The organism is Streptoverticillium olivoreticuli subsp. olivoreticuli (assembly GCF_003391135.1).
GTDB classification, from domain to species: Bacteria; Actinomycetota; Actinomycetes; order Streptomycetales; family Streptomycetaceae; genus Streptomyces; species Streptomyces blastmyceticus.
The window spans coordinates 8,676,489-8,734,159 of record NZ_CP031455.1 but is presented as its reverse complement, the minus strand read 5'-3'; the positions used below and the strand labels follow the sequence as shown (position 1 = coordinate 8,734,159).

36 protein-coding genes, 2 tRNA genes and 5 pseudogenes (1 of these 43 only partly in view) are annotated in these 57,671 nt (G+C 64.3%); 28 read left to right on the top strand and 15 right to left on the bottom strand.

What is annotated here, in order from left to right:
- From DXZ73_RS37395 to DXZ73_RS37310, 20 genes and pseudogenes are all read left to right on the top strand, one after another.
- Positions 1 to 963, top strand: the final stretch of a protein-coding gene (locus DXZ73_RS37395) for a DUF6603 domain-containing protein (protein WP_162889900.1). 1,716 nt of this gene lie to the left of the window's left edge; 963 of the gene's 2,679 nt are visible here — the last part of the coding sequence; the start codon falls outside the window, past its left edge; the stop codon is at positions 961 to 963.
- A 23-nt stretch (positions 964 to 986) separates the two neighbouring features.
- Positions 987 to 3,128 (top strand): hypothetical protein, encoded by a 2,142-nt coding sequence (locus DXZ73_RS37390; protein ID WP_162889901.1) that lies wholly within the window; start codon positions 987 to 989, stop codon positions 3,126 to 3,128.
- Between the two features lies 1 nt (position 3,129).
- Positions 3,130 to 6,675, top strand: a complete 3,546-nt coding sequence (locus tag DXZ73_RS37385; protein ID WP_116209049.1) for a hypothetical protein — start codon at positions 3,130 to 3,132, stop codon at positions 6,673 to 6,675.
- Between the two features lie 78 nt (positions 6,676 to 6,753).
- Positions 6,754 to 7,821: a hypothetical protein gene (locus DXZ73_RS37380; RefSeq protein WP_116209051.1), complete on the top strand. Its 1,068-nt coding sequence runs from the start codon at positions 6,754 to 6,756 to the stop codon at positions 7,819 to 7,821.
- A complete protein-coding gene (locus tag DXZ73_RS37375; RefSeq protein ID WP_116209052.1) occupies positions 7,818 to 8,942 on the top strand; it encodes a hypothetical protein in 1,125 nt (374 codons plus the stop codon). Before DXZ73_RS37380 ends, DXZ73_RS37375 begins: the two co-directional genes overlap by 4 nt.
- Before the next feature lie 339 nt (positions 8,943 to 9,281).
- Entirely contained in the window at positions 9,282 to 10,040 is a 759-nt protein-coding gene (locus tag DXZ73_RS37370) for a transposase family protein (RefSeq protein WP_425315896.1), read from the top strand.
- A gap of 80 nt (positions 10,041 to 10,120) precedes the next feature.
- The gene (locus DXZ73_RS37365; protein ID WP_162889902.1) at positions 10,121 to 10,582 is read left to right on the top strand and encodes a hypothetical protein; all 462 of its coding nucleotides are present in this window, start codon (positions 10,121 to 10,123) and stop codon (positions 10,580 to 10,582) included.
- Between the two features lie 204 nt (positions 10,583 to 10,786).
- A complete protein-coding gene (locus DXZ73_RS37360) occupies positions 10,787 to 12,565 on the top strand; it encodes a hypothetical protein (RefSeq protein WP_116209058.1) in 1,779 nt (592 codons plus the stop codon).
- Between the two features lie 309 nt (positions 12,566 to 12,874).
- Positions 12,875 to 14,809 carry a M91 family zinc metallopeptidase gene (locus DXZ73_RS37355; RefSeq protein WP_162889903.1) on the top strand — a complete coding sequence of 645 codons (1,935 nt, stop codon included), beginning with the start codon at positions 12,875 to 12,877 and terminating at the stop codon, positions 14,807 to 14,809.
- A 251-nt stretch (positions 14,810 to 15,060) separates the two neighbouring features.
- On the top strand, positions 15,061 to 15,537 hold the full coding sequence (locus tag DXZ73_RS40760; RefSeq protein ID WP_116215331.1) for a transposase family protein: 477 nt from the start codon (positions 15,061 to 15,063) through the stop codon (positions 15,535 to 15,537).
- Positions 15,538 to 15,619: 82 nt separating this feature from the next.
- Positions 15,620 to 18,316, top strand: a complete 2,697-nt coding sequence (locus DXZ73_RS37345) for a DUF6603 domain-containing protein (protein WP_162889904.1) — start codon at positions 15,620 to 15,622, stop codon at positions 18,314 to 18,316.
- A 32-nt stretch (positions 18,317 to 18,348) separates the two neighbouring features.
- Positions 18,349 to 20,874: a cellulose binding domain-containing protein gene (locus DXZ73_RS37340; protein WP_116209063.1), complete on the top strand. Its 2,526-nt coding sequence runs from the start codon at positions 18,349 to 18,351 to the stop codon at positions 20,872 to 20,874.
- Positions 20,875 to 20,891: 17 nt separating this feature from the next.
- The gene (locus DXZ73_RS37335; protein WP_116209064.1) at positions 20,892 to 24,428 is read left to right on the top strand and encodes a hypothetical protein; all 3,537 of its coding nucleotides are present in this window, start codon (positions 20,892 to 20,894) and stop codon (positions 24,426 to 24,428) included.
- Positions 24,429 to 24,471: 43 nt separating this feature from the next.
- A complete protein-coding gene (locus DXZ73_RS38615; RefSeq protein WP_162889905.1) occupies positions 24,472 to 26,067 on the top strand; it encodes a hypothetical protein in 1,596 nt (531 codons plus the stop codon).
- 265 nt (positions 26,068 to 26,332) lie between these two features.
- A complete protein-coding gene (locus DXZ73_RS40345) occupies positions 26,333 to 26,509 on the top strand; it encodes a helix-turn-helix domain-containing protein (RefSeq protein WP_162889906.1) in 177 nt (58 codons plus the stop codon).
- A 185-nt stretch (positions 26,510 to 26,694) separates the two neighbouring features.
- Positions 26,695 to 26,937, top strand: a pseudogene (locus tag DXZ73_RS40340) (DDE-type integrase/transposase/recombinase); the annotation flags it as partial.
- A gap of 72 nt (positions 26,938 to 27,009) precedes the next feature.
- Positions 27,010 to 27,525 (top strand): annotated as a pseudogene (locus DXZ73_RS39915) (transposase); the annotation flags it as partial.
- Between the two features lie 98 nt (positions 27,526 to 27,623).
- Positions 27,624 to 29,933 carry a hypothetical protein gene (locus DXZ73_RS37320; RefSeq protein ID WP_162889907.1) on the top strand — a complete coding sequence of 770 codons (2,310 nt, stop codon included), beginning with the start codon at positions 27,624 to 27,626 and terminating at the stop codon, positions 29,931 to 29,933.
- Complete coding sequence (locus tag DXZ73_RS37315) at positions 29,930 to 31,627, top strand: hypothetical protein (RefSeq protein ID WP_116209071.1); 1,698 nt, start codon at positions 29,930 to 29,932, stop codon at positions 31,625 to 31,627. The genes DXZ73_RS37320 and DXZ73_RS37315 overlap by 4 nt, the downstream gene beginning before the upstream one ends.
- A gap of 28 nt (positions 31,628 to 31,655) precedes the next feature.
- Entirely contained in the window at positions 31,656 to 32,708 is a 1,053-nt protein-coding gene (locus tag DXZ73_RS37310) for a hypothetical protein (protein WP_116209073.1), read from the top strand.
- A 653-nt stretch (positions 32,709 to 33,361) separates the two neighbouring features.
- On the opposite strand, the gene DXZ73_RS38610 is transcribed toward DXZ73_RS37310, so the two are convergent.
- Positions 33,362 to 33,502, bottom strand: a complete 141-nt coding sequence (locus DXZ73_RS38610; protein ID WP_162889908.1) for a hypothetical protein — start codon at positions 33,500 to 33,502, stop codon at positions 33,362 to 33,364.
- A 389-nt stretch (positions 33,503 to 33,891) separates the two neighbouring features.
- Positions 33,892 to 34,221, bottom strand: a complete 330-nt coding sequence (locus tag DXZ73_RS37305; RefSeq protein ID WP_116215332.1) for a histone-like nucleoid-structuring protein Lsr2 — start codon at positions 34,219 to 34,221, stop codon at positions 33,892 to 33,894.
- A 2,145-nt stretch (positions 34,222 to 36,366) separates the two neighbouring features.
- Between DXZ73_RS37305 and DXZ73_RS37295 the strand changes: the two genes are divergently transcribed.
- Positions 36,367 to 36,642: a WhiB family transcriptional regulator gene (locus DXZ73_RS37295; protein ID WP_116209076.1), complete on the top strand. Its 276-nt coding sequence runs from the start codon at positions 36,367 to 36,369 to the stop codon at positions 36,640 to 36,642.
- A 101-nt stretch (positions 36,643 to 36,743) separates the two neighbouring features.
- Positions 36,744 to 37,430 (top strand): annotated as a pseudogene (locus DXZ73_RS37290) (transposase family protein); the annotation flags it as partial.
- A 95-nt stretch (positions 37,431 to 37,525) separates the two neighbouring features.
- Here the strand turns inward: DXZ73_RS37290 and ltrA are convergent.
- Positions 37,526 to 38,842: a group II intron reverse transcriptase/maturase gene (ltrA, locus tag DXZ73_RS37285; RefSeq protein WP_205519306.1), complete on the bottom strand. Its 1,317-nt coding sequence runs from the start codon at positions 38,840 to 38,842 to the stop codon at positions 37,526 to 37,528.
- 909 nt (positions 38,843 to 39,751) lie between these two features.
- Between ltrA and DXZ73_RS37280 the strand changes: the two are divergent.
- Positions 39,752 to 41,267: pseudogene (locus tag DXZ73_RS37280) on the top strand (ISKra4 family transposase).
- 12 nt (positions 41,268 to 41,279) lie between these two features.
- Here DXZ73_RS37280 and DXZ73_RS37275 read toward each other — a convergent pair.
- The 4 genes and pseudogenes from DXZ73_RS37275 to DXZ73_RS37260 form a co-directional block, all read right to left on the bottom strand.
- Positions 41,280 to 41,618 (bottom strand): hypothetical protein, encoded by a 339-nt coding sequence (locus DXZ73_RS37275; RefSeq protein ID WP_116209079.1) that lies wholly within the window; start codon positions 41,616 to 41,618, stop codon positions 41,280 to 41,282.
- Between the two features lie 108 nt (positions 41,619 to 41,726).
- Positions 41,727 to 41,922 (bottom strand): annotated as a pseudogene (locus DXZ73_RS40755) (transposase domain-containing protein); the annotation flags it as partial.
- A 402-nt stretch (positions 41,923 to 42,324) separates the two neighbouring features.
- Positions 42,325 to 42,975 (bottom strand): response regulator, encoded by a 651-nt coding sequence (locus DXZ73_RS37265; protein ID WP_116209082.1) that lies wholly within the window; start codon positions 42,973 to 42,975, stop codon positions 42,325 to 42,327.
- A complete protein-coding gene (locus tag DXZ73_RS37260; protein WP_116209084.1) occupies positions 42,972 to 44,168 on the bottom strand; it encodes a sensor histidine kinase in 1,197 nt (398 codons plus the stop codon). The genes DXZ73_RS37265 and DXZ73_RS37260 overlap by 4 nt, the downstream gene beginning before the upstream one ends.
- A gap of 892 nt (positions 44,169 to 45,060) precedes the next feature.
- Here DXZ73_RS37260 and DXZ73_RS37255 point away from each other — a divergent pair.
- Positions 45,061 to 45,648: a DivIVA domain-containing protein gene (locus DXZ73_RS37255; RefSeq protein WP_116209085.1), complete on the top strand. Its 588-nt coding sequence runs from the start codon at positions 45,061 to 45,063 to the stop codon at positions 45,646 to 45,648.
- 1,734 nt (positions 45,649 to 47,382) lie between these two features.
- Here DXZ73_RS37255 and DXZ73_RS37250 read toward each other — a convergent pair.
- Entirely contained in the window at positions 47,383 to 47,829 is a 447-nt protein-coding gene (locus tag DXZ73_RS37250; RefSeq protein ID WP_162889909.1) for a transposase, read from the bottom strand.
- Between the two features lie 30 nt (positions 47,830 to 47,859).
- Between DXZ73_RS37250 and DXZ73_RS39910 the strand changes: the two genes are divergently transcribed.
- From DXZ73_RS39910 to DXZ73_RS39900, 3 genes are all read left to right on the top strand, one after another.
- Positions 47,860 to 48,477, top strand: coding sequence for a transposase family protein (locus tag DXZ73_RS39910; RefSeq protein ID WP_162889910.1), 618 nt, complete (start codon positions 47,860 to 47,862; stop codon positions 48,475 to 48,477).
- 35 nt (positions 48,478 to 48,512) lie between these two features.
- Positions 48,513 to 49,106: a terminase gpP N-terminus-related DNA-binding protein gene (locus DXZ73_RS39905; RefSeq protein ID WP_240351022.1), complete on the top strand. Its 594-nt coding sequence runs from the start codon at positions 48,513 to 48,515 to the stop codon at positions 49,104 to 49,106.
- Positions 49,107 to 49,169: 63 nt separating this feature from the next.
- Positions 49,170 to 49,331 carry a hypothetical protein gene (locus DXZ73_RS39900; RefSeq protein ID WP_240351023.1) on the top strand — a complete coding sequence of 54 codons (162 nt, stop codon included), beginning with the start codon at positions 49,170 to 49,172 and terminating at the stop codon, positions 49,329 to 49,331.
- Between the two features lie 962 nt (positions 49,332 to 50,293).
- Here the strand turns inward: DXZ73_RS39900 and DXZ73_RS37240 are convergent.
- From DXZ73_RS37240 to DXZ73_RS38600, 7 genes are all read right to left on the bottom strand, one after another.
- Positions 50,294 to 50,575 (bottom strand): MerR family transcriptional regulator, encoded by a 282-nt coding sequence (locus DXZ73_RS37240; RefSeq protein ID WP_116209089.1) that lies wholly within the window; start codon positions 50,573 to 50,575, stop codon positions 50,294 to 50,296.
- A 1,915-nt stretch (positions 50,576 to 52,490) separates the two neighbouring features.
- Positions 52,491 to 53,486, bottom strand: a complete 996-nt coding sequence (locus DXZ73_RS40750) for an aldo/keto reductase (RefSeq protein ID WP_425315945.1) — start codon at positions 53,484 to 53,486, stop codon at positions 52,491 to 52,493.
- Between the two features lie 80 nt (positions 53,487 to 53,566).
- A tRNA-Ile gene (locus DXZ73_RS37230) sits at positions 53,567 to 53,640 on the bottom strand.
- Between the two features lie 796 nt (positions 53,641 to 54,436).
- A complete protein-coding gene (locus tag DXZ73_RS37225) occupies positions 54,437 to 54,787 on the bottom strand; it encodes a hypothetical protein (RefSeq protein WP_116209092.1) in 351 nt (116 codons plus the stop codon).
- 4 nt (positions 54,788 to 54,791) lie between these two features.
- Positions 54,792 to 54,876: transfer RNA gene (locus DXZ73_RS37220), tRNA-Leu, on the bottom strand.
- Between the two features lie 37 nt (positions 54,877 to 54,913).
- Entirely contained in the window at positions 54,914 to 55,327 is a 414-nt protein-coding gene (locus tag DXZ73_RS37215) for a WhiB family transcriptional regulator (protein WP_205519065.1), read from the bottom strand.
- A complete protein-coding gene (locus tag DXZ73_RS38600) occupies positions 55,318 to 55,467 on the bottom strand; it encodes a hypothetical protein (RefSeq protein ID WP_162889913.1) in 150 nt (49 codons plus the stop codon). Before DXZ73_RS38600 ends, DXZ73_RS37215 begins: the two co-directional genes overlap by 10 nt.
- Positions 55,468 to 56,834: 1,367 nt before the next feature.
- Here DXZ73_RS38600 and DXZ73_RS38595 point away from each other — a divergent pair.
- Entirely contained in the window at positions 56,835 to 57,365 is a 531-nt protein-coding gene (locus DXZ73_RS38595) for a hypothetical protein (protein WP_162889914.1), read from the top strand.
- The last annotated feature ends 306 nt before the right edge of the window (positions 57,366 to 57,671 follow it).

Genomic DNA, 57,671 nt, shown 5'->3' with positions numbered 1-57,671 from the left:
GGAGCTTCGCTCAACACCCACATCTTTGGCACCTGGACCGTGGAGGTCGGTGCCGACATACATCTGTGGGGGCCGCCCACTGGCGGCGAGGTCACCGTTCACGTACTGGGCATCGGACTGACCGTCAGCTTCGGCGAGCATGCCTCCGTACCCGATCCAGTCCTGGACTGGGAACAGTTCACCGGCCTGCTGCCCGACCGTGCACAGGCCGTGCAGCTGTTCCCGGCCGGCGGTCTCCTGCCGCCGCCACCCGCCCCCATCGACGCCCACCCCCCGGAGCAGGACCCGACCGCTGCCTGGGCCGTCTCCAGCCACGGCTTTGCCTTGGAGACCCGCACCGTCATCCCCGCATCACAACTGGTGGTGGGCAAGGAACCCCTCGCCCCCGACCGGACCCGCTCCGGGCTGAACATCCGCCCCATGGGCCCGCAGGCCCAGAACCTCACGTCCCGGCACAGTGTCGTCTTCACCAAGCACGGCGCCGGCAACGAACGGCACGACTTCGACCCCGTCCAGGAGAAGTGGACCGTCACTCCCCTGACCACGGCGGTGCCCAGTGCCCTGTGGGGTGCCTCTCACCCTGCAGACCAAGTCCCTACTGCCGACGGCCAGCTCGTTCCCGACCAGATCACGGGTGTCCGCATCGTCGTACCAGCTCCGCACGCCGGCACATCTCTCCATATCAAAGCCGCAGTTCTGGAGAGCGCAGAACTCCCGGGTGGAGCCGTCCCGCTCGGCACCGACAAGGATCGGGCCATCGTGCCACCTCCCACCGCCCCGGCTACGGCGATCGGTCTCATCCGCGACAGCATCGCCACCGCGACCACCGCCCAGGCCCGTACCGCGCTCTTCGACGAACTCACCCGCTGGGGCCTGGAACCCGGAGCTGACCAGGATCTGAGGCCGTTCGCCGACACAGTCGGCCATCTCTTCGCCGACGCACCGTTCGTCGCCACCCACTGACCCCTCACACCCGAGGTAGACCCATGCCCCGCACTGCCGCCACCGGCCAGCCCCCACAGACAGTGGAATTCACCGACAGCCTCCGCCCCGCAGTGGAAGCCGGCCGGTACACCGTCACTGTCACCCAAGAGGTCGACGGACTCGACACCCACGTCAACGGCACCGACTACCTCCAGCCGGTCTCCCATGACTTCGAGATCCGCGCCCCCCAGTTCCACCTGGACGCCGGCGACGTCCATGCCCTCTACCCGCCCCCCGGACTGAACGGCGCGTTCCACACTGTCCTCCCGCACATCACCCTCAACCGTGCCCTGCTGCCCTGGGAACGGGCTCTGGACCCCAGCGCCGGCACAGAGGGCCCGCCATGGCTGGCACTGCTCCTGCTGGCCCCCGCCGACAAGGTCGTACCCCAGAACTGGACCGTGGGCCAAGCCCTCACCGAGGACCCCGCCGTCCAGCTGCCGCAGCTGGACACAGGCGACATCCCCGGCGAGGTCCTGGCCAGCAGCTGCACCACCATCGACGTGCCGGCGGCCCTGGCCGAAGCACTGCTGCCCACCCGCGACGAGCTGGGTCTGCTCGCCCACACCCGCACCGGCGGCACCGACGCCACAGCCGGTGGAAGCACCCTCCAGGCCGCAGACGACGCCTACGCGGTAGTGGTCGCCAACCGCTTCCCCTCCTCCCAAGGCGGCACGTACACCGTCCACCTTGTCTCCCTCGAAGGCCACCAAACCGCGCCGGTGCCCTCACCTGTCAAGCCGCTGCGCTTGTTCTCCCTCACCTCCTGGTCCTTCACCTCCCACCCCGATCTCAAAGGAGGCTTCGGCCACCTGGCAGAGGCACTCGCCCACCCCGAGCCGGACAAGGACGGCCGCATCGGGCTGCTGCGCCGCCCACTCCCCACCGCCGACCTGACCCTGGCCACTCAGCGCATCCGCGACGGCTACCTGCCGCTGGCCCACCACACCGCCCCCGGCCCGCGCACCTTCGCCTGGTACCGCGGACCCCTGACACCCGTACGAGCGGTCGGTACCCCAGAGCGCGGGCCACACACGGACCATCCCTCCCAGGCTCTGATCTACACCGAGCACGGCGGCGTGTTCGACGTCAGCTACGCCGACGCCTTCAGCCTCGGCCGCTCCCTGGGCCTTGCCGACCCGCATTTCGCCACCAGCCTGGTGACGTTCCGGCGCACTGTGCTCGAACGCTGTGCCGCCATGCACCAGCGCAACGACCACCCGGTCTTGCGTACGGGAGGCACTACCGACGCCCTGACCCGTCTGGACAACCTGCTGGAGGACGGGCTGCAACGCAGCCTCAGCGCCCTGTTCGGCGGCCCCGGCCCCCGGCGGGTGCCACGCAGTGCCACCCCGCCGCGCCACTACGCGCCGGCACCGAGTCCCCTTGACGTGCTCGTCCAGGAGTCAGGCGACCCGCAGACCCTGCTCGGGCAGCATGCTGTCCAACTTCTGTCCTGGCTCCGTTCCCTGAACGAGCTCCGGCCCGTGCCCTTCACCCACCTGGTGCCCGACCACGCCATGCTCCCGGACGAAAGCCTCCGGTTCTTCCACGTCGACCCCGTATGGCTGCGCTTCCTGCAAGAAGGAGCACTCAGCATCGGCCACAGCAGCACCACCACGACCGATGCCGACACCGTCCTGGAGCGCCTCGTGTCGACGGCGGACCACCCCGCACCCGTGGCCGGCATCCTCATCCGCTCCAGCCTGGTCCAGGGATGGCCCGCCCTGACCGTCACCGCCACCGACCACACCGGCCGGCAGCTGACGTCCCTGCGCCACACGCAGCTGGACGAGGCCGTCCTCCTCTGCCTCTTCGACGGCGTCCCCCACACCCTCGAACTCGCCGAGCCGCACCAAGGACTTCACTTCGGCATCGAAGACACCGGCGGCCTCGCGCTGCGCAGCCTGGACCCGGACTCCGCCGGAACGCAGCTCCCGGACCGTCCTTTTGAGAGCGTCAAAGAAAACTTCCTGCGCCAGGACAGCCACGGCATGGAAGTGCTCCGTGTAAACGATCTCGCCCACGCACTCGCCGGGGCCCTCGGGCAGCCCGGGCCGCTCCTGCCGGGCCAGTTCGCCCTTCAAATGATCAAGTCGCCCGAAAAGCTGGCCTTCCGCCACCCTGACCACCGGAGAACCTGATATGTCCCAGCCGCTCGCGCCTTCAGACGGCCTCGTCGTGCCCGTCAAACTGTCCGCTCTAGTGATCAACAAAGACGTCCAGGAGCGCAGCAACTTCCAACGGTGGCAAGCCAACTTCCACCGCCTCAACCTGCACCTCAACCCCGAGGCCGACCCGTTCGACGACCTTGACCTCGACATGGGCGATGCCTGCCACCGGGGCATCTACCTGCAGTGGGAGCTCCCTGACGCACTACGTCGCGGCACCCACGACGCCACTACCGACACCACCTCGTTCCCGGTGGTCCCCAACCGGTGGCTGATCACACGCCGCGCCGGCGAGGCCACCGCCATGTGGATCGTCGAAAGCGACCACCTCAGCCGCACCACCGGCACCTCTCCGTTCGTCTGGACCTCCCCGAAGGACGGAGTCCGCCGCATCACCCGGATCGGCCGCGTCCGCCCCGTCACCGATACCGAGCCATGGGTCGAGCCGCCCTTCCCAACCGATACCTGGAAGCCGGCCCCCGGTAGCTTCCTGACCGCCAATGGCCCCGGTATCCCCGCCTTCAGCCACTACCAGCCGTACAACGAGAACGTCTTCTCCTTCCACGACCCGCTCACCCGCTACGAGGAACGACCCGAGCGCTTCACCTACCAAGTAGTCGGCTGGTACTCCGACCCCCAGTACGACCCTCTTGACAAGGCCCAGGACGTACCGGGCTTCGAGGAACTCCTCAAGGGGCTCAATTGGACCCAGGCCGGATCAGGGGACAGCACGCGCACAACGATCAGGCGTTCCTACTACGCAGGCATGGCCCGCCTGGTGGACTGGACGCCCGACCAGCCGGTCGAAAGCGACCTCGCGAGAAACACCCGCGTCGCAGTCGGCAACAGTTCACTGGACGCCCTCACCGCCATGGTCACCGACGCAGGTGACTCGACCCTGGAATCCGCCCCAGCCCTGCTGGAAGCACTCCAGTACGGCATGCTGGACAAGATCGACCAGCCAGACGGCATGTTGGACCTTCGTCTGAAGATCCGCGAGTACTGGTTCACCCATGGCCCCGGCGGCTACTTCTGGCAGATCACCGACCCCGCCACCGGCCCGGACGATGGCACAGCCGCAGACGTGGACACCGACGAACGCGCCGAGCTGATCGCGCTCAACGATGCCCAGGCCGCCTACGACCACGCAGCACGAGAACTGCACGACCTTCGTCGGCAGCTCTACGACACCTGGTGGCTGCACAGCCTGCCTGTCCTGCCCCGCGACCTGGACCGAGCCGTACTCGCCCGCGAGCTGGATCCACAAGCTCCCGAGTCTCTGGCCCGCCGGGTCCGCGATCAGCTCAACGCGCTGGGCGACCCCGTGTCCCCCAACGGCCGCGTCCTGCGCCCCACCCTCGAGGGAAGCCTCGCCCACAACATCCAGGAATCCATCCGCGCTCTCCTCGCCCGTGGCCTCACCTTGGCCGGCGAGAAGCCCGCTCCGGAGGCACGGCTGCTCAAGCGCGTCCCGACAGCCCCCTTCCGCTCGCCCCAGGACCCGGTCGTCCTCATCCGCGGCGCAGGCATGCACGAGCCCATGGACACCACCACGCCACTGCCTTGCCGCCCTTCCCAGGCGGTCCAGTACCCGGGCACCGCGGGCGACAAGACCGGCTCTCTGCTGGCCGCCGTACCAGCACCCGTACGGGCGCTGGTAGGCGAACTCGTCTGCTATGCAACCGACGAACCGCAACCACCCGACGGCACCATCGTCCCGCCGCCCTTCGTCACTGACCCTTGGGTCCAGCCCTGGCAACCGCTTTACCTGGAATGGCAGGGCGACTACCACCCCGTCCCCTACGCCAAACCGGACGGCACACCCCGTTGGACCTTCCACGACGACCGCTACCACTGGACCACCGCGCCCGACGACCAGTTACGACAGATCGACCCCATCATGCTGACCGGCCGCTGCATGCTCAGCGCCCACACCGCCTTCAACATGGATGCCCGCCTGCGCCACCACGCACAGGCCCATCCCGATCCCGACACCCGCCGCCGTCTGGAGTCCTTCGCGGCCTCCACCGCTGAGTGGGACCTGATGGCCCAGGCCCTCAGCGGGTTCACTGCCCAGCTCGCCTGCCACGACGTCACCCGCAACGTGCCGCCAGACGGCGAACTGCGCGAGTTGGTCGGTCCCGGCTGGCACGCCGCCCCCAACCCCGGCGAGCTCCCGGCACCGTTCGAGGGCTACCCCGCCTCACCGTTCCAACAGATCCGCGCCGGCCAGTTCGCCTTCACCCAACTCAAGATCATTGACCGGTTCGGGCGCGCCCACGTCCTCGTCGAAGAAGGCAAAGGGGCCTCCTTCGCCGCCGTAACCGCCCAGGACGTCGCCCCCGGCAAGGACGAGCCAACCCACCCCCGCCTCACGGGCGGATGCGTCCATCTGCGCCCCGGCCTCCTCCAAGGCGCCCGGCTGCGCTTCGACCTGGTCGACTCCGCCAACGACAGCGTGCTGATCGACCACGACCCCGGGGCCAACCCCGTGTGCGGCTGGATCCTTCCCAACCGCATCGAGCAGGCCCTCGCCTGCTACACCCCTGACGGTGTTGCCCTGGGCGAACTCCGTTCCACCACCTCCGCGAGCGGCGACCTCCAAGCCTCGTGGGAGGCTCCCCCCGGCAGTCCCGTCGAATCCCTCAGCCAGATCAAGGACATCGGGCTGAAGCATCTGTACAACTTCCTCAACAGAATCCAGGGACAAGGCACCTCGGCACTTACCGCAGCCCTCAAATCCATCGACGACACACTCCAGACCGTCCATCCGGGGAACGCTCATGCCGACACCGCACCGGCTGTTCTGGCCGGGCGCCCCCTGGCCCTGGTCCGCAGCCGACTGTCCCTCGAACTCGACGGCCCCGCCATCACCGACCCCAGCTGGCAGCACGTGCTCAACCGCCCGCAATCCGACTTCCCCGACTACGACTGGGCAGTACGACTGGGCGAACCCGACCGGCTCGGCGACGGCCTGCTCGCCTTTCACCCCGACCACGATCCCGACCACATCTACACGATCCACCCCCCGCAGGACCCCACTGACTGTCTGCGTCACATCACCCCTGACAACTCCCCACGCCTCAAAGCCCGCCACCACCCCCACAGGCCGACCACCCCGGACCAGGACATCCAGTACCTCACGCTGCTCATCGACCCGTCCGCTCTCATACACGCCACCACCGGAATCCTGCCCACGGCAGTCCTGAGCCTGCCCGGCCGATTCACCCAGCGCCCTCTGAACTCTCTCGAACTCTTCTTCCGCGTCGGTCCACTGCTCACCGTCTCCCGCACCACCAGCGGCGACCAGATTCCCGACACTGTCCTCGTTGCCCCCCGACCTTCACTCCGCGTCGGCACGTGGGCCTGGGCCGAGCGCGACCGCGAAGGCGCTGAGAGTTCCCTCCCCCTCACCCCATCCGATGGCCGACCGCGCTTCACCGACGGCAAGCCCGTCGTACGCAACGGATTCCTCACGCTCACCCCCGCCGATCCTGACCAGGCCGACCGCACTTCCTGATCCACGACAACTGGCCCTGGCCACAGGCCCTGCCACATATCGGAGAGATTCATGACTACTGCTATCCAAAATCAGTCCTTGACCACAGCCGTCCTGACCCAGCCCGTCCCCCTCGCGGTCGGCCAGCCCGCCGCACTGGACATCATCATCTCCAACGGCGGTCAACACCCCGTCCACTGCGACCAGATCATCATCGTCCTCCCCGCCGGCCACCTCGCCCAGGACCTCCTCGCCCCCGGCGAACGGCCCAACACCACCGCCCACGACACCACCAGAACCTGGACTTTCACCCAGATCCAGCCCGGCGTCATCGAAGGCCAGCCCCCAGACGAGGAACACACCTTCTACAAAGCTACCCCGGACACCGACAACACCACCCACGCCTTCACCAGAGCCGGACTCCGTCTCCGCCTCGACAACTTCCACACCAACGAAGAAGTCGGCACCGCCCGCCTCGAAGTCCGCACCCACGTCCGCCATCCCGGCACCAACGACACCTGGACATGGGAATACTCCCACCACTACCTCGACAAATATCCCGCCCGCCCCGACCTCGTCCCCCTCACCAACCTCCGCATCGTCCAAGGAGGCGCCAGCAGCGAAACCGTCATCACCCAGACCGAACGCAACCAAAAATTCACCCTCAAATGGGACGGCCCCAACACGGCCTACACCCTCTACAGCCCCACCCTGCCAAACGGAAAAACCGACCTGGCCGACACCGTACGAGACCACACCATCGAAAAAGGCGTGGAACGAGACACCACCTTCACCCTCTGCGCAACAGCCCAGAGCGTAGGACACCAAAAAGACTCCTACCTCACCACCACCATCGCCGTCGAAGAGCCCAGCTTCCCGCATCTGACGGTCGACAAGATCACCGCAAACGGCGAGGAGAACTGGCGCGGAAGCAAGCTCCTCACCATCGACGGAGCCCTCAGAGTCGAAAAGGAGAGCCACTTCTTCGGAACCGTGTGCGGCGGAAAGGGCACGCTCACCGTGGGCGATGACGTGGTCGCGCAGAAGGACCTCACCGTCAGCAAGGACATGAACGTCGCCGGCGCCGTCGAAGCGACCGGGGACATCACGACCGACGCGCAGTTCCTCGACCCCAAGGGCACACCACTGCGAGGGAAGCTGACATGACCGGCAAAATTACCATCGGCGGACGCCTCAAGGCCACGGGAAACGTCAAGACTGACGGCCACCTGAAGATCCGCAACCCGGCGGGCCGCAGCCAGGACTTCTTCTATGAGGGCACGGACGAAAAGCGAACGTTCACCGTCCCCGACCACGTCACCATCCTCTCGCTGCATCTCCAGGGCGCCGGGGGCAATGATGCCTACGGGGTGAGCGGGGGCAAGGGCGCCGACATCCAGACCCTGCTCTACGTCACTCCCGGGGACGTCATCGGCGTCCGCGTCGCCCGCTACGGAGCAAGGGCGGCCTCGGCACAGGTCTTCCACGGCGACACGCTGATCGCGGGCGCGGGCAGCGGCGGGGACGCCGGTTCGCCGGGCGGCCGTGGCAGCGACGGAGCCGCCGGGGACAGCGGCGGCGGCGGCTCGACGACCGGGGGCGGCGGCGGATCCGGCGGCACCGGTGGCAGCGGAGGACAGGGAGGCTCCGGGGGCGATGCCGGACTCGCCGACGCCGTCGGCGGAACGTTCGCGGGCACCGCGGGCAGGAACGCGACCGACGGAAGCTCGGGCGACTGGGGAGGCAGCGGCGGCAACGGCTACGGCTCGGGGGCCTACAACGGCGGCGGTGGCGGAGGAGGAGGCGGAGGAGGGACGTTGTCCACGGCCGGATCCGGCGGTGGCGGCGGCAGCCAAGGCGGAAGCGGTGGCGGCGACGGCTCCGGACAAAGCGGTGGCTCGCAGGGCTCGCCCGTCACCGACGACGGTTCCAACCGCGGGGGATGGGGCGGCACGGGCGGTAGCGGCGGCGACGGCGGGCAAGGCGGCCGCGGCGGAGCGAACGGCAGCGGCTCCGGGACCGCGAGTGGCGGCCGCAGCGGCGCAACGGGCCAGGGCGGCGGAGGAGGCGGAGGAGCCGGCTCCGGGCAAGGGCTGTGGGGCTGGTACGCCGGAGGCGGAGGCGGCGGCGGCGGAGGCGGCGGAGCCGGCGGAGGCGGCGGTACCGGCGGCCACGGCGGCGACAGCTACTTCGACGCGGGCAAGGCCACCCTCGTCTCCGCCGACGTGACCAACACCGGCGCCGCGAAGGTCACCATCACGTGGGGAAATCACGTGTTCCCCACGTGAAATCGAAGTGCGCGGCCCGGCGTAGCCCTGCACCGGGCCGTGGAACCGTAGACGGCACGAAAACCGTTACCCGGCTGCCTCGCCTTCCGGGGGCCCTGTTGGTTCCGTACCCTGCCATGCTCGACGCCCCTTACGAGCTCGTCGAGCATGCCTCCTGGCCGACCCAAGCCCGTCGACGTGAGCTGAAGTCTCCGTGGAAAAAGCTGGGTTGCTTCAGTGAACCTCTTTCATCCTGTCCCACGGGGGTGAAACGGGCAGGTCAGAGGCGATGGTTGGTGAAATGGCAGAGCCCCTTGTCGTTGGGGTGTTGATCTCACTCGACACCGGCGCCAAGGGGCTCTGTTGGTCCCGTATCCTTCCACACTCGACGTTCCGTACGAGCTCGTTGAGCATGTCTCCTTGCCCATCCATGCTCGCCGACAGGAACTCGTCACCAGATGGAGGCGGTTGGGCTGCTTCAAGCAGGCCCTGCTGGTGCTGGCACATCTACGGAAGAACGAGACGTTCGCCCAGGTCGCAGGCGGTTTCGATGCCTCGGAGGCTACGGCCTGGAGGTATGTCGACAAGACACTGGAGGCCCCGGCCGCCCGGGCCCCGGGCCTGCGCGAGGCCCTCGTCGGCCTGGGTGAAGGAGACTTCGTCATCATTGACGGCACCCTCATCCCCACCGATCGCGTCGCCGCGGACGAACCGTACGACACCCAGAAGCACAAGCGGCATGGCATGAACGTGCAGGTCGTCGCCCGCCCGGACGGAACCCCGCTGTGGTTCTCCCGCGCGCTGCCGGGACAGATCCACGACCTGACCGCCGCCCGGGCCCACGGCATCGTCCAGGCCTGCCTCACCCGGCAGATCCTGGTGCTGGCCGACCGCGCGTACCAGGGCGCCGGCGCCACCGTCCGTACCCCGCACTACGGCCACCGCGAACTCCCCAAGCACTACAGGAGGTTCAACCGCGCCCATGCCCGCCTCCGGACTCCCGGCGAACGCGCCTCCGCCCGGCTCAAGACCTGGCGTGTCCTACGCCGGGCCCGGTGCTCAACCAACCGCATCATTCAGGCCGTCCACACCCTGCTGACCCGCGAGAGCTCAGGATGAAAGAAGTTCACTGACGGTCGGGACGTTTCGCCGAGACCCCCGCTCTCAACGGCCTCAAGGACATGTCCCAGCTTCCGTTCATGTCTGCCAGACACGATCTTTCCACTGCCATCCCACAAGAGCTGGCAGAACTCATCGGTCAGGTTTCGATCAACGGACTGTCGGTGTGCTTCGACCTGCCGTCCATGACGCTGGCCAGTCCAGAACTGGAAGTGACGGCCACAGGACATTGGCCCCTCATACCTGACCTGCTGACACTCGAGGATGTCCAACTGTGGTTCGTCCTGGCTCCTCACGCCGGCAGTGACCACCGGCTGCACGGCGGCCTGACCGCACACGGCAAGATCTCCGCGGACATCGAGCTCACCGCCTCGGCGACCTTCCCCGACCCCATCCTTCGGCTCACCGCTCACAACCCGGAAAGTCTCCGCTATCGCGAGGTGACAGAAATCGGACCTCTGCATCTCGAAGACGGAAGCGTTCACCTTCGCGATCTCCGTGCGGAGTACGGGTTCAGAAGCAAGGAGTTCTCCGCCGAATAATCTCTCGAATCCGACCTGCACATACCGGATCCGAGGCCGAACCGGAGCGAGTCACCGCTCAGGCTCACTGATTTCAAATTCCGGATCAGCAAGAAAACCGACATACCGGTCGATGCCGCGATCGCAGCGACCATGGCGATCGGGAGCGCGGAGATACTCCTTTAAGGTGAACAGGATGAGAGACGTCCAGTAGCGGAGAGAGATATGACACTTTCAGTAGCTGCTTTACGCAGGCTCGCTTCTCAAGGACAAGACCCGTTTACCCTGTCGGCGGAACAGCTGGCCATCGAAACTCAGGATCGATTCTTCGCCCGGTTCCTCGGCGGTGAACTACGGCTGGCCAAGCCAGTATTCGACTCTGAAAGCCTGACACTCCAGGGGACTCTCTCCTTGCCCGCTGTCAGCTCCTCGGAGCTCTCCGCGGTGGTGGAGTTCGCCCGGGACCCCGAAAACGACGTCGTTACCGGTCTCGTCATCACGGTCGATCTTCCGCAATGGACTGTAGCCGCGGACTTCCTGCACGTGGATCTGAGCGGCCTGCGGCTTCTCGGATTCACTGCCCCGCATCTCGTGCTGTCCCTACTGCCCGATAAGTCCGGGAAGACGGTGAGCCTGGCCGAAGCGGCCGTATCGTTCTCGCGAGCCGGTTCATCGGGGACCGATCAGCGGTTCACTGCGCTGGTTTCACAGCGCGAGCCTGAGGGCGACTACATCATCAACGGGGCGTTCGGCGAAGGCCTGCCGCTGACAGACCTGGCAGCCCTCGCTCAAACACCAGGCCTTCCACGAGATCTCACGGCAACCGATCTCGCCCTGCCGCCTCAAGTGCCCCACACTGCTGTCACGCTCACCCTCCACGGGCTGCAGTTGGTCTACCAGCCGAAAACACACACTGTGACCAGCGCCTGGGTCGATGTCGGCATAGCCAGCGGATGGCCCATTGTCCCGGGCCATCTGACGCTGCGTGACCTGCATGCCGAATTCCACATCGGCCCACCGCCCCAGAAGAGCACCCAGCCAGGAGCCGACAGTGCCCGTCGGGCGATCCGTACGGAACTGACGGCTCGCCTCACCGCTATGGGCATCGACATGGCGGCCACGATCAGCGTGCCGGACCTGGTCCTCACGGCCACACTCGGGACTGTGCCCGATCATCAGTTCCTTGCCCGCCACCTCTCGGGAACGGGCCTGGGAGAGGGCCTTGAGCCACCGGACTTCGTCTACGCGCGCTGCGATATCAGACAGCGCACCTACGTCCTCATGTGTGGACTGAAGGCGGACTGGACCATCGTCGACCCCATCACGTTGCGCGGGCTCATTCTCACTTTGAGCGGGGGACGTGGCCAGGTCCCAACAGCGGGCCTGCTCGGCACGCTGGAGATCGGCTCGTCCCAAGCCTGGCTGGACGCCGGAGGCAACGCACAGGGCTGGCATGTCAGTGGCCGAGCACGTGACATCAGCCTCACGGCACTGGACGCCTGGTTGCGCAAGACCCATGGCAGCGGACTCCCAGCCGCAGTGCGGGATCTCATCGTTGAGAACCTGCTCCTGTCCTTTGACACCAGCGGTCCCCGCTTCGACATCGGAGTCACCGGCAGCCTGCCGCTCAGCAGTACGCTGCAGGTCGACGCTTCCATGGACGCGTCCCTGACCAAGGGCAAAGCCGTCGGCGCTGCGCTGGACACTGAAGTGTCCGCGGCGCTGTCCGTCGATCTGCCGGCCAAGGACGCCGCTCCTGAGCAGGCGTACTTCCTGGCAGAGCTCGCCACCGGTACTGCAGATCCTCACTTCAGTGCCTCGTGGACCGGAGAGCGAGGCGTGGCACTCTCCGAAATCTTCTCGCCCTTCGGCGTAATGGTCGGCGATCTTCCCGACGCGCACATCAACGAGCTCGCCCTGCGGACCGCACCAGGCAACGGTGGTCGCATGCTCAGCCTGCTTACCCGCACCGGCCACACACGGGCCGCGGTTGCCGCGCTCTGAACCTTTCCCTGCCCCATTCACCGCCCTTTACCCGCCTGTCCGTCACCGCACGGGTACCTAGCGAAACGGATCCGCGTCATGCCCGCTGAACGCCCCGCGTCCTTCTTCGAACTCATCGCAAACCGCGCACAACGCCTTGTGGAACGAGCACGTCCACCGCGCCCAAGGGGCCGGTCCGTCAGCATCGCCTGGGCAGGCGGCGAGACCATCAGCGCCCGAGAGCTAAGACCTGGTATCGCGGTTACTGCAGAGCAACGGTGGGGCCATCCATTGAATGCTCCGAGCAAACGCTCACCGGCCCGGCCGCCGTTGCCCGAAGCGCAGTTCCTCGAGGAAATCAACGACCTGCTGGGGCGGATCGAGCAGAGCCGGTCGGGCAGAAGCCTGCTCGAGTTCTTCGGCCAGGCACGACCGATTCCGGATGATGACGGGGGATTCGGGCCCCCGCACCCCATGCACGGAATGAACACCAGAAGCCCGGACGCGCGGGACAGCCGCGGCAGATCCGTGCCAACGAATGTTCTCATTGTCCAGTCCACCACGGGCAAGGCCGGGCAGCACTCGTGGGACGAGGACGCGAGAAGCGACGGCAGGGGCGCTTTCTCCATGGTCATCGTGGATCCGAGGAAATTCACGCTCTTCGACGATGTGGCACTGCCCCCTGAACTAACCCTCGCGCACGAGCTCATACATGCTGCGCATGCTCTCTCGGGAACTCTGGAGGAGGAAGCTGGCAAGCAACGTCTGGGAGACATGAAAGCTTTACCCGGAGAGGAAGACGACTACGCAACACACGCGCTCACAGTCAAGGATCCCAAGACCCCCATCGGGATAGTCAAGCGCTTGGCCAAGGGCACCGAGCAAGACCGCGAAAAATTTTTAAGGAACGCAAAAGTCACTCCCGAGATGCGGAAGAAGCTGGAGAACGCGATCGCCCAGTATGAGAGCCACCGTGCTTATTTCCGCAAGCAGGCATGGAAGCAGGAACAACCCGTACCGGTAGCCGAATCTCCGGACGGCAGCATTGAACTTCTCTACGGGATCACGTATGAGGAGTACAGAACACACGGCAATCAGGTCGCACTTGCATGGATCGACGGAGCAGAGAAGAAGAACGGGAAGATCGTACTCAAACCCTCCCGCCGTGAATTGGCCTCAGACGAAGTAGCGCTGGGCAATGTTGCCGCGGCGGCCCGGCGTGCGGCCGGTAGGCATGCGGCCGAGATCGATGCCGCCGTCTCCCTGGCCTATGCCATCAAAGATGCCCGCCTGCGCATCCGTGGTATCACGGAGGTCCGCATCGCCAGCGAGTTGAATCTGAGGACCAGAGTCGCGTACGACACTCTGACCGGCTGGCTCCGCCTCGTGTTCGCAACAGTGCCGAGATCCGCAGTACCTGACCAGGCGCTACACGCACATCACCTCGCGCAACTAGCGGAAGGATTGAAGGAGGCAGGGGATGCCACGACGGCGGCGGAAATCGAGCGCTATATCGCAGATCTCCAGAACCCTGCCCCCGTCGGACCAGGTGTGGTCCGGCAGGTGCTCTGCACAAGTCACGAGGAATCCATGGGCCACTGTGTGCCACAGGAGGCCCTTCCAGCCGCATTGCTGAACGAAGCTCGTGGGACTCTGCAGGATGTCGGGAATTCCATGGTCTCCACGGACACCGAACCGAATCCACGGCCAGGGCAGGGCATGACAGTCCCTGAGATCACAGTGAGCTCACTCCTCCCTGGGCGGATCGGCTTTCTCGGCGGACGGAAGGCCGTAACCGACAGCATGCTGGAGAGGATCCACTCAAGCAGCGATAACAGTTCACAGGGTAACAAGGACTGGGCAGCCATGTACATCGGCAGCACACGGGCCGTCAGTATCGGATATATGGTCGCCGATGATCCGGCCGAGACAAAGACCTGTCAGCTGCTGGAGATCCATCTCGGTCAAGATGCTCCCAAGCTCGAGCTCCATTACGTACCAGATAGCTTCTTTACGCTCGGTGAAAAGACCGGAGCGCAGAAGGCCGAATCCCTCAAGCGGCACTATGGGATCCCCGGGCAGCAACGACTCATGGATGCCCTGGGTACCCGGAGCATCATTCTCGCGATGGCCGCAGCTGAAGGAGAGGAAGGCGACGAGATCATCGTCCCCTGGGAAGTCGCCAACACCTGGTGCACCGCGCGCCTTGCCCAGCCGCAGCCCGGCTGGGACCGGAGCCTGCACGGGTTCGTTGATGACGAGTGAACCTCTTTCATCCTCAACCGTCGCTGGTCAGGACGGTGTAGATCGTGGCGACGATGCGGCTGATGCAGTTGGTGGAGCATCCGGGCCCGGCGGAGCATGTGTCAGGACTTCAGCCGGGCAAGGCCCGTTCGCCGGGGGCTTGCAGCCTGGCAACTCGCCGCCGGGTGTCGATCGGACATGGCCACCGCCTGGCGTTACGTGAATGACACGATCGAGCAGCTCGCCGCGTTCGCGCCGTTGTTGATGGAAGCATTCGCCAGTCACCACGCGGACGGATACGTCCTGTTAGACGGCACCGTCACAGAGACCGACCGGGTCCAGGCCGAGGGCCGTTTCTCCGGCAAGGTCCGCTGCAAGGGCGTGAACCTGCAGGTCATCACAGCGGACGAACGAAGTTTCTGTGGCTCTCGTCTGCCCTGTTCGGATACACCCACAACGTCCGGGCCGCCCGTGAGCGCTGCATCGTCGAGGCCTGCGCACAGCCGGACCTCGAGGTTCTCGCCGACAAGGACTACACCGGCACCAGCGGCACCGTCATCACCCCGATCAAGCGCCGGCTGAACACCGAACTGCCCGGCAAACAGAAGAAGCCGAACAAAGTCCACGCCGCCCTGCGGGTATCCGTCGAACAGACCATCTCCCGGATCAAGCAGTGGGGGATCTTCCGCCGCGCCCGCACCAGCCCGAACAGGCTCACGTCATTCGCCGCAGCAATCCCCGCCCTCTGATCTACACGTGAAAAGACTTCCGGCGCCCCACTCCCGAGAGGGAACCCCACATCACTCCTTCTCCCCCGATCGAGGAATTTCCATGGACCCGACATCTCGTCCCGTCGCACCGCTTACCGCTACCGACGACAAGGACGCCAAGAAACCCGCTGGCCACACCTACGTACTCATGGTCGAGCACAGCGCCCAGTTCGGACTCCGCCAGCTTCCTCTCGTCGGTGACGAGATCCCAGAGACGGAAGATGTCAAGTTCTCTGGACTGCGGTTCATCGCCTCTTCCAAGGACCTGCCACCAGAGAAAGCCGAGGCGGTCAACCAGCTACTGGAATCGCTCGGACCAGACCGGCCGTCCCCACTACTGCCAGGCAAGGTAGGCAAAGGGGTTACCCTCGAGACGACCTGCACGGTGTCGCCCCAGCTGGCACACACCTTCCGTTTGCGCCTCGGTGACTCCGGCCGCAGCAAAGACCAGGCTGACATACCCTCTCCTCCGATGAGGGCACAGATCCGGCGCAGTGCCCCGACTGCCCCTGATCCCATTCCTGCGGCGCCGGCTGCAGCATGGCTGAACGTCAACAAGACACTCGGTCCGCTGACAGTGCGCCGGATCGGTGTCGGGTACCACGACCAGGAGCTTTCCGTCCTGACGGACGCGACCATGAAGGCCGGGCCACTGGCCATCGGCGTCGACGGCCTCGGCCTCGGCGTACGGCTGGACAAGCTTTTCAAGGGCGATCTTGATATCGACGGAAGGCTGTCCGGCCTGAGCATCGACTACTCCACGCCTTCCCTGGAGATCGCCGGAGCATTCCTCAAGGGCATACCGCCCGAAGGCTACGACCTGGACATCTCCGGACTGCTCATGGTCAAGGCATCGAAGTACTCTTTCGGCGCTGTCGGCGCCTACCTTCACAAGCCCGGAGGCCGCCCGTCACTGTTCCTGTTCGGCGAGGTCGGCGCCGAGATCGGCGGACCCCCGCCATTCATCGTCACCGGGCTGATGGGCGGCTTCGGCTACAACAGCAGCCTGCGTATCCCCACCCTGGAAGAAGTATCCGGTTTCCCCCTGCTCACCGGCCTCTCCAGCAAGCCCTCCAGCGGCCCCACCCCCGCCGCCACAAGCGCCAAAGACCAGAAGAAGGAACTGCTCACCACACTCGGCAGCCTCACCACCGGCACCAACGCCTGGGTCACACCAGCCGACGGCGAGATCTGGATCGCTGCAGGCCTGACGTTCAAACTTTTCGAACTCATCAACGCCCGCGCGCTCCTCACAGCAGAGTTCGGTTCCGGTTTCACCATCAGCCTCCTCGGCCTGGCTGACGCTTCCTTCCCGCCCGAAGAATCCGGAGTCACAACCCCCAAGTACGCCAACATCGAACTCGAACTGGAAGCGGTCTACAGCACCAAAAAAGCGATGCTGGCCGTCGACGCGCTGCTCACCCCCCGGTCATTCCTCCTCGACCCCGCCTGCCACCTCACCGGCGGATTCGCCCTTCACTGCTGGTTCGACGGCAGCGAACACCCCGGCGACTTCGTCCTCAGCCTCGGCGGCTACCACCCCCAGTTCAAACCCCCTTCCCACTACCCCAACCCACCCCGCCTCGGCATCAACTGGGACGTCAGCGACACCGTCAGCATCAAAGGCGGCTCCTACCTCGCGCTGACCCCCTCCGCATTCATGGTCGGCAGCAGCCTGGACATCCGCTACCACTCCGGAAACGTACGCGCCTGGCTCACCGCCCACATCGACGCCCTCATCCAGTGGAAGCCCTTCCACTTCGACTTCACCGCCGGCATCTCCCTCGGCGCCTCCCTCAACACCCACATCTTCGGCACCTGGACCGTCGAAGTCGGCGCCGACATGCACCTATGGGGACCACCCACCGGCGGCAAAGTCACCGTCCACGTCCTCGGCATCGGTATCACCATCAGCTTCGGCGAACCCGCCACCGCACCCGACCCGAAACTGGACTGGGAAGAGTTCACCACGCTCCTCCCCAAGCGGGAGCAGATCCTGCAGATCCTCCCGGTTAACGGCCTCATGCCTCCTCCTCCTACCCCGGCTGGTTCATCCGCCCCTGCGCCAGGCTTCTGGGTCTTCTCCAGCCACGGATTCACCTTGGAGACCCGTACCGCAGTCCCGGCCTCCGAGCTGGTCATCGGGGGAAAGCCCCTGGCAGAGGAGCTCCAGGACCCCAAGCCGGCCCGGGTGAACATCCGGCCGATGCACGACGCCGGGCAGGGCCTCATATCGCGGCACTGCATCGCTCTCGTGAAACACGGCGACAACGGCGAACGAACCCCATTTGACCCTCGCGGCCACGAGTGGACCGTCAGCGCCCAGCGTGCCCTGGTGCCAAGTGCTCTGTGGGGGCAGTACACCGACGACACGGCATACGTACTGTCTGCCGACAAGCAGCTGGTTGCCGGGCAGATCACCGGCGTCCGTATCACCGCGCCCGGGCCTGTCCCCGGCACCTCCCTGTGTGTGAAGGCTGCCAAGCTGGCAAGCACGGCACTTACCCATGGGATAAACCCGCTGGGTACTGCCGACGACCGTTCCGCAGTTCTTTCCTCCGAACGGAAGGATGGTGTGGTCAAGCTGATCAGCAGCAAGGTGATGGATGCAGATATTGTCCGGAGCCGTACCGACCTGTTCGAGCGGCTGAGGGCATGGGGAATGCCCCTCGGTCCGGACTCGAACGGTGATCTGACGCCCTTCGCTGACCAGGCCGGTCGCCTGTTCGCCGATGAGCCCCTCGTTGCAACCTCCTGATCCCTTCTTTCGCATGTCCCCGAGGTGACCTCATGCCCCGTACTCCCGCCCCCGGCCCGACCTCGCAGACGGTGAAATTCACCGACGACCTCCGACCCGCAGTAGGGGCCGGCACCTACACCCTCACCGTTACCCAGGAGATCGACAATCTCAATACCTTTGTCGACGGCACCGAATACCTCCAACCAACCACACATGACTTCGTGGTCCGCGCCCCTCAGTTCCACCTGGACGCCAGTTGCGTCCACGCCCTCTATCCCCCACCGGGGATGAACGGGGCCTTCCACTCAGTCCTGCCGCACATCGCCCTCAGTCGCGCCCTGCTCCCATGGGAGCGCTCTCTGGCCCCGGGAAGCACCGATACCGACGGGCCCGCGTGGCTCGCGTTACTCGTGCTGACCCCCGCTGATAAGGTCGTGCCCCGGACCTGGACCGTCCGTGAGGCCCTTGCCGACGATCCCAGCGTTCGCCTCCCTGCCCTGGAGAAGGCTGAATTCACCGCGCAGGAGGAAGCCGGGGCGTGCACCACTGTGGACCTGTCCCCCGCCCTGGCGGCAGCCCTGCTGCCCGCCCGTGCGGATCTGAACCTGCTGGCCCACGTCCGCTCCGGCGGCACCGATGCCACTCGCGACGACACTCCTGCCCAGGACTCTCCTCCTTCCCCAGGCGAGGAACCGTACTCGGTGATCATCGCCAACCGTTTCCCTGCCAAAAGCCCAGGCACCTACACCGCACACCTGGTATCCCTCGAAGGCCACCACACCGTCCTGGGAACCACCCCCGACCGGCCGGTGCGCATGTTCTCCCTGGCTTCGTGGGCCTTCACCTCCCACCCCGACGAAACCGGAGGCTTCGGCCCCCTGGCAGAACACCTCGCTCATCCCGAGCCGGATAAAGACGGACGCACAGGGGTACTGCGCCGCCCCCTGCCCGCCGAGGACGACACTCCCTCCGTTGCACGGCTGCGTGATGGCTACTTACCGCTTGCCCACCACACTGCCCCCGGGCCATGCACCTTCGCCTGGTACCGCGGGCCGCTGATCCCCGTCCCGTCAGTCAGCGCTCCTGTGCCGAAGGTGTGCACCCACCCCTCGCAAGCCCTCATCTATGTCAAGGACAGCGGGGTGTTCGACGTCAGCTACGCCAACGCCTTCAGCCTCGGCCGCGCTCTGGCCCTGGCCGATCCGCACTTCACCACCCAGCTGGCAGCGTTCCGCCGTACTGCCGCCGAACGCCTCGCGCTCATGGCCCAACACGCCAGGTATCCAGTCCTGATGAGACCTGTAAAACCGGCATATACGGTCTTCGTAGAGCCGACCATTCACGAGCGGTGGTACGACGGCGGCACCGTCAAACTCGCCATCCACAACCACACTGCCAGCCCTTTGAAGGTGACGACGCTGGAATTCGACCTGTCACCGGGGCAGACAGCTCGTAATGGCACGCACATCTTGGTTGAACAGAATGGGAACCACGTCACCGGCACGGTTTCGAAGGACTGGCCGCCGATCCCAGCGGGTGAAAACCGTTGGGTGAGCGTAATGATCCAAGGCGACATGGAGCCCTTCCCCGCTAGCTTCAAGGTCAATGGCACTGCTGCAGGCATCCTGGCCCGCAGCAGGCTCACCACCAGGGCCGAAAGTCCGTCCACCGGCGGGACACCTGACCCTCTCGCGATGCTGGACAGCCTCCTCCAGGAGGGGCTCGAGGGTGAACTGTGCCAGCTTTTCACCCCCACCCCTGGTGCCGGTTCCGAGCACCCGCCGCCCAGCAGCGGAGCCCTGCGTCAATCCCCGCCGGTCCTGGACCACCACAGCATCCTGGCCGAAGAAGCACATGACCCCAAGACCACGCTCGGTCAGCCCGCCGCGCACATCCTGCCGTGGCTGAACAGCCTGGCCCTGCTGACGCCGGTGCCGTTCGCCCATCTCGTCCCCGACCCGACCATGCTTCCGGACGAAAGCCTGCGCTTCTTCCACATCGACGAGACGTGGCAGCGAGTGCTGCGGGACGGCGCCCTGAGCATCGGAAGAAACCGCAGCGAACAAGGTCCGGTTGACAAAATCCTCTCCGAACTGGTCTCCCCTCAGGAGCCCTCGGCGCCCGCCGCCGGGATCCTCATCCGCTCCGCCCTGGTACGCGGCTGGCCCGCTCTGACCGTCACAGCCACCGACCAGGACAGCAACCAGCTGAAGGCATTGCGCTATGAACGCCTGGACCAGGACACACTCCTGGTCCTTTTCGACGGCGTCCCTCAAACCATCGAACTGGCCGAGCCCCACCAGGGACTGCACTTCGGCGTCACCACTGAGAACACCATCGAATTACGCAGTGTCAGCCCCGACAACGCTGGCGACCAGGAAACAACGCTCGCACCCATGGAGGTGAAGGACTTCCTCCGCCGGTCTGCCGACGGCATCGAAACCCTCCGCGCTGCAGACCTCGCGGAATCCATCGCCCGAGCACTCAGGCCCGGCGGGAGCAACTCCCTCACGCCCTCCGAGTTCGCCCTCCAGATGATCAAATCATCGGAAAAAATCACCCTGCAACGCCCCTGACCACTGGAGGACTCGCCATGGACCAGCCCAGCACACTCCAGGACGGCCTTGTCGTCCCTGTCAAGCTCTCAGCCCTGATCGTCAACGAAGCTGTCCAGACACACTGGAACTTCCAGCGCTGGCAGCTCAACTTCCACCGCCTTAACCTGCACCTGAACCCTGAACCTGACCCCTTCGGCGACCTCGATCTCGGCATGAGCTCCGACGTCAGCCGCCAAGGCGTGTACCTGCAATGGGAGATCCCCGACGCACTGCGCCGCGGCACCCACGACGCGGACAAGGACACCACTTCCTTCCCCGTGGTCCCCAATCGCTGGCTGATCGTCCGCCGCTGCAGCGATATCAAGATGTGGGTCGTTGAAAGCGACCATCTCGACCGCATCACCGGAACCTCCCCTTTCCTGTACACCGACCGCGACGGGGTCCGCCGGATCACCTGTATCGGCCGCGAGGTGGAAACCACCGACCAGCCCTGGGCCGAGCCCGATCCGCCTGCCGAAGCATGGAAACCCGAGCCCGGTACGTTCCTGACCGCGCACGGACCTGGCATCCCGGCCTTCAGCCAGTACCAGCCCTATAACGAGAACGTCTTCTCCTTCCATGACCCACTCGACGACCACAGGCATACTGACGAAAAATTCAGCTACCTGGTCGTCGGCTGGTACTCGGCCCCTGGCTGCGACCCGCTCGCCGCGGCTAACAGTGCGGAGGGCCTCAGCCGGATACTCACTGACTTCCACTGGGAGCAGGTCCGGCCTGGCCAGGGCACAGCCCAGCGTTCCTATTACGCGGGCATGACCTGTCTGGTGGACTGGCACCCCGACAAGCTGCCCGGAAGCACCTCCCTGGAAACTCGCGTCGCCGTGGGCAACAGTTCACTGGATGCGCTGGTCGCGATGGTCGAGTCCAACAGTTCACCCGATTCCGTACTGGCCTCCTCATCCGCTCTGCTGGAAGCCCTCCAGTACGGGATGCTCGACAAAATCTCCCAGCCTGACGGCATGCTGGACTTGGAGCAGCAGATACAGAAGCAATGGTTCACTCACGCGCCCGGCGGATTCCTGTGGCAGATCACTGACGCTGCCAAGGCCGCCGACAGCATCCCAGCGGTCAACGAAAAGCAGCGTACTGCCCTGGCTGAACTAAACGATGCCCAGGCCGCCTATGACACAGCGGTGAGGGAACTCCATGACCTGCGCCGCCAGCTCTACGATGCCTGGTGGCTGCACAGTCTGCCCGTCCTACCCCGTGACCTGGACTACGGCGTGTTTGCCCGCAAAATCGATCCGAAGGCCGACGGCAGTCTCGCCCAGCGCGTCCGCGAGGAGATCGAGAGGATCGGCGAGCCTGTTTCTGTCAACGGCCAAGCTCGCAGTGCCCGCGCAGACAGCCTGGCCTTCCGTGTCCAGGAGCGTGTCGAACGGCTGATCGGCCTTGGCCTGACCCTTGTCACCAACGACCCCCCCGCTCCCGGAGGGCTGCTTCTCAGGCGTGCCCCGGCGGCCCCGTTCCATACCCCGCAAGACCCTGTCGTTCTCATCTGCGGCGCCGGCATGCACGAACCGATGGACACCGCCACCACCGTGCCATGCCGCCCCGTCGAAGCAATTGCCCCACCGAGACCAGGCGACGAGCACAAAGCCACCATCGACGGCCTGCTCGCCAACGTCCCCGCACCCGTACGCGCATTAGCACACGAATCAGCCTGGTACACGACAGGCAACACGGACAAGGCGGAACTGCCCGACGGGGCCATCCCTCCGCCGGCTTTCGTCCTGTGCCCCTGGACCCAGCCCTGGCAGCCGCTGTATCTGGAATGGCAGGTGCGGTATTACCCGATCCCCCACACAGCGAGCAACGGCAAACCGAACTGGGCCTTCAACGGCAAACGCTACGAGTGGAAATCACAGGAAGGCGATGAAAAGCCCCAGATCCACATCACACTCAACGGCCGCTCCATGCTCAGCGCCCACACCGCGTTCAACATGGCAGCCCGCATCCGCCAGCACGCCAAACACCACCCCGACAGCAACGTCCGCGACCGCCTGGAAAAATTCGCCGACTCCACCAGGGAATGGGACCTGCTCGCCCAGTCCCTGGGGGGCTTCACCGCCCAGCTCGCCTGCCACGACCAGTCCCGAAACGTACAACCAGACGGCGAACTGCGCGACCTCGTCGGACCAGGCTGGCGCAGCGCACCCGACCCCGGCCCGCTTCCCCAGCCGTTCAAAAACTATCCTTCTTCGCCCTTCCAGCAGATCCGAGCCGGGCAGTTCGAGTTCACCGAGCTCAAGATCGTCGACCGCTTCGGGCGCGCCCACGTCATCATCGAACAGAACCAGGAAAAACAGTGGGCGCCGGAGAGAACATCCGACACCACCCCCAGCAAGGACGAGGTGACTGGACTCGACAAACGCGGAGTGCATCTGCGGCCCCGCCTCGTCCAAGGCGCACGCCTGTGCTTCGACCTCGTCGACACAACCAACGACGGCATCCGGGTAGACCACGACCCCCGGGCCAACCCAGTCTGCGGATGGCTGCAACCCAACCATATCGACCAAGCCCTCGCCTGCTACACACCCGACGGCAGAGCGCTAGGAGAACTCCGCCCCGTCACCAACACGGCCGGTACCACCGACGTGACCTGGTACCCACTGCCCGGGTCTCCCGCCGGAACCTTCGAAAGCCTGTCAGAGCAGATGCCCCACCTGCACCGTTTCCTCAACCCCATCCGCACCGGGGGCACAGCTGCACTCGCTGCGGTACTCCGCTCCATCGACAACACACTCAACAGCATCCACCCCGGTACCGCCCATGCCGACACCACACCCGCTGTTCTCGCAGGGCGGCCACTGGCCCTCGTCCGCAGCCGACTGTCCCTCGAACTCGACTCGCGCCCCATCACCGACCCCACCTGGCAGCACGTACTTGACCGCCCAGCACCCGAATTCCCCAACTACGAATGGCCAGTACAGCTCGGCGAGTACGACCGGCTCGGCGACGGCCTGCTGGCATACCAGCACGACACACACGGCCCCATTTTCACCGTCCACCCCACAGAAGACGACAGTGCATTCCTCAAAGCCATCACCCCCAGCAACTACCCCCGTCTCAAAGCCCACCACCATCCCCATACCAGAAACTTGGCCGACCCTGAGGCTCTCTACCTCACCTTGCTCCTCGACCCGTCCGCACAAGCCCACGCAACCACCGGCATCGTCCCCACAGCCAGCCTGAGCCTGCCCGCCCGCTTCACTCAGCACCCGCTCAACACCCTTGAGGTGTTCTTCCGCGCCGGTCCCCTCCTCACAGTCACCCGCACCACTGACAACGGACACGGCCAGGCACCGGACACCGTCCTGGCAGCCCCGCGCCCATCACTACGCGTCGGCACCTGGAACTGGACCGAACACTCCCCTGACGGCACAGCCGTCACTCTGCCTCTGGTACCCGCCGACACACAGCCCCGGGCCAGCGACACCCCGCCCGCTGTACGCAACGGGCTCCTTAAACTCACCCCTGCCTCACCCGGCGAACCCGGCAACACCCCATGACCACCTCTGCGCCCCCGCGCCACTCTGAATACGGAGAGCCCAAATGACTACTGCACCCCCCCGTAAAGCCCTGACCACAGCAGTCCTCACCGACCCCGTCCCACTCGCTATCAGCCAGCCCGCCGCGCTGGACATCATCATCTCCAACGGCGGACAGCGCGAAGTTTACTGCGACCAGATCATCGTGATACTCCCGGCAGGCACTCTGGCTCAAGATCTCATTAAAACCAGCGAAAAAATACAGGCGTCAGCCAACGACCGTCCCAGAGCCTGGAGCTTCAGCGAGGTTGAAGACGGTGTCCTGGAAGGCATCCCCACCGGGGAAGAATACGTCTTCCCCGGCGCAAACAAAAAGATCATATTCAAATCTTCGGATAGCAATTCCTTTACCGAGAACGGACTGCGCCTACACCTGGATGGTTTCAGCGTCAACAGTGAAGTCGGCACCGCCACCATCGCAGTCCGCACCCATATAAGGAATCCAGGTGACACTGACTACGCATGGGAGACGGAATACCACAGACTCGATAAATATCCGGCCCGGCCCGACCTCGTCCCCCTCGCCAACCTCCGCATCGTCAAAGGAGACCAAAGTGGCGACACAATAGTCACTCAAGTCGGAAAAGGCGATAAATTCACCCTCAAATGGGACGGACCCGACACCGACTACACCCTACACAGCCCTGCCATCTTCAAAGGCGAGGTGACACTCCCTAGCGCTACCCGCTTCTACGTCGTGGAGGGAGGCGTTGAGCGCGACACCACCTTTACCCTCCACGCCACATACCAGAAAGACACGCACCAACGCACCGCCTATCTCACCACGACCATAGGAGTCACCAACCCTATCATCGAATCCGCAACGATAGGAACAGCGCAAATCACACAAAAACTTACAGCAGGAAATGTTGAGTGCAGTAATGTCACGGCAACAGGGGTCATTGAAGGTAAATCCAGCATTACAGCAGCGGGATACATCGAGAGTAAATCCAACATTACAGCAGCGGGATACATCGAGAGTAAATCCAACATTACAGCAGTAGGATACCTTTGGTCCAAACAAAGGCTATACCTGGGCACCGACAAGGACTACAATTCGATCAGCCATGTTGCCGGTGGAGGCTTCAAAGCAGACGCCACATTCACCACAAATGGAATCGACACGGGAAGCATTACAGCAACGGGCCTCACGGTCAACGGCAACGCAAGCATCACCAAGAACCTCAGCACCACCGGGAGCATGACAGCAGCAAATAGCCTGACCGTAAGCGGGTCACTCACGACAAACGGAGACGTGTCCTTCAAGGGCATGAAAAAGCTCTACGTGGACTCCAGGTCCAACATATTTGGGGGTTGGCAGAAGCTGCCTCTATCCGGGGGAGGAGGAACTTTTACGGCCCCATCGGACGGTCTCGTTATTGTCACATTTCAGGCTAACTATAAAAGCGGAGTAGTTGGAGGCGTGACCATAACTACGGGTGAGGTGTCGGTTTCCGGCTATGTGGTTGCCAGCAACTGGAACTACTACGACACATGCACCCTGCCTGTAAAAAGGGATCACGAATTCAAGATTACCACACTGGAACGACTCTCAAGTATATCCGCCTATTGGATTCCGCTCGGCTCGGGCGGATTTTAAAAACAATGCCGAGAAGATAGAGTCTCGACAGGCATGTCATGCGGCTTAGGGAAGCTGCTGTAAAGCATCGGGATTCCGCGTAGTGTGGATGTCAGCCAAGATGCCGTTCCTGCAGTGTCGTGTGGGGCCTCAAAGAGATAGTTGGCAGAAGAGTCCCGGGAGAGGCTTGAAGGTGGCTCGGGACATTCTTGACGGCGTCGCAGCTGATCCTGGATCATGAACGGCTATAGAAGAGGGAGACGCATCCGGGCAGCATGGCCCGGTATTGCTGGTTGAACAGCGGTACCGGGCGGTGCTTGAGTTGCGCGGCGGCTCACCGGTCAGCGAGGTGGCCATCTCGTGCGGCGTGTCACGCCAGGCGGTCTGCACGTGGACGTCGAAGTACGAGCCGAGGGTTTCAAGGGCTGCGGGAGAAAGTCCTGGCTTCCGCGAACGAGCCTGATACCGGCTTCCGGCTGAGGTCGAGGCGCTGGGGTGCCCGGCGAATAGCCTTATAGGATCGCGCGGACGAGCCCTGCCACGGCGCCGTCGCAGGCGACGGTGCACCGCGATCTTGAACGCAACGGGCTCATCCGGCACCAGAAGCAGCAGAACCGCAAGTGCAAACGTTGGCAGCGCGAGACACCGATGCACCTGTGGCAGCTGGACCTGGCCGGCGGGATCTTCCTGGCCGACGGCCGCGAGTGCAAGATGCTCACCGGGATCAGTGATCACTCCCGGTTCGTCGTCATCACCACCGTCCTGGCCGTGCCGTCCGGCCGGGCAGTCGCCGACGGGTTCGTGCGCGCGATGCGTACCTACGGGGTGCCAACCGAGATCCTCACCGACAACGGCAAACAGTTCACCGGCCGGTTCGCCAGACCCCGCACCGCCGAGGTGCTGTTCGAGCGCGCCTACCGGGAGAACGGCGTCACCGCGAACCTTTCTCATCGCTGTCCTGGGGTGGCCAGGCTGGCGAAGGAGGTGATGGCCCTCGATGAGGAGATCGCCGAGACCGACGCCCTGATCGAGGGCCGGTTTCGCGACCACCCGCACGCCGAGGCCATCCTGAGCATGCCTGGCCTCGGCCCGGTCCTGGGCGCCGAGTTCATCGCCCACACCGGCCGCGACATGAGTATCTTCGGCAGCCCCGACCGCCTGGCGGTGTCGCCGGCCTGGCACCCGGTCCCCAAGGACTCCGGGCGCATCAGCGGCAACATGCGCAGGCCCCGGCACTACTGCCGCCGCCTGATGCAGGTCTTCTACATCTCCGCCCAGGTCGCCGCCCGGTGCTGTCCCACATCCAAAGCCTTCCACGACCGCAAACGAGCCGAGAAGAAGAGCCATAAGCAAGCCGTCATTGCCATCGCACGACGGCGCCTGAACGTCCTGTGGGCCCTCATACGCGACGGCCACACTTTCGAAACCACTCCGCCCCCTGGGCTGAACTGCTCACAGTGGGCCACCAACCAGGGTTGACAACCAACATTGGGAATCAGTAAGGCGTCCGCCTGAATGGCATTCATCCGCAAAGGCGCCGACCATGCGTGCAACTCGATAACTCCCCAGGAGCAGTTATGGGTAATCCAGAGCCGGGACAGCTCACCCTCAGTGATATAGCCAGCGTCCCGGGGCTCGGCCGCGAAAAGGGCGAAAAGCTGGCCCGCCCCAACGACGAGCGATATGTGCGGACGTCCGCGAAGGACTTTAAGGGGCGGCGGATCTATACACTATCGAAGGACAATGAAGGGAAAAACGAAGTAAAACTTCCCGCGAATATCCTGTGGTGTCAGAAGAATTACTGGTACGCACCCGAGGAAGGTCACGAGGAGATCTGGGTAGGGTCGGCGCGGCCGGAGTGGTACTGGGAGACAGTGGCCACGGCGGTTGCGTCTTACAGGAAGCCGGGCGGCAGTGAGGACGCGGATCTCCTGACGGAGGGGTTCCGCTGCGTCTTACTCGCGGTCTCGGCGGTACTGAAGGTGACCGCGCCCGAGGTGCTCCCAGGCATCGCGGACCGCGTCCACTTCCTGGCGGAGGATGGAATCGACCGGGTGCTCAGAATCGATTCCGTCCTGTCTGCGGAGCTGAACTGGGACAGTGTCCTCCCGTCAAGCGAGTTCGGCCAGCTAGGCAAGCAGCCGGAAGGTGAGACGCTGCTGAAGAGGCTTCGGGAATCCGGAGTCGTCGTGCACCCCAGTTCGGGCGAGACATCGCACAACCCCGCTGTGAGCCGGGCCCGGAGTGTGGCAGTCTTCAAGGAAATCAAAGAAGACGCACCACCGGAATCCATCACGTACCACCTCGCCCTGAAGGCCGACCGGCACCCCAAGGCACGCCGGCATCTGCTGGCCCATGAACTCACCCATGCACAATCCCGCCGCGGCTGCGGATTGCAAGCCGAGAGCACGGACGTCGACGAGGCGTACACGGAGACCCTCGCGCGGATGGTGACGGACACGATCACGGCCGTCGAGTTGGGCCTCAGTGGCTCCGATCTCAAAAACACCGAGAAACGGAACATCCTCGCCGGAGAAGTCCAGTACAACGTCTACTGCGAAGCATCCCGCGCGACCGAGCAGGAAAAGGGAGCGCTCCGCTACCAGAAGAACATATGGGGCCTGGTCAAGGTCTCGCTCGATGCCGACCCTACCGGCAAGACCCTGAGCGCACCGCTCACAGAGCAGCTGGCGCGCTATCTGGAGCCCGATGCTCCCGCCCTTCCCGTGGTATTGAAGGTGGTTGCCGGGGAGCCAGATGATTTGGCGGTCCGGAACCAGGCCGAGGTCAGGGACGCGAAGTCCGTCGGGGGCAGCTCCTCTGGAGGGGCACCGCAACCTGATGGTTCGGCAGTTCGATCAGTTGCGCCATCATTGGCCACGGGGGCGTCCTCGCAGGCGACCGGGATCATGGATATGCGGGCCAGAAGCCCGGAACTGTCAACTAGCGACTGTGAAACCGCAGGTATGGAAGGGGCCGCTGGTACCTCCAGAAGAGCCACACCCCAGCCCGTCTCGCTGGAGCTGTTTCTCCCCGACACGGACGAGGCCGACTATCACCTACTGCAGGTGCATGGGACCGACGGCGGACGTGCCCGTACGGCCCTGATCGACGGCGGATGCGTAGGGGCTGCCGATGCCGCGGTGCACGCAGAGAAGTTGGCCAAGGTGCTCGCCCGGCTGCCCAGGGGTTCAACAAACCGTCCCGTACTGGACCTGGTACTGCTCACCGGCGACGTGCCCCGGCGCTACAACCTGCTGCCCGCCGTCACCAGGGATCTCGAGATCGGAGCCGTCCACTACGCGGGGGCGCCCGGACGGGACAAGGCACCCCTGCCGCTGACCGGCAACAGCATCTCCCAGTGGCTCACGGCCCACAACGCACGCCCCTTCCCCGCCGCGTACAGCTGCCCCGACCGCCCCTTCGCTACGCTGGGCCCCGCCGCTCTCCAGGTACTCGGCGCCAATCTGTCGGCGAGCAGCACCGATTCGGCGGGCGGCAGTGCCATGGTGCTGGTGTCCGCCGGGGGTCTGCGCCTGGTGCTGACCTCGGACACCGACGCGGCGGCGGCGCAGACGGCCGCCGCCCTGTGCGCGGTGCCCACGGGCCCGCGGCTGTTCACCGCACCTGCGGCGCTGACGGTGGTCTCCGGCCGACCAGACCGGGACGCGGCACGCGCCTGGCCGTGGCAGGCACCAGTCGGCTCACCGCTGCTGCTGCCGGTGGCCGCCACAAGCGACCGGCCTACCGAGCCCGGAACTCCCGCCCGGTGGACAGCCGTAGCCTCCGTCGACCCAAAAGCGCAGCCATTGGCCACCGTGATCCTGCAACTACCGGAAACCACGCTGACGATCCCTCCCCCTGAAGATGACGGAGGAAGCTCATGACCGGGCCCACGCGACAGCAGATCCTGGACCACATCACCGACAAGGTGCTCAGCCTTCCCGCCGACGAGCTCGGCACCTCCTTCGCGGAGCTGTGGGACTGCCTCAGTGGCGCGGACACGGTGACGGCAACCGAGGTCGAGATCTCCCCCCGAGACCAGACATTGGCTGTGCGGGGCACCGTCGCTCTTCCCGGGCAGGATCCCGTCCAAGCTCACTTTCTCTTCACCGGGGACCCTGTCACCTCGCTGACGCTGCGCCTGCCCCGCCCCGGCTGGACTTACGGCGACACTGAGCGGAGCTACGATCTGGCGGCGGTGCGCAAAGCGCTGTATCCGCAAGGCAGCGCCACGCCGCCGACGCCGACGGCGGTCATCACCGCCCCTCTGGGCGGTGCATACACCTCGTGTGTCGAACTGCCCCTCACCGTCTCCGGGGGCACATCGTTCGTGCTGCTGCTGTCCCAGGAGGAGGATGAGCAGAGGCTGGTGCTCGTCTCACCGCCGGACCAGACGGCACCGCTTTCCTCCCTGGACGAGCTGATCAAGCTGCCCCAGCTGAAGAGCTGTGCGTTCACTGTCCCCTCAGAGATCCCCATGACGGGTCTGCGTCTGGGGGCGCTGCGGTTCGTCGTCGACCCACGCGGCTCCCGTCTCGAATCCGTGCAGATCCAGGTGCTGACGCCCGACTGGGAGATCTCGAAAGACGTCTCCGTACTGGCGCTGAGGCACGTGGCGATCGGCTTCACCGTCGCGTTTCCCCCTGCACCGGCGCCCCCGGCGGTGTCGGCGGGCCTCAGCGCGACCGTCGCGCTTGCGGGAACGGAGGTGAACGTCTCGGTGGCCTTGCCCCAGATGGACCTGTCCTTCGTGGGCTATTTGCCGGACGCCTCGATGTCCGGGGCCTTGCCGGCGGCGGCACAGCAGCAGTGGAACGGCACCGGGTTGTCACTCGAGAAGCCGGGCATCAGTATCTACGGCGAGGCGAATCTGCTCCGCAAGTCCTGGACGCTCGGGTGCCGTTGGGATGGATCGCTGAGCACCGGGAAGACGAGTTTGGACGGACTCACGGTCGAGACGTCAGACCAGGGCGCAGGCCTGACGGTTACCGCAGGCGCGCGGGCGGAGATCGCCGGGGCGCGCTGCGCGGTGACGCTCGTGAAGGCCGACGGTTGGGAATTCCAGGGCACGGTAAGTGATGTGGATGTGCCTGCCGTGCTCGAATGGATGGGCATCCCGGTCCCCGCGCAGATCACTCTCGACGCGGTGAGCGTCATCTACTCCTTCACCTCTGGCGACTTCACCGCCATGTGTGACGCCTCACTGAAATTCCAGGACCTGTTCCTGGAACTCGGCGTCGTTGCGGAGAAGACTGCCCAAGGGACGGGGCTGAACGCCGGACTGCTGATCGATGACTTCTCCTCCCCCGATGTCTTCCCCCTGCTCTTCACTGGAAGTTCTGCGTTCAGCCAGAAGAACGTAGAGGTCGAGCTTGGCTGGAAGAACGTCACGCCGCTGCCGGTGGCCCGGCTCGTCCGATATTTCGGGGCGTCACTGCCGGCTGAGTTCCCGGAGGAAATCCTGCCAGAGATCAAGGAGGCGAAATTAATCTACACCAGTGTGCAGGACACTTCGAATCTCGTGCTGGGTTTCAATTCCCCCTGGACGTCCTGCAGCCTGGTCGCGACAAAGCAATGACACAGTGGCACAGATTGGACTTTTTCTCATGCTCGACGACGTTATGCTGAACGAACCGACAGTAAGCGGAACCACGCTAGGCGATCCCGTACTGAGTAATCTGCCCAAGATTCCCGTGTTCCCCTACCTCCGGCGCCCGGTGCCGCCTCATGTGTTCCGCTTCGACCTGCGGGAGCCAACGGAGCTGTTTCAGGATGGGTTCTGGGCCTGGGGGGTCGGGTTCGATCTGTGCCGACATGTGGCCGGATTCAGTGCGTATCAGCGCCGAAGCGGCTTCGTGAGCACGGCTTCGGACGTAACCACTGCCTTGAACATGTTCATCAGCTGGAAGGTCAGCAAGGCTGATCTGACCAAGGCATGGGGTATCGACGTGAAGCTGGCCAAGTACATGAGTGACTACAGCCGAATCGTCGAACAGGCCAGCGATCCGGAGCTCCGTGCACAGCTGAGCCTGAACCCGGCAGCGAGACTCAAGATCCTTATAGACCTCCAAAAGAAGGAGCTCGAGACGCTCAAAAAGGCCCAGACGGCGGCCGAGAATCGGAAGGCCGCCGGATGGGTGGAGGGGTGGCTGTATGTGATCAAGCCGGATCCGCACTATGTGAGCGTCGAGGAAAATCTTCAAAACCCGCAGCGCCGCCGGCTGTCCGGGCCGCGCGCAGTCAAACTGTCCCGCGAGGCTACGGAATGGGATGCCGTACTGCATATTCCTCCGCAGCTCATCAGGCAGGCGATAAAGGTCAGGTTTACCCGGATCAAGACCGCTCCGAGACAGATCGCCAAACTGGTCTATGATGTCGGACTCGATATCGCCACCAACACGTCGTTCGACGAGAAATACCAATTCGATCCGTACGAGTTATCCCAGGGCCGGTATCTTGGACTCATCGGATACTGGGCCCCGGTGGACACGAAGACCACCCCCACCATCTACGCCCCCGGCTCCACGAATTTCGTCAAGCTCACGAAGGAACAGTGGGAAGGAAAGGCAGAATTCAACCAGCCGGGCGGACCACGGTATCCTTTCGGACGACCTGCTGAAGTAGCCCCGGCCTACCCGGCGTTTGCCGCGAAACCCTGAAAACGCATCTCCCCAGAATAACTGAAAAAGTCTGGTGATCTCGGAGCGGTGCTGGTCAGCTGAGCCTGGTTCCACCGTGTGATGGCCGCCCTGTGGGCAGCAAGTCAGCCCTGAGGCCCGCCTGGTGCAGGGCCATAGATGTGATTCGTAGACGGTTCCGGTGTGCTTCTGATTCTTCTTCGGGGTGACGCAGGTGGCGGATTCGGGTATGCCGGCTGGGATGCGGTATCCCGATGAGGTGACCTGTCCCCTGATCAGCGGGCCGCCAGCGCGCCGGGCACGTGTGCCTCAAGGCTGCGGAGTTGTCTGAGAAGTGGGTGGCTCCGCCTCGGCATCACGCAGACGTGGGCCATCCTGCGGCAGTTGGGCGTCGGCCCCGGATCCCGGTGCGCCGAGCCGCCGAGCCGCCGAACGGGACGACGCGGCCTTGGCGGTGTGGTTGAAGAGGTGTGGCCGCACATGGAAAAACAGTGAGGGGCTGGGATGCCTGGCTGTGCTTCGGGACGAGTCCATGCAAGGCCTGCGGCCACAAAAGCACGCGCCTGGTCCCACCGAGGCGTCACACCCGTGGTCCGGACCCGTGTCAGGGTCTCCGGACGGATCTGCATGGCCGGTCTCGTCTGCTGCAGGCCTGGCGAGCGCATGCGGCTGGTCTACCAGATGATCGTCCACCTTGGCCGCAGGAACACAGAAAGAGAGGCTTTCGCGAGGACGGCTTCGCCCGCCCCCTCGACACGGCCCACCAGCAGCTCGGCGGGAACCTCGTACTGGTACAGGACAACTCGAAGCAGCACACAGCACCTGACTGGCGGCCTCCCGGATCCCTCCCCGTACGCACCGGACCTCAACCCCGCTGAGGGTGTGTGGTCGCACCTCAAATGTGCCCTAGCCAACATGGCCGCCTGCGGCATCGACGCCCTCGCCGATTTGACCCGGGTCAGACTCAGAAAATGTAGCACCGCCCCGGCCTCCTCAACAGCTTCATCACCGAAACCGGACTCACCCTCAATAGCCCATGACGTCACTCCCGGAGACGGAGGATCAGAAGCACACGAAGCTCCCAGTGCAGGCAGTCGATCTTGGTCGACAACCCATCTACCGGGAGCTTCGCCACTACGCACAGCCCAACCGCCCGTCCCCCTCACATCAGGTTGGGACGGGCAACTCATCCTGTCAGCCGTTGCTATGCCTTGCTGTAAGCCTCACGAATACCAGCTGGTACGCGACCACGATCGTTCACGTTGTACCCGTTCTTCTTGGCCCAGGCACGGATCTTGGCAGTGTCTTCAGCAGGCCGGGTTCCAGCGCCCCGGTCCGACGACTTCTTACCCTTCCCCTGCTTGCGACCGGCCTTCACGAAGGGGGCCACCGCTTCGAGCAACCTCTCGTAGCTGTCTGGCCCGAGATCGACTTCATATGCCACACCATCCAGGGAGAAGATGTGAGTTTCCGCCTCTGCGGACTCCTGGCCCGTGAGGTCGTCGGTGTAGATGGTGATGATTTTCTGCGCCATGGGGAAACTATAGAGTATGTGAGGCCAGGGCGCCTGATTTTCCACAAAATAGAAAGCTCCGTTCTGCAGAGGATTCTGTACGGCCCATGTCTCCTTAAATCCTTCTCGCCTCAAGCGCCAGGCAGTCTCGATGATATGAACGGTGGCGACAGCCCTGCCGACGTGGTTTGTGTCCTCACACTTCCCCGCCGCCGCACGGTGACTGCGTTCGGATAGCTTCCTGACCAGAGAACGAAAAGACCCTCAGTCTGACACATGCCCGAAGGCTCCGACTTGCGGTCAATTGGCCACATCAGACTGCATTGCCTCTCGGTCACCACCGTCAAAGACTTCCAGACTGGCACCCAATACGGAACGCAGTCTTCGCTGATTGCAGAAGCCCTCAATGAACTGGGATTTTCCCTTCGGAGTGACGGCGGATCAGCCTGCGGATGCATGACGGTGTGGTGAGGTATCCCAATGGGGGTGCCCTCGGGGCACCAGGCCGTAAGAGAGCAAGTCCGTTTTGAGACTGCCGGGTTGCCTGCCGTAGAGGCTTCTCTGCCAGTGGCGGCCGGGCGGATGCCTGTGTCGCGGAAGCCGGCCCATGCCTGGCAATACGGCCCAGCTGGAGGGCGGTGCGGAGTCTCTGCACTCGAAGGAGCCATCGGGCGGGCCTCGCGGATGAACCCGAAATCTGGCCGCGCAGGGAAAGACACTGAGGGACCAGGGCACGTGGCTGCGCTTCGAAGACGAGTCAAGGCAGAGCCACGGCATCAAAGCTGAGAAAAAGCCTTCCGCGAACCGATCTTCGCTCCATCATGACCGCCTCTCCAAAGAAAAATCCTCAGAAGTTGCTGTCCAGTCCAGGAGCCGAGCGCTAGCGCCCTCTCGGAGGTAGTGATTCTGCGTCACATACGCGAATCAACTCTCGAATTCCCTGACACCAAACATACTCAAGAGCGATGAGAGGAATTTTCGCGGGACCGCCGAGGTCTCTTGGGCCATTAGCCAGCTGAGGGAATCCGAAAGATCAGCCATTTGAGACTCGGACAGCCTTTCCAAGACGGACGCCATCCCTTCCAGCTCTTTAATGGAAACCGTCGGGTCGAGTTGATCTTCCTCCGCAGAGGATAGGAACCAGGCGAGATTGACGGAAATTTCCGTCAACGCGTGCGTGAGCGAAGGGTAGGTAGGCAAGAATTCACGCCCCTCAGTCCTAGGTATACGATTTCGAGATCCAGCCCGGCTCATAGAATTAGGCGCCAGCGCCTTACGCTTTCACTTATTCCTGACACTCCGGACCATGCTGGGTCCGAATCCTCTTAGAAGTTTGGAAACCCCATGAAGTCCGGACAGGTAGATCCAGGGATAGACGCGGTCACCCATGACCAGCAATACGCTCGTCGCCCCGCCTCTAGATCAACTACCATGGGGTCCACAGGAATACTTACAGGCCCATGCAGAAGTAGTCAACGCTTTCCAGGGGCAGTGCTGAACAGAGCAGTCGCCGATTGAGCACCCCTTCATTTCCTTCCTGAAGCGCCTGGTCTTACTGTACCCCGGGCGCAACAGAAGGTCTGGATACGCTGTCGTGTCGCACCACAAGAACCTGCTGGCAAGTCATTTCGTTTGCGTGATCTTGCCGGACCAGAGTGAGGCGGCAACAAAGCTTGTTGAGCGGCTGAGCCGCCATCGATGGACCGACGAAACGCACCATGACATGACTCCCGGGACGCCGCAGCCCGCGCCCTCACCTGCTGCTGCAGACTCACCAGCCAGACGGTCCCTAAACTAAAGTTGTACGCACGTGTACGAATAAAGCTTTTAACGACGGATACGATCGTGTGAGGCTCAAGGGCAAGTGCAGGATGCATCATAGACAGGTAAACGCATCTGCCCATACCGAAGTAGGTTTCGTGAAGCGCGTCAACTCACGCCACGGGCATCTTCTTACCTCCGCCCTCGGCAGCACAGTCACCAGATCGATCGCTACGACTGGCGTAACACAAGCTGGCCCCAACTTTCAAGAGTGGGGATTTAGCTCAGGAAGCAGATCGCAGCATCAAACAATCATCCCGCTTGAAAACTTGAGCCAGCGTGACACGTCCAATTAGCTCTCCTGATATCGACCCGCTCTCCAGACGACGACTCCCCCGCTACCTCATGGGGCTCCACACTCTCGCCAGTTGGTACCAAAGAGCGGCCTGTAGCGATGTTGATCCTGAACTGTTTTTCATCGCAGGAAGAAGGGAAGGAGAGCAAACCGAGATAGCTCTCAAGATATGCGGTTCATGTCCCGTTACAAACGAATGCCTGGAACATGCGCAGAAAGCCCCAGAGCCATACGGAATTTGGGGAGGTACGACTGCGCGAGAACGTGGCTGGGACAGCTTGGGAAAACGTCGATTCAAGATTTCGAGCAACAGCACCCCTTGCTGAAATTCTTTCATCCTGGTTCTGGGGGGTGAAACGGGCTGGCCAGAGGAGTGGTGTGACGACGCGAGGCTCCTGGTCGTTTGCGCTGGTGCTCTCTACGCACCATGCTTCGTCCCAAGGAACCCTGCTTGATCCCGCATCAAGCCACGCTCGACGTCTCCTATCAGCTGGTCGAGCATGTCTCGTAGCAGATCCACGCCCGTCAGCGTGAGCTCGACACCCGGTCTTCAATGCGGAAGAACGAGACGTTCGCACAGGTCGGTGCCGATTTCGGTGTCCCGGAGTCCACAGCCTGCCGATACCCTTGAGGCCCTCGCGATCTGGGTACCCGGGCCCGCGGGCGGCCCTGGTGGGCCTGGGTAAGGGCGACTTCGCCGTCGTTGACGGGACGCTGATCCCGACCGACCGGGTCGCCGCGGACGAGCCGTACTTCTCGCAGAAGCACCGACGGCACAGCATCAACATGCAGGCCATCACTCGCCCGGACGGGACCCCTCTGTAGCTCTCCCCCGCACTGCCGGGAGGATGCACGACCTGACCGCGGCCCGGGCACACAGAACCCTCCAGGCGTGCCTCACCCGGCAGATCCTCGTCCTGGCCGACCCGCGCCTGCCAGAGAGCCGGCGCCACCGCCCGCACCCACGGCCACGCCAGACTGCGAACCCCCGGCGAACGCGCCTACGCCCGGCTGAAGACCTGACACATCCTGCACCGGACCCGATACTCCACCAAACCGGACCGGAACCATCACCGCTGCAGTCCGCACCCTCCTGACCAGCGACTATTCAGGTTGTAGGGTCGGGGGCTGGCGCGGTGGCGGAGTACATCCGCTCCGTTTCCAGCCCCCGCCGCTTCGAACCGTGCATGCGGTTCTCCCGCACACGGCTCACCGACGCCGTTCACCGGCGGCATTCGGTCTCTCCCGCCAGGGCTTGCCTGCCCTGGGTGCAACGACGGTTCCGTAAGGGCTGATCAGGCCGAGCCGGTTCGAGGACGAGACCGCGAGTACCCACCATCCGAAGGCCCGGCTGCGCCGGTGCTTCTTGCTGATGAAGTGCGCGATCCGCTTCTCTGCGTATCGGCCGATCTTGCTGAAGCGCCGGGCGGAATGGCCGTACTTGAAATACGCCATCCAGCCCCGGAGGAACATGTTGGCCTCCTCCACGATCGCTTCGACTCGCAGCGGGAGCCAGCGCCGTCCGGTGATTTCCCGGATTCGGTCGCGGGCGTGCTGCATGGCCCTGTCCGAGGGCCAGCGGGCGAGGAATTCGAACCGCCGGCGCCCGTGCAGCCCGCGTGAACACACCTGGCGATGGTGAAAACCGAGGAAGTCAAAACCTTCCCCGCCCGTCTGCAGGTGCACGATGCGGGTCTTGGACGCCTTGGGTTCCAGGCCGAGTTGGGCCAGCAGCTCGGTCAGCCGCGCGAGTGCGCGTTCGGCCTGGCTGCGTGACCAGCACATCACGACGGCATCGTCGGCGTAACGCACCAGGATCCCGTCGTGCTCGTCCCAGGCCCGGTCGAGCCGGTGCAGGTAGATGTTGCACAAGACGGGCGAAACAACGCCGCCCTGCGGTGTCCCTGTCACCGGCCGCCGCACCCGCCCGTCCTCCAGCACTCCAGCCCGCAGGATCTGCCGCAGGAGCTTGAGGACGGACTGGTCGCACACGCGCTCCTCAACCGCTTGCATCAACTCGTCATGCGGAATCGCCGAGAAGCACTCGGCGATGTCCGTCTCCACCACCCACCGGCGCCCTCGCGCGTGCTCGTCTACGAGCACCTGCAGGGCATCGTGCGCCGACCGCTTCGGGCGGAACCCGAAGCTGCAGTCGAGCATGTCCGCCTCGAAGACCGGCTCAAGCACGATCTTCAGCGCGGCCTGCACGATCCGGTCGCGAACCGAAGGAATGGAAAGCGGCCTGCGCTCCCCCGCGGTCCCCGGCTTGAGGATCAGCACCCTCCGGGTGGGCAGCGGCCGATACCGGCCCGCCCGCAACTCGCCAGCCAGCTCACCGAGAAGACGGTCAATGCCATACTCCTCAACGTGGGCCAGGGTGGTGTTATCGATGCCTGGTGCGCCATTGTTCGCACGCACCGCAGCCCACGCGCGCCGCAGAACGTCCCTGCGGTGGATCTTGTCTGCCAGCGCATGGAACCGCCGTCCGGGATCGGCCTTGGCCGCCCGGTAAAGCGCATGCTGCAAGGCACGGACCGTATCCGAGGGAGAACGTCCCCCGACGGCGGGAATAGCCACCTGGGCACTCACCGGGCCCCTCCTTCACACCACACGCACCGACGAAGCAGTGGCCCTTCCCTCACCGGGAGTTGTGTTGTCTCCCGGCTGCAACCGGTACTACGGCCACCTCCGACGCCCACCCGGCCCGCGCCCACTTCCCGGGATCGCCGGTTATAGGACGCGCCGCTTCCGATGACGAATATCCGCAGGTCATCGGGCCGGGGAGGGCCTCCCCAGTTCCCGCCGCCACCTTCGATACGTTCCGCGCCCCATACGCCGGGGAGTCCTTCACGGCTGCCCGTCCAGGATCTTCACCGCTTCCATGGCCTTCGCCCCGATTTCGAGAGGCTCGGCACTCCCTCGTTCCACCCGAAAGGGTGGCTGAGTAACGACGCCGCAGGCTTCGCGTGATGCTACGGACCGTATCGTCGCTCCCCCTTTACAGGGCCTTTGACGCTGGGCTTCGACGCCGGACGTTTCCCTCCGACGCCGCCAGCCTGCTACCGGGCCTCCTGGCAGCTACCCGGACCGGACTTCCACCGGCAGGCGACGACGAGCTTCCGAACAGCAAGAACACCGCTACGTCACGGTGCCACCTCCTGCTCTACTGGGCGCACGAAAGAGGTTCACTGAACCTCTTTCAACCTGTCTCTGCAGGGTGAAACGGGCTGGTCAGAGGGTGTGACGACGCGAGGCTCCTGGTCGTTGCGCTGGTGTTCTCTACCTTTGATCTTGGCCAGTGCTCCGCCGTTTACGGCGGGGGTGAAGGCCATCTCAGGGCTGTTCTGACCCGCGCCGTGTGCACGAGTCCGCAGTGTTGTCCTCAGCCGGCGGGGCGTTGCTGGTTCTCGATGTACTGCTTGACGACGGTCAGCGGTGCCGTCGAGTTCTGACTGCTTTGAGGCGGCGCCGAATTTGTTCAGGGTGCTCGTGACGGATCTGGCCTCGCCGGAGGCGGGCGGGCTGGCGCATCACGAGCTGGAGGAACTCCTCGAAGTCCGGGGCCGTGACCTGCTGCGACAGCTGCTCCAGGAGCATCTGGACCTGAGGGGGCAACACGAGCAAGAGGCCGTGGAAAGGCGACGGCCGTACGTGGTCGGCGCCGATGATCTGCTCCGGCCGCGTCTGGAGAGGGGCCATGGGCGGCTGCTGGCCACGGTGTTCGGAACGGTGACGGTGTCCCGCTGCGCGTGGCGGCGTCTGGAGGTGGCCAACGTGCACCCGGCCGGACGCGGCTCTCTCACTGTCGAGGGGCCGGCACTCGCGCGGCCTGGCTCGCCTCGCGGTCCAGACCGCGATCCGTGTGTCCTACGACGCCGCCGGGGAGGCGATCTGCCGTCGGTGTGGTCCGGTCTTGGGCAAGCGGCAGCTCGCCCGCCTACTCGTCGAGGCCGCCCCGGACATCGACACCTTCTATGATGCGCGGATCGTTCAACCGTGCACCGCTTCCAAGGTGTTGGTGGTTTCCGTCGACGGCAAAGGGATCGTCATGCGGCCCGAGGCGCTGCGGGAAGCCACCCGGCAGGCCGCCGCGCATCGGGAACGAACGTTCCGCACCCGTCTGGCCATCGGAGAGAAGAGCGCCCGGAAGCGGATGGCCACGCTTGGCGCGGTCTACGATGCCGACTCCGCACCGCGCTGCCCGCACGACGTGATCACCCCGCCCGGCGGACGGTCCGCCCACTACATCCCGCAGCCGGGCCCCATCGCCCGGGGCAAGTGGCTGTGCGGTTCGGTCCGCCACGATGCGGAACATGTAGTCCGGAAGGTCTTCGATCACGCTGAAGCCCGCGACCCCCGCCATCGTCGCAGATGGGTGGTCCTGGTCGACGGCGCCCGCCACCAGCTCGATCTGGTCCAGGCCGAAGCCCGCCTCCGCCATGTCGACGTCCACATCGTCATCGACATCATCCACGTCCTGGAAAAGATCTGGGCGGCGTCCTGGTGCTTCCACCGCACCGGCGACAAAGCCACCGAGAACTGGGTCGCCACTCATGCCCTCGCTGTTCTCGCAGGTCATGCCATCGAGGTCGCCGACGCCATCCAGGACCAGGCCGACCACACCGAGCTGAGCAGTGAGCAACACCGCGGCGTGGACGCATGTGTCCGCTACCTGCGGAACAACAACGAGTTCCTCCACTACGACCAGGCCCTCGCCGCCGGCTGGCCGATCGCCACGGGGATCATCGAGGGAGCCGCCCGCCATCTCATCGCCGACCGCCTCGACATCAGCGGTGCCCGTTGGGGCCTCGACGGCGCCGAAGCCGTCCTCAAGCTCCGTGCTGTCGCGGCCAACGGCGACCTCGACGCCTACTGGAAGCATCATCTCGCCCGGGAGCATCAACGCCTCTACCCAGCCTGTGACCAGGGCAGATACGCCCTCACGGCCTGACAGTCACTTCTTTCAGAAAGAGCCGTACCCGGAGGCGAACCCGTGGGAGAGGTCCAGCTCGAAGGGAGAGCCCGGGCGATCCGGGGCCCAGCCTCGCGCGAGCGCGGTGCGAATGTGGTCCGCTACTTCTGAGGGAAGAATCGGGGCGCCCGTTCTGCCGATCCAGTTACTGAAGTGCGGCTGGCCGGTGGTGACCACCAGCGTCGTTCCCGGGCGGTCGGCGTGTCCGACGGCGTAGGTGCAGGGCGTCCAGCACAGTCCCTGGCTGTAAGTGGGCCTGCGGCGCAGCCGCCACCGATAGGTCTCCCCGTCCACGACAATGCGGCGCGAGCCCTTCCTCCCCAATGCCACAGCCCCTCCTCGGATCTCCCCACACGTTAACGCGCGCCCGGCCCGCTGCTGAAACAGGTACTCGCTTCGCTTCCCCGTTCCTCACTCAGAAAGAGCCGCACCCGTCTCGAACCGCGCCAGAGCGAGCACGAAGTGCACCACGACCCGCGAGGGCAGCAGCCGCGCCCGCCGCTGGACGGTCCCGATCTCCTCGGGCACGGCAGTCGATCAGCGCGAAATCTTGGGTCGGCTTCAGCTCGCCGAGGTGCCCCGGTGCGAACACGCCCTCGGCCGCACAGCCTTCACGAGGGATGCACGGACTCATCCTGCGACGGAGACTCCCAGATCAACGGTCTCGGTCGAACACTGATTTGCCGGGGTTCCGTTGCGTGGCTCAAGCCTTCTTGACGAACCGTCCGTTCCTCTGGATCAAAGGCGTTGGGGTTTCCACTCCAACGAATCAGCCTCATCCGCCCACATCACCACATTCGTACGCAGTCAGCTTGCCCCAGCAGCTGATGGTGCATCAGCTTGAGAGCGTGTCAAGGCGTTGCGCTTGGTGCAGCTGGCGCGCCAACCCGGTGCCAGAATCGGCAATACACGCGGCAGCGGCCGCCCGCACTCAGGTGAATCTTGGTAGCGAAGCCTCTGCGGGAGGGATCAAGGTCCTTACTCGCTGCAGCTTCTCCACCAGCCACTTGCATGTGGGCGGCCCTTGGTGTTCGGGCTACTCGGTGAGCCGGGCGGTGTAGGCGAGCAGGGCAGCCTGGACGCGGTTAGCGGCGCCGAGTTTGTTGAAAATGCTGGAGACGTGGGATTTCACGGTGCCTTCGCTCATGAAGAGTTCGGTGGCGATGTCGGCGTTGGACTTGCCCTGTCTGATGCCCTCGAGAACCTGGCGTTCGCGGGGGCTGAGAGTGTGCAGGGCCTGTTGTTGTTCGGCGCTCAGGTGCGGGAGGGCGGTGTAGGAGCGGATCAGGCGCTGGGTGACAGCGGGGGCGAGCATGGCCTCGCCAGCGTGGACGACCCGGATGGCCTGGAGGAGCACTTCGGGGCCGCAGTCCTTGAGCAGAAAGCCGGCTGCGCCTGCCTGCAGGGCGCAGCGTACGTAGTCGTCCTGGCCGAATGTGGTGAGCATGATGACTTTGGGGGGATTGGGGATTTCGGAGCAGATCGCTGTGGTTGCGGTCAGGCCGTCGACGCGGGGCATGCGGATGTCCATCAGGATGACGTCCGGCTGGAGGGAACGTGCGGCTTCGACGGCTTGTGCGCCGTCGGAGACCTGGCCTACCAGGTGGATCTCGTCGGCGATGTCCAGGATCGTGCTGAGTCCTTCCCGGACGATGACGTCGTCGTCGGCCAGCAGAACTTTGATCATTTCTCTCCTTGTGCGGGGAACGGGCTGGACGCCCCGTGGCCCAGGGGAAGTTGGGCCTCGACATGGAACCCGCCCTCGGTGGTGGGTCCCGTGGTGAAGGTTCCGCCGTGTTCGCGGACGCGGCGGCGCAGTCCGGCAAGGCCGTTGCCTCCCCCAGGGATGGCGCGCGCCGGCGTGGCGGTGGGGCCGTTGGTGACCCGGATCAGCAAGGTGCCCGGGGGGTAGCACACTTCGACGGTGATGGGCGCCCCAGGGGCGTGCTTGACGGCGTTGGTCAGAGCTTCCTGGACTACCCGGTAGGCAGTGGCGCGTAGGGCGGTGGGCACTGTGGTGGCCGACTCCTCCCTCGACAGGTTCACCTGGGTGCCGGTGGCTCGGGTGCCGTCCACGAGCCGCTCCAGGGCCCGGACCTCCGGCGGTTCCAGTGGTGCGGACTCATAGTCGTGTCCGGACGGCTGTAGAAAACCGAGAATGCCGCGCAGTTCATCCAGGGCCTGGGTGCCTGATGTGCGGATCAGCTCGGCCCGCTTGGTCACCCACTCCGCACCTTTGTCCGCCCCGAGCTCGAGGGCGCCGGCATGTACGACGACGTGGGTGATCCGGTGCGCGACCACATCGTGCATCTCCCGGGCGATACGGGTGCGCTCCTCAGCCTGGGCCGCCTCGGCCAGCAACTGCTGCTCCCGCTCGAGACGGTCTGTGTATTCCGAGAGCGAGACGATCCGTACGTGCCTGGTGCGTAGGTAGGCGCCCACGATGACCGGGGCGACGACGAAGGCCATAGCCCCGCTGCTGTAGGAGGCAATGTGTAGCACGTCGTAGGGCGGGAAGCCCCTGATCCAGGGGGTGAATGCGTTCACTACTGTCAGCAGGGTGCCCACCGTCCAGGCCGTGCGTACTCTGCCTCGCTGGGCCAGGGTGAATAGTGCCAGCAGCACTGCGGCGGGTGCATAGACGAACCAGTCGCCGATCACCGCCAGTGTGGCTGTCGCGCGTGGTCGGCGCAGTCTGAATGCCATCAGCAGGCCGATAGCCACTGATGCGATGGCGTTGACGGCGAGGTGTTCGGTCAGGAAGCCCGCATGTGGTTCGGCCAGGACCTCGGCGAGGTTATACACGCCCGCGCCGAGTGCGGGCAGGTATTCCGCATGGGTGAATTTCCAGCCGGACCCGATGGAAAGGGAGAACGGCATCTACGACTCCCTTCACACCGTACCGTCGGAAAAACAAGGAACCGCAAAGGGTAGCTCACTGGTGGAAAATATTGCGCCGGGCTGCGGAGCAGCTGCGTGTCAGCCTGGCTGTGAATGGCTGGTTCCAGGCCATCCACGCCCCCGGCAACGGCCGTCGACAGGTCTGGCGGCAGGGCGGTCTTCCGGCGCCGGTCCGGCCTGGGCCAGGCATTTTCCCTGGGAGAGCTGGGGGTGCAGTGCCACTTTCGTCGTACTGCCACCCAACGTAAGGCGGGGGCAGAATCAGCCCCCAGGTCATCCGGGAACCAGCCATCACCCCCAAGAATGGAACGGAGCGCCTGCCGGGCATCCAGTGGGCCCTCTCTCCGGAAAAGGAACTCCCACATCAGAGGCACCAGAAGTCCATAGAAGCTGAACAGTCATGTTGCACAAGCATTCGCCACGGTTCGAAGTTGCACTCCGAAAGCGCTCCGGGCCGGCACCGTATTCGCACTTATCGGACTGCTGTCCGACTGGCGGTACCAGCTCTATTGCTAAGTCTGCCGCTCCATCACCCAGTTTCCATCGCATGTACGCACAGCCTTCACTGATCCCGACCGTTTCCATGTGTCCGGCGACACAGACTCTGCGGGATTCAACAATGCGGCAAACTCCTGCAAGCGGCGCCCAACCGAAAACCAGGCCAGCCCGCCGCCCTACCTGAACGATCCGACGACAGTTACGAGCGCAGGCTCAGTAGCCGCTGCCACGGGCCCTCTCCAAGGCAAGCCATGGACGCACCCCAGGGTTACACATCTCTCGCGACACGGAAGATCGGTTCGTCATTACACATTCACGACAATCGCCAGACCATCAGAGCCCGCCAGACCGTTCAAGGGAATACACGAGGGTAATGCTGACACCCAAGGATATTCGCGCCAAGAAGTTCGAAACCGTGCGACTGCGCGAAGGGTACGACATGAATGACGTCGACGGATTTCTCGATATCATAGAAAATGACATATCTCTTCTAATGCTCAGGGTAGCCGAACTCGAGGGCGGGCTGGAGGCCGGAGAAGAATCGATGAAGGTCTCGGGTGAAGAAATTACTGCCTCCCGCCTGCTCGGTGCCGCCCAAGAGACCGCCGATCGTCTCCTGAGCAGCGCTCGAGAAGAAGCCCGCGAAGTAGTGGAGCAGGCTAACTCCGAGGCAGAAAAAGTCATGCGCAAGGCCAAGGCCAGGGCGGAAGGGATGCGGCAAGCAGCCCAGCGGGACGTTGAGGGCACCCGCCGGCAGGCGGAGGAGGAGTACGCAACAGGGCTGGCAGCACATAATGAAGCCATCACCGAAATCGAACGACGCATCGAAGAGCTGAATTCATTCGCATCTCTCTACCACGTTCGAATGCGGGCTTACATCGAGGCAAGGCTCGGCGAGTTGGAGTTCTTCGATTCTTCCGACCCTGATCATCAGCAGCCCTCCGAGCCGGCCCGGGATTAGCCCACTTACTTCACCTGGCGCACTTCGGAAACCCTGGACTCGCGCGGCAGCCGCAAGAATAAACGGCCCATCTGCCCGACTGCAGGCAGATGAAAAGCCTGAGTCGAATATCCAATCGACGAAGAACGTGATTTTTGATGGCCTGACACCCTTGGCCTGTACGTAAGCGATACCCATTTGTCTACTCAGTGAAATTATTCCATCCTGTCCCGCAGAACAAAAGGGTCTAGCCGGACACACCCTTGGCGCGGGGAAGGGTGGGCGGCCATTCAGTTACTTCGTCGTAGCGGGCGCAGGTTTCGAGGCATCCGTGAGATGCCGACGAGTTGATTGCTGACCTGCCAAAGGGGGGGGAGCTGTAGCCGACCTCCCCAACCTGCTGCTTGTCGTCATACCTGCGGGCGCCGGGAAAGCACTCAGGGCGGAGAAGGCCTGGGCCTGCAGGGCATCGGCAAGCCGGTCTTTGCGGACGTAGCGGGCCGCGACGACACGGCTTTCGCCGGAGGCCCAGGCGATCGGGCTGGTGCCAGCGCCGTCGGGCGGGCTATCACGCCGACGTGATTTATCTGAAAGGGCTCATCAACGCGGGCGCTGGAGCCCCGCCCGGCCGCCTCTAGCTCGCGCTACCCACGACGGGGCGGGGGCCTGCCTCTCTGCCGACGGCCTGGAGACCGTCACGGAGGTAGCAGAGGGGCAGGGGTGCCGGCCCCGCGCAGGAAGGCCGACAGATGTCGACGGGACGTGGTCCGGGTTCGGCGGTCTGATGAAGAGCGACACGCCATGCGGGTCACAACGGAATACGGCAGCGCAGCTCGCGCTCGTTCGTGACGCATGGCGCCGCTGGTATGAGTACGGGAGTGTACTGGGCGTGCGTTGAGGTGAATATGCCGGGAGTCGGCATGGCAGGCGGGCCGCTGGAGAGAGGCACGCCGACGATGGCCGCAGCGTCTTCAAGTACTCGATAGCGGAGGGCTTGCGCAGGTTCCGCCCAGGGACATCGGTGTGGCGCTTCATGTGCCCCCTTGCCTCAGGACGGTGTCAGGGGCCCCTGTGCCAGTGCTGTTGGCGTATCTCATTGATCTGGCGCTGATCTTGTGACGGTGCCGGTCAGGTTCTCATAAGGATCCCGATGCGGAGGAGCTCGGGGTTGGCGCGGCCGTAGCCGGCACGCTTGAGGGTGACTTACCTTCAGCCTGGCCGGAACTCCAGTGGCTGGAGAGCCCAGCGATGACCGCATCCCGGTCGCGTTCCAGGCCATCGGCGAAATGGTGCAGGTGAGGCAGGTCGTCACGACGAACTTACTCGATCCAGCCCGGAAGTCCGTCGCCTCGCCGCTCGTGCATGAGGGCAGCCAAAGTCGCGGACGTGCCGGACGACGGCGTCCAGTTCGGAGCAAGCGGCTCGGATCTCCTTCAGCCCCTGCAGCTCGCCCGGCCGCAGCAGCACCGGGTCGGTCAAGATCCACCTCAGAGCCCGCCGAGGCTTGGGCGGTGTCCACGACAATGGAGGCGGGACAGTGCCGAGCTTGAGCTGTCGGATGTAGGCGTTGACCGTGCTGCGGTCTCCTTTGAATCCCTGGTCACGGACCTCACGGAAGAGCTGGGAAGTATTGCGGCAGCCCTCGCTGTACCGCTGGTAGAGATATGTCTTGCAGTCATCGAGTTTCGTGCGCAGTAGGGTCACTTTGACCAGTCATGTCCCCTGTGGGACACCGTCGGCGAATTCGGCGGTGCTCTATGCGGGGCGAAGGCGCGTGAAGCGTGAGGCGCGTGTTGTGGCGAAGGGTGTTTCGGTCAGCCAGGCGTCGGTACGGACGAGGTTGAGGGCAGCGGCGGTGAGCACGTGCTGGAACCGGGTTTTCTCCAGGCCGATGTAGCGGGTCCGGCGCAGGCCGCAGTGGCGGAGACCCTGTCCGATCGTGCCCTCGATGCCCGCGCGGCGGTTGTAATGCTGCTGCCACTCGGGCGTTTCCTGGAGTTGGCGGACGCGCCGGATCGCCTCGTGCTCGTCGCGCGGGCCCAGGGCGAGCTTGCGGGGAGAGTTGGCGGCGTGGGTGCACTTTGCGCGCACTGGGCAGGGTGCGCAGTGCTGCCGGTCGAAGGTGACGAGGGACTGCACGTAGTCGGGCCTGTGCTGGTGCGGTCGCCAGCCGATGCTGTGGTGGCCCTGGGGGCACGTCACCTGACGGTACTTGTCCCCGTACTCGTCCGAGTGACCCTGGCAAGATTTTCGTGGGCGGAGATCAGCCCGGAAACGTATGGCGCGAACTCCCCGGCACCGGGCATCCTCTTCTTGTGTGGCATCGAACTTCCCTCCCTGCTGCCGCATTTAACAGACGTGATGGTTGTCTCCGTCGACGCGACAGGCCCTGCCGTGATCGTCCATGCTCGTACGCGTGACAAGAGCCCTGCTCGGTGTACGGGCTGCGCCATCACCAACGACTGGGTGCACAGCCGCTACGTACGCCATCTCACCGACAGGGCGATCGGTGGCCAGCCGATGCGCATCGAGCTGAGCGTGCGCCGCCTGTACTGCGAGAACCCGGCCTGCATGAAGGTCACGTTTGCCGAGCAGGTCGACGGACTCACGGCGCGCTACCAGCGCCGTACCCAGCTGTTGCAGGACCTGGTGGAGACGGTCGGTGTCCTGCTTGCCGGGCGGGGCGGTGCTCGGCTCCTGGGGTTGCTGAGCGCGCCGTTGCCGCAGACCAGCGTGCTGTTCCAGCTGATGAGAGTGCCTTTGCCGATCACCGTGACGCCGCGGGGTGCTGGGTGTGGACGATTTCGCACTGTACGCAGAGGTGTACGGCACCCTGCTCGTCGACGATGACACCCGCCTGCCGATCACCTTGTGAGAGAGGCACGATGCCGCCGCACTGGCCGCATGGCTACGAGAGCACCCCGCCCGGGGTGGAGATCGTGTGCCGGGACGGCTCGCTGACCTACCGGCAGGGGATCACCGACGGTGCTCCGGAAGCAGTGCAGGTCAGCGACCTCTTCCACCTCTGGCTGGGGCTCTCGCGACGGGTCCAGGACGTCGCGGTCGCGCACCGCGCCTGTCTGGCAACCGCCGTCCCGCCGCCGGCTGAGCACCACGAGGAGCCACAGCCCTCCGCGGACGCCGGAGTGACGCTGGAGACGACGCGAGCCGGGCGGCACGCAAAACGCCTGTTCGAGGCCGTCCACGAGCGCGCCGGCACGGGCCGCAGCATCCACGCGATCGCCCGTGAGCTCGGACTGAACCGGCGCACCGTGCACAAGTACGCCCGCGCCGAGAGCTGGCAGGAAGTAGTCCGTCGCACCCGGTTCCGCCCGCCCACAGCCCTCGCGCCCTACCTCGACTGCCTGCGGCAACGCTGGGATGAGGGCGAGCACAACGCCAAGACCCTGCACCAGCAACTGACCGCCAAGGGCTATCGCGGGCACTACCAACGCATCAAAACCACCGTCGCACCCTGACGCAGGACGAACGGCATGCCAGCTCCGCAGACACGTGCACCATCCCCCCCTCCAGGTCGCCCGGTGAACGGAATCATCACCCCACCCGAACGGCGGCACCTGGAGGCCCAGGAGCAGCTCCAGCTGCTGTTCAGCTACTGCCCGGAACTGGCACACGTCCACGAACTGATCCGCCAGTTCGCCACCATGGTCGACCAGCGCGACGCCACCGGACTGCCCGGCTAGCTCGGGAAGCTCGCCACCTGCGGACATCCGACCCTGGCGGGTCCGGCAAAGGGCATCCGCGAGGACCAGGACGCGGCGGTCCAGGGCGTCACCACTCCCTACAGCTCCGGGATGAACGAAGGCCGTGTCACAGATGTGAAGCTCCAGAAGCGGATCATGAGTGGCCGCGCTGGCGTCCCGCTACTGCGGCAACGCGTCGTCCTGATCGCACACTTGAGACGCCGCTGCACCAACCGGGCCGCATTCCTGGATTGATCTCCGCCCACGAAAATCTATCCAGAGCCAGCCAAGGCAGTACGCCGACAGGCGCCACCGCCCGCACCACTACTACAGACACCGCGGGGCACTATTCAATGCAGACAGTTCAGCAGCCCACCCGGCTATCTACTCACCCGTCAAATCCAGCATCACGACCGGTCAACGACGCCACACGGGCATCGTCACAAGATGTCCGGCTGCATTGCAAAGCTCCCCGGCCGAAGAGATGAGATATGAACATCTCACTCAACAGCCCGGGAGCCTCGCTTTTTATGGCACCGTCACGCGTCACCCGGTCAGCCGCCGCCCTGAGGATTCATAATCCTTACGGGGGTTTTCTCAGTTTTCGTGACTCCCAGGCGTCATTGAGGAAGATTGAGGTTGACTCGGCACGTCCTCTTGCCCTCTCACAACACCCTCACTGGGCGAAGATGATTCTGGCCGGTGAGTATGCTGCGCTAAGAATCCTGCAGCAAGTGCGAATGCTGAAGGGATGAATAGATAGACCATACTCTGGACGGGTTCAGGAACTTGCCTGTGAAAGATATACGTCTCCAAAACCCACAGGACAAACGAGACTACAGTAGCAGCGGCTCCTGCACCGGCTGCCGCAGAGGTTACTTTTCGCTCCAAGACCGGCATGGTTCGATTACTCATTCCTGCTCCCTTGAGGGTCTGCAATAGGAATCTTCTCAGTCTGTGGTCTATTTTGATAACCTGGCTGACATATCCGAAGTTTCGGAGGAATTCAACCGCACACGACGACTGTGCTCAACGCGCAGAACATGGTCTTCAAGGTAGAGATTATGCTTACCGCGCCGGGCAACTGGGGCGAGGTAGCCGCGGTGGGCCCATTGGCGGATGCATGCGGCGGTCACTCCTGCGGCCTCGGCCGCTTCGGCAGTGGTCAGCAAGCGATGCCGTGGACTGTCTAGCGTGGCGGCCTTCTTGAGTTGGCGACGGCTGAACGATGGAAACTGAGGCATGGGAACTCCTCGCCTGCAAGTCGTATTGATAGCTGTTTGGGCAGCAGCTCGAGATTACGCCTCAGAGTTGCTGGTGCCGAATGAACTGTGAACGTCACACAACTTGACCGTACCGACTTCGGTTAAACCTAAAGAAGCGAATGAAAACCTCTCGAAACTGACCAGCTCGTTAAGTTCGCGCCCCGCACCAAACAGCTTAAAGACTGTCCGTTAACTCGGTACGGGGTTAGCGCGCACTCCGTCCCGGTTTGATGCTGCCGGAAGGAGATCAGGATTCCAGAAACAGTGGCATAGTTCGGCAACGTCTCACGGGCGCAGACCAGTCCAAGATGGCGGGATGACCTTTAGGGCCCGCTGAAGAGCAGTGTGTGCTCGCCTCGCGCTGCCCTGGGGCGTCAAGCCCCAGAACCAGCAGGTTATTTCTCTGCCGACCTTCAGGAGAACCGTTGACCCTGCCGCGATAAGTGATTGATAAAATCTCCCCTTCATTATCAGTAACTCCTCTGGCAACCCATGACGGCAACGGACCAGAATTAATATTCGCAAACCTCCCATTGAAATTTCACCTGGCCCCTGACCGGAGACCTGCCGAACAACTCAGGAACCATCAATGAAGTGACCAATCGGACCTCTTGCTGTACAGAGAACTACCGTCTCCCGCCTCATCACCCGCTTTTCCCTGAAGATCGCATGGGCGTTGTGGACTACATTTTCCAACAAAGCGACTGTTCGAGCCACGGTGAAGGAAGGTAGGGGTTCACGGAGGCTTGGCTGATCCGTGATGTGGGTGATGCGGCCAGTGGGCGGCACAGGACCGGCAGGTAACTGCGCCGTCAGAAAGGCGGATGAGGGAACGGAGGTCGCAGTTAGGACAGGGGGTGGGGAGGGGGCGGGCGGGCTCGTCATAACCAAGGAGGAAGCGGGCACGCTGATAGGCAACCCATGTCACGCTGGCGTCGGTGGCGTCGTCGAGAGTGCGGACAGTCGTCGGGAGCTCGGCTGATAAAGCCTGGCAGAGGTGCTGCAGGAGGGGTCCGGGACGCAGGGGGTGCAGAGGAAGGCTTCCGGGCAAGGTATGAGCGGCCCAGGTGTGGACAGCGTGAACGCAGGTAGTGGCATGGGTAAGGAGGGGCAGTCGCAGGGGCGAAGGGGCTGTGCGATATTTCCAGGGAAGACGAGTGGCCGGGACTTCGGCACTCTTGCAGGGGGAAGAAGGGGATTCGAGATGGAGGCGTACATAGAGGTGGGGAAGGTTGTCGAGGGCCTCGCGGAGGTTGGACAGGCATGCCGGGCAGCAACGCCCTCCGGGGTGAATGGTGCTGGTGAGGGGAGAGGCGCAAAGGAGGCAGTTCTCTTCCACGGTCTGTCCAAGGAATAAGAAGGAGGTTGCAGGCAGGACGGCGAGAGGGTGCCCCTTGCCGAGTGGGGCGGTGGGTATGTGGGAGCAGCGAGGCAAGAAGAAGTCAGCGAAAAGAGGAGCGTTGGAGGCGGTAGGGTCGCAGAGCGGGCCGGCAGAGAAGGCACAGGGGTGGGCTGCTGCAGCGTTGTTCTGGGATGCGGGCTGCATCGCGGCGGTAGTCGGTGAACGAACCGCTAGCACACGGTGGAAGTCACGTCTGCAGGGTTTGGTTTGGATCTTCCGGTCGTGTCGTGGAAGAACGGGGCAGATAGGGCACGGAGCTTTTGCTGGACCTCTGAGTTGCCATAGCTCGTAGCGGGCAGTTTTCCACACCCGGTCCGCACCGGGTCCCATCCATGTTGTGCAGTCGATGCGCCGCCTGCCTCTGTCACTGTGGTCTGCCCGTCGTCCAAGTCGTAAGGCTTCTCGCTGCTAACCGTGCCCAGCCGTCGCGTTGGGCCTGTCCGAAGAGTTGAGTGTGCCTGCGCCGGACTGTCCGCCAGCGCAGAGCCGGTATCAGCAGTCTTCTAGGACGTCCGGGACGGTGACAGGTGGACAGTAGTTGAGGTCAGCTTGCAGGGCAGTGTGGTTATTGATGACGGAGTGTTCGCTGAGGCTGAAGCTGAGGTGATCCAAGGCTTGGAGATGATGTTCGAGGCAGGAGGGGTGGCAGGCGGTGACGGCTGTGCTGGCGACTGTGGGTTGTTGGAGTGCCCAGGTCACAGCGAGTTGGGAGAGAGTCTGCCCTCGCGCCGAGGCTACCTGGCGCAATGCGCGCTGAGAAGGAGCAGGCAGGTCAGCGGGATGGTCTGAGTCGAGGGAGCACGGCACGGGGGGGGAAGAAGGTACTCGATGGGGTAACGGCGGCCCGCTGTGGTGCGGCAGGTGGGCGATGCATCCGGTGCCCGTCTCGGAGAGGATGTCGAGGAGCCCGTCACTGGCCTGAGGGCGGGTGAGGGAAAACGCAGATTGGTGCACGGTCAGCGGCACGCCGTAGGTGTGCAGGAGCGCTGCCAGGGTCCGGGTGGGGGCAGGCGCCCAGGCCGCGACGCCCACATGGAGAGCTTTACCCTGGTACACGGCGTCGGCCAGGGCAGAGGCGGTTTCTGTCAGTGGGATGCGGGGGTCGTAGCGGTACGCGCAGAAGAGGTCCAGGTAGCCTGTGCCCAGGCCAGTGAGCAGGGTATCGAGTGCGCCCGTAAGGTGCTTGCGGGAGTTGAGTCCCAGGTGCTCCGGCCAGGGGAAGCCGTAGGGTGGATGAGCGGACAGAACGATCTCGTCGCGGTGCCGGCGCAGTCGGTACTGCAGCGGCTGCGGCAGTAGGCAAGTTGTATCGCTGGGGCTGGGAGACAGCTGTGGCGCCAGCGTGTAGTGGGTGATACCGCGCTGGAGTGCATGGCGGACGGTGTCGTATCGGGCCGTTCTGTTTTCGCGGCCCTCAGGATCAGGTCCTAGGCGCAGGGTGATGGCAGAGACTTTCAGGCCGCTTTTGCCCAACGGTCTGTATGGCATGACCAGGCCTGCGGTGGGAGATAGGAGAGCCATGCGAGGGGTCCTCTCTGCGGTGGGTGTAGGGGTATGAGGGGGGCCTGTGGAGTGTGCGGGAGTTGAACCCGCGACCGGAGGATTATGAGTCCCCTGCTCTGACCAGCTGAGCTAACACTCCGAGAGGCAATGGGTGCCAGGGTGGCTGAGTCGAGGACGGCTAGCATTCGCATCCGGATGATGGAACAGTCTGGGAGTAGCCGGTGATTTTGCCGGGAGCTGTTCGAGATCAGGTCTCAGAGGATTGCTTTCGTTCTGGCCAGCAACGGTGGGTTCTGTCTTCATCAGTGTCGTTCTGCGTTGTCCGTGCCGGGGGTTGCAGTGCCGGGTACGGTCGTCGAAGTGATGTCGGGCGGGCTGCGGGCCAAGCCCTTTGTGCCCAGGACGGGTTTGATAGGGCACGTTCAGCTTCTCCGTGGTGATCGGTGGGCGCTCGGCCAGCCCTGCGGTGTGTGCGGCAGCTGCGATCGCCCTGTGCTTGGTACGGGTGACTCGGGCGGTCCGCTGGCAGGCGAGGCGTCCTGCCTCGGCCACGGAGTCCGGCAGCCCGGCGAAGTCTCCGCAGTGACAGGCTCTCCCTGCCGGACCGGTGCCTGTCCGCCCCAGTGGCGCGGATTCTTTCCGCACGGTATCCCGGTCACCACCAGATCGGGGACGGTCTGTTTGATCGTCACCTCGGTGCCGGACTGGGACCGTTCTGGATTCCGGCGAACGGTGCTTCGTCACCACGGGTCCGTTCCCGTCCTTCTGGGCTGTCAGGGCGCAGTGATCAGGGTGTCCGGGGCCCAGGGGGAAGTCCCGATGCACGGGCAAGGAGAACGGGTGCGGGAAGAAGGTGCACATCATGGCTCCTCTAGGGGCGGAGAGCCGCCGGGTGGCTGTTCCTGCGGGGTGGCAGCTTGTGTAGTTGCCGGCATTCAGGTCAGGTTGACCACCGCGGGCCCGTCCGGGGTGGTGTAGTGGGCGCGGATGATGCCCCGGGCCACCAACGCAGTGGCGCAGCGCTGGCAAGGGCGGGCCATCCGGGGCTCTCCCGCTGCGTTGATGCGTGCGACATGGATCACCGCGCCGCGTACATGCCGCGCGCGGCGCAGCGCCATCTCTTCGGCGTGAAACGTGGCGTGCTGGAAGTCGATGCCTGGGGAGTTGCGGTAGCGGTTGCAGGAGGAGATCAGGACTCTGCCGCTCTTCGTTACCACGGCACCGACCAGGTACCGGCATCCGGATCGGGCAGCTTGTTTGGCCGCGAGGTCGAGGAATCGGTTCATCACGTAGGCAAGGTGGGAGTCGAACCCACACACCCTGGAAGGGGTAGCGGATTTTAAGTCCGCCGCGTCTGCCGTTCCGCCACTTGCCCCGCTCTGGCCGCATGCACCAGATGTCTTCCGGGGCGCTTACAGTGCCCGGTCTGCGTGTGACTTGGGTGCGGGCGTCGGGCGCGGGCGGGTTGCGTGTTTCCGTGATCGCTCTGTCTGGTGGCTTTCCAGCAGCTTGCGGTACTGGCGGGCATGCGCCTCCCGGGCCCTGGTCAGGACTTCATGCCAGGAGCGGACAGCGGGGCTGCGTTCGAGTATGGTCCGGCGCCGGCGGGGTGTTGTCCCGCCGAAGACCCCATGCGGGATGCGTTGGTCCAGGGCCAGCGCCAGGCATTCAGTACGCACCGAGCAGCGGCTGCAGAGGTCCAGGGCCCGCTGTTCGGTTTTGGATCTCGGGTAGCAGAAGAATGTGCTGATGTCGGCTGGAGCGCAGAGGGCGAACTGCCGCCATTGCGCTTCCTGGTCGTTGTGTTCCCAGGTGGTCAGGTCCACAGCTGCCTCCATAGTTCGAGGGTTGGTATACCGTCCGCCTGCCGTTCGGGTAGCCCCTGGGCCAGTTGGATGCGGACCACGGCGGCGTGCAGTTGGTTGTCCCACTGGCGGGTGGCCTGCCAGTCGTAGTCGTGGTCCAAGAATGATTTCTGCTCGTCGGCCCATCCTTTGATGACCAGTCGGAGGCGCAGCAGCAGTATCCAGCCGTTGGATTTTCCCTGCCCGAATACCGCATGGCCGGGGAAATCTGGTACGCCTTCTGTGTCTCTTCCCCACTCCAGGGCAGGTCGATCCAGTGACCTGGCGGCAGGAATTGACAGAGCCACCACGTGCGTTGACCTGCTGTCGGGTTTTCCGTCCCGGGTGATTCCAGGAGTTCCGGCGCAGAGACGTTTTGCAAGCGAACGGACCGCACAGACCTGTCCGGCTGCGTCTGTGTGCGGGGGGCGAGCTCTCTTCGCCCAGGGGATTCTCACGCTCAGGCTTTCACGGCACTGCAGGGGCAGGGATCTGCAGCGTCCGAACAGCCCTCTTCGGATCCCGCCTGCTCCAAGCCACCGCATCGGGGACGGGGGACACCGGTCGCAAGTATGGAGCAGCAGGCAGAGCGACATGATGCCCACTAGGCCGAGGGACACGAACACGTAGGCGATCATGATTCTTTCCCCGGCCGTTCCTGGCGGGGAGGGGATATGTCCAGCAGCGTGTCTATGCAGTCACCGCCCAGACAGTGACACGTCGCCTGCTGTCGTCGATGGCTCCTGCGCGAGCGAGATATGTATCCCGCCAGCACTATCCCGAGAGCGCCGAGCAGTACCCCTACGCCCATCAGCTCCATCACAGTTGTCCTTCCTTTCCGGTGTCACCGACCAGGCAACCAGCAGCCAAGTGCCGTGAGGCAGGGCCGTGCTGAGATCTCCGGCCGCATGACTCCTGAGGCCAGCAATGCGCGAAGTCCTTGTGCCCTTCGGCGGAGAAGAGGGAGTTTGTGCCTGCAGCACCTATAGCTGGTACCCGCGTGGGGCCGGCCCTCCAGGCGTTGCATGAACAACAGGTTTGTTTTCCCTGGTCATGTGCCGGGGCCATAGCGACGCATTCTGCCTGCAGGACCCCGGTCGGGTTTCCTCAAGACCATCTCAGGATGTAGTGGTACCCGGATCCTGATCCGGCATCCAGCAGCATGTCCCTGGCGGGGCCGGCGGCAGCAGGCCGCTAGTACGTGCTGTGATCGCGCCTGGGAGAACTCTGAGGTTCTCGGCATGCTGTCTTCCATTGACGCACGGTGAAGGCCGTGAGGATTCGTGTGCATCGCAGCCTCGCAAGGAGTCGCGGGGGTCTTCGCGCTTTCATCGTGCACCTCGCCCAGCAGACCGGCAACTGGAACGCGATCCATTACCCACGAACGGCCCACGACACGCGCTCCACTATGCAAGTGCCACAAGGCCGGGCGGACTCCTATCCTGAAGAGAGCCCGCCCATACCGTGCACCGACACCAGGAGAACCGGCATGACTGACGACCTCCAGAAAATCGTCGTGGCCCGCCTTGTCGAACTCGGTACCCCAAGACGTCCTCTCAGCTACCGGGCAGCGGCCGCGCGCGGCCAGGGCCACGTCAGCCATGGCACCATTGGCCGCATCGCCCGTGGCGAACACACCGGGACCCTTGAGGAGGAAACCCTCGATGGCCTCTCGCTCGCCCTCGATCTCCCCCGCACAAACCTCGAGAAAGCCGCTGGCGTCTACCGTGAGCGTCCCGCGGAGCCCTTTGTAATGCCCCCCCGTGCCAGCCGCCTGACACGGCGTGAACGCGAAGCAGTCCTGAACATCATTGACGCCCTGCTCGCCGCAGCAGAACATGCACGACCTGCACAGCCCGCTCTCGCATCACCCAGACGCCTTCTGCGCGCCGAGGAATACGACCTGGTAGCCCACACTCCGGACGGCAGCGGGCGGATCTCCCCAGCAGACATGGAGATTATCCGCCTGCACAAAGAAGAGCAGAAACGCAACACGAAGCGGACCCGCCGCCAAGGCTGACTCAGAGTTCTGGTGCTCACGTGCATGCGGGCCACGGTGTTGCGGCGATACCCGGCTGTGCCATCGCGCCGCGACGAAGCTCCGGCTGGGGCAGGTGGGCGTCCAGGTTACGTTGCCGAACCGAAGCTTCGATGTGCCTCCGTCGCCTGATCAGGCCGCTGGCCCGTCAGCACCCGGGAGCTTCCAGAGCCCGTGGACTGGATGGGGGCCCTGATGATCTACGCCGGCTGATGCAGCTGGCGTCATTGTCTGGTGCTGGCAGTACTGGCTGCAGCCTGTACGGTCCTGGCAGCCTCCTGTTTCCTG

Bases quoted from the DNA above. Each gene is read 5' to 3' on its own strand.
- DXZ73_RS37335 (WP_116209064.1), top strand. From the start codon at position 20,892: ATGGACCAGCCCAGCACACTCCAGGACGGCCTTGTCGTCCCTGTCAAG.
- DXZ73_RS37345 (WP_162889904.1), top strand. From the start codon at position 15,620: ATGGACCCGACATCTCGTCCCGTCGCACCGCTTACCGCTACCGACGAC.
- DXZ73_RS37265 (WP_116209082.1), bottom strand. From the start codon at position 42,975: ATGATCAAAGTTCTGCTGGCCGACGACGACGTCATCGTCCGGGAAGGA.
- DXZ73_RS39905 (WP_240351022.1), top strand. From the start codon at position 48,513: ATGCCGCCGCACTGGCCGCATGGCTACGAGAGCACCCCGCCCGGGGTG.
- DXZ73_RS37255 (WP_116209085.1), top strand. From the start codon at position 45,061: ATGCTGACACCCAAGGATATTCGCGCCAAGAAGTTCGAAACCGTGCGA.
- DXZ73_RS37240 (WP_116209089.1), bottom strand. From the start codon at position 50,575: ATGCCTCAGTTTCCATCGTTCAGCCGTCGCCAACTCAAGAAGGCCGCC.
- DXZ73_RS37385 (WP_116209049.1), top strand. From the start codon at position 3,130: ATGTCCCAGCCGCTCGCGCCTTCAGACGGCCTCGTCGTGCCCGTCAAA.
- DXZ73_RS37375 (WP_116209052.1), top strand. From the start codon at position 7,818: ATGACCGGCAAAATTACCATCGGCGGACGCCTCAAGGCCACGGGAAAC.
- DXZ73_RS37340 (WP_116209063.1), top strand. From the start codon at position 18,349: ATGCCCCGTACTCCCGCCCCCGGCCCGACCTCGCAGACGGTGAAATTC.
- DXZ73_RS37315 (WP_116209071.1), top strand. From the start codon at position 29,930: ATGACCGGGCCCACGCGACAGCAGATCCTGGACCACATCACCGACAAG.
- DXZ73_RS37360 (WP_116209058.1), top strand. From the start codon at position 10,787: ATGACACTTTCAGTAGCTGCTTTACGCAGGCTCGCTTCTCAAGGACAA.
- DXZ73_RS37365 (WP_162889902.1), top strand. From the start codon at position 10,121: ATGTCTGCCAGACACGATCTTTCCACTGCCATCCCACAAGAGCTGGCA.
- DXZ73_RS37310 (WP_116209073.1), top strand. From the start codon at position 31,656: ATGCTCGACGACGTTATGCTGAACGAACCGACAGTAAGCGGAACCACG.
- DXZ73_RS37295 (WP_116209076.1), top strand. From the start codon at position 36,367: ATGGGGCTCCACACTCTCGCCAGTTGGTACCAAAGAGCGGCCTGTAGC.
- DXZ73_RS37320 (WP_162889907.1), top strand. From the start codon at position 27,624: ATGGGTAATCCAGAGCCGGGACAGCTCACCCTCAGTGATATAGCCAGC.
- DXZ73_RS37225 (WP_116209092.1), bottom strand. From the start codon at position 54,787: ATGAACCGATTCCTCGACCTCGCGGCCAAACAAGCTGCCCGATCCGGA.
- DXZ73_RS37305 (WP_116215332.1), bottom strand. From the start codon at position 34,221: ATGGCGCAGAAAATCATCACCATCTACACCGACGACCTCACGGGCCAG.
- DXZ73_RS37390 (WP_162889901.1), top strand. From the start codon at position 987: ATGCCCCGCACTGCCGCCACCGGCCAGCCCCCACAGACAGTGGAATTC.
- DXZ73_RS37260 (WP_116209084.1), bottom strand. From the start codon at position 44,168: ATGCCGTTCTCCCTTTCCATCGGGTCCGGCTGGAAATTCACCCATGCG.
- DXZ73_RS38595 (WP_162889914.1), top strand. From the start codon at position 56,835: ATGACTGACGACCTCCAGAAAATCGTCGTGGCCCGCCTTGTCGAACTC.
- DXZ73_RS40750 (WP_425315945.1), bottom strand. From the start codon at position 53,486: ATGCCATACAGACCGTTGGGCAAAAGCGGCCTGAAAGTCTCTGCCATC.
- DXZ73_RS38615 (WP_162889905.1), top strand. From the start codon at position 24,472: ATGACTACTGCACCCCCCCGTAAAGCCCTGACCACAGCAGTCCTCACC.